Origin of the sequence: Sporosarcina obsidiansis, from assembly GCF_009651005.1 — a bacterium.
In the GTDB taxonomy this organism is placed as follows: Bacteria; Bacillota; Bacilli; order Bacillales_A; family Planococcaceae; genus Sporosarcina; species Sporosarcina obsidiansis.
The window spans coordinates 173,015-215,484 of record NZ_WHVW01000004.1 but is presented as its reverse complement, the minus strand read 5'-3'; the positions used below and the strand labels follow the sequence as shown (position 1 = coordinate 215,484).

Genomic DNA, 42,470 nt, shown 5'->3' with positions numbered 1-42,470 from the left:
GAAGTAAAACGTGAAATTAAAAGTTATATGACGTACTACAATCATTATCGCGGGCAATGGAATTTAAAAAAGTTGCCGCCTGCAAAATACAGGCAGCAACTTCAACAAATAGCATAGGCTTTTTTTAATTGTCCTTTACAAAGGGTACAGTTTATTTACTAAGAAGATATTTATTCATTTCAATCGGTGTAGTTATTACAGCTGTAGCATTAGATTTATTTCTCATACCGAATTCCGTCATTGACGGAGGGATTATCGGTATAGCACTTATATTGAATTTTATAACAGGTGCTCCATTCGGTATCCTAATCTTACTATGTAATCTTCCATTTTTATTTTTCGGGTACAAACATATAGGGAAAAACTTCTTTATTTCCTCTTCTTATGCCATTGCTTTATTGGCAATCGTTGAATTTCCACTTAAAAAAATTGGTCCATTCGTTACAGATCCCCTACTAGCCACAGTATTCGGTGGATTATTATTAGGCGCTGGCGTAGGAACAATTATACGGAATGGTGGGGCACTTGATGGGACAGAAATTCTAGGAATTTTGTTAACAAGGAAAATTCCCTACAGTGTCGGAGAATTTGTTATGTTCTTTAATCTCTTCATTTTTGGCTGGGCAGGTTTTGTACTAGGCCCTGAGAAAGCGATGTATTCAATCATTACCTATTATATTGCCTCCAAAGCAATTGATATCGTAATCCAAGGGTTAGATGAAACAAAAGCGGTTATTATCATATCAGATGAATACGAAGAACTTGGCGAGGCGATTCGATTGCGATTGGGCAGAAGCATTACCAAATTGCACGGTCGGGGTGGCTATTCGGACAATGAAAAAGATGTGATTTACGTCGTGGTCACGAGACTAGAAATATCGAAGCTCAAGCAAATTGCACATGACATCGATCCTTCTGCATTCTTGACCATCATGAACACACAGGAAACACATGGAGCTACCTTTAAATCAGCGATTCACTAACAAACAGATCTCTTCATTAAATACTATAAAAAACAACCTCACTTCCAAACATAGGAGTGAGGTTGTTTCTATTAATGGAAGACAATCGTTTTATTGTTTTCCACAATGACGCGATCTTCTAGATGCCATTTAACGGCACGCGCAAGGACACGTCTTTCAATTTGACGTCCAATCTTTTTCAATTGAACCGTATCATCTCGGTGATCGACGCGTTCAATATCTTGTTCGATGATCGGACCTTCATCCAAATCATTCGTTACATAATGTGAAGTCGCCCCAATCAATTTTACACCTCTTCCGAATGCTCTCTCGTAAGGCCGAGCTCCGATAAATGCAGGCAAAAATGAGTGATGGATATTAATGATTCGATTTGGGAAATGATTAACAAAATCCGGTGTCAAAATTTGCATATAACGTGCTAGGATTAGTACATCCACATCATATTCCTTCATTAATTGGATCTGTTGCTGCTCCACTTGTTGCCGAATGTCTTTATTTGCCGGGATGTAATGGAAAGGTATCCCTAGTGCTTCTACCATTTCACGTGAATCTTCATGATTACTGATGACCACGACGATGTCTGTATTCAAGTCCCCGTTTTGCCATTCCCACAGCAATTCCATCAAACAATACGGTTCTTTTGATACGTAAATAGCCGACCGCTTTAGTTCTGCTGCGTAGGAAAAACGATACTCCATCTCATATTCATCCGCAATTTGTTGAAAGTCTCGTTCTAATTCGTCCTTCTTCTTCAATAAGTTGTCTGAATAGAATTCAATGCGAAGATAGAAATGACCGCCTTCTGGATCGGTTGAGAATTGGCTAGATTCTACTATATTTGCTTGTTGATGTAGCAAAAATGTAGAAACTGCAGAAACAATACCGGGTTGATCCGAGCATTTGATGAGCAATCTTCCGATGTTTTGTAGTGTAGCTGACTGTTCTGCTAGGTGTGTTGACATTTTACTTCTAGTTGACATGTATTCTCCATCTCCTACTTGATAAGTTGAATTAATAATTAGATTGTTGCACTGGCCTGTCCATTTGTAAATATCTTCAATTCAACTTCTTATATTCAATAAATTTCTCCAACCACCTGTGAATAGGTAGTTGGAGAAAGTCTTCACTTCATTTAGTTTTGATAAACCTGTTCAATGAAGCATATCTCTTCTTTAATAGTATGAAGGAATTGCAATTATTTCGCAAAGGTTTGCTATTCATTTTGTTCATTCAATCCTTTTCCCATTCCTTTTAAGAAGTTCATGCCAAATGACACGGCTCGATTAATATCAGGGTCATTTAATGCTTTCATTAATTGAAGGGGACCGATTTTTTGATCATGACCATTACTGAGCTCTGCTTCATGCAAACCGCGTTGTACACTATCCGAAAGCTTTTGAATCGTTGTCGGATTGAGTGCCGTTAGCGTGCCAGCAGCTGCCATTAAATTATTCAGCAAGTTGGTGACAGGCTCTCTAGAAACCTGTCCTACCGCAATTCCAGTAATTTTTTCTTTGGCTTGAAGCATTGCTTGCAAAGCATCCAATGCTCCGATATCATGCAGCTCACCGGTTATCTCCATGATTTTTTGTATCGAATTTTCCTGTTCTGCAAGCAGCTTTTGTAGCTCCGAGAGCTTCTCCTGCTGAATTTCCATCTCCGTGCGTTCTGTTCTTTTAATAGAAGTTATCGGTGTCGCCATGTATCTTCACCTCACTATTTATTGATCTGTTAATTGGACATACCCTGGTCTATTCCACTTACGCTGTACTTCCACACCATTTTGGGGGTGCCTTTTCTTATCTCGATGATTACTCTTAGGTAGTGGATTATCACCTTTTTGACGCAATACTTCCATTCGCACCTTTGTCTGTTTGTATGCGGGTGTATTTGTCCTTTGATCTGTCGCCGGACCTGTCAGGAAGTTAATAGCGGATTGTTTATCAACCGAGTTCATCGGTAGAAACAATTCATTTTTTTGTACTCTGCTCGTAACGAGCGCAGGGAGTTTTAACGCTCCATATGGTGATACAAGACGTACAAGTGAACCACTCACTACACCACGTTCCTTTGCCAATTCAGGAGAGACTTCCACGTAAATATTAGGGACTTTTTCTTGTATCCCTTCAGATTTATTCGTCAAGTTCCCTTCATGGAAATGCTCCAGCATCCGGCCGTTGTTAATATGAAGATCATACTCATCAGGAAACTTCACCGGTTCTACCCAATCAGACAGTGCAAAACGAGCTTTTTTATCTGGGAAATTAAAGCCGTCCGTGTATAAAAGAGGTGTACTCTCTCCAGTTAAGCTTCCCCAAAGGAAACTTCCCCAACCTTCCAACATGTCATAGGAAGCTTGACTAAACATTGGACTCAAACTTGTCATTTCTTCGAATATATCCCTTGGATGTGTGTATGACCAGTTTGCTCCTAGACGATTGGCTACTTCTTGAATGATCCACCAATCTTGACGTGAGTCACCTTTATTTGGCAGTGCTTTATAAAGACGCTGAACACGTCTTTCCGTATTTGTAAATGTACCGTCTTTTTCCAACGAAGGAACAGCAGGTAAAATAACATTTGCATATTGAGCGGTGCGCGAGAAGAAGATATCTTGTACTACTAAGAAATCAAGCTTTGATAACACATCATGCACATAGTTCGCATTAGAGTCTACTAGCGCCATATCTTCCCCGACGATATACATGCCTTTCATAATGCCTTCATCGATGGAATGAAGCATCTGGATATTATCAAGCCCTGGCTTCCCTTCAATTTCTACACCATATGCCCGTTCAAATTTTTCTCTAGCTTCATCATTTGTAATATGCTGATATCCTGGCAACCAACCAGGTAAACTTCCCATGTCACATGCGCCTTGAACATTGTTATGTCCGCGTAATGGATAAGCGCCAGCTCCTGGACGACGATAATTTCCCGTTGCCAATAACAAATTAGAAATTGCTGCCGAAGTATCAGAACCACCAGTATTTTGCGTAACACCCATTCCCCAAAGGACACAGGTTCCGTCAGCATCGCGAATCAATTCCGCTGTATGGATTAACACTTCTTTCGAAATACCTGTCACTTTCTCCGCATAATCCAATGTGTATTTATCTAATACCTCTGTAAAATCTTCAAAATGTAGAACATTTTCTTCGATGAATCGCTGATCATGCCAGCCTTGATCGATCAAATATTTAGTGACCGCCATCAACCATACTTGGTCTGTTCCTTGTTGTGGAGTCATAAAAATGTCCGCCCGTTCAGCCATCTCGTGTTTTCGAAGATCCGCGACAATTAATTTTTGCTCGTGTAGTTTATGTGCACGTTTCACACGAGTGGCAAGAACCGGATGCCCTTCAGCAGGATTGGCTCCCACAATAATGACTAGTCCTGCTTCCGCTATATCCCTAATCGTCCCTGCATCTCCACCCATTCCGACAGTACGGAACAGTCCATCCGTTGCAGGTGACTGGCAATAGCGTGAGCAATTGTCCACGTTATTTGTCTCGAACACTTGGCGTGCAAATTTCTGAATGACGTAGTTCTCTTCATTCGTGATTTTGGAAGAAGAAATGACGCCAATACCGTCTCTCCCATGCTCATCACGGATTTTCCCTAGATTTTCAGCAACTACATCCAATGCTTCTTCCCATGAAGCCTCCACAAATTCGTCGCCCTTACGGATCAGTGGTGTCGTAATCCGTTGTTCGCTATTCACGAAATCCCATCCAAATTTACCTTTGATACATGTGGAGATTTGGTTGACAGGCGCATCGGAAACCGGTTGTATTTTCAATATTTTACGATCTTTCGTCCACACTTCATATGAGCAGCCGACCCCACAAAATGTGCAGACAGTTTTTGTCTTTTTGATCTTTGACTCTCTCATAGCTGATTCCACGTCTGATATCGCCATAATACTGCTATAACCCGGCTCTACCTCTTTGATCAAATCAATCATAGGATCCATCAGTTCGTCATCCATTTTGGTCATGAACCCTGCTTCTCCCAACATGGACTTTTCCATCAATGCATTACATGGACAAACCGTAATACAATGACCACAACCAACACAGGAAGAATCGTTAATTTTGGCTCCGCCATCCCAAAGAACAATCGGACGATCCCGTTCCCAATCAATTGATAATGTTTCATTCACCTGTAAGTTTTGACAGACTTCCACACATTGGCCGCAAGCGATACATTGGTTTGGATCATATCTATAAAACGGATGTGTGAAATCCACCGCATCCTTTGTACACTTCGGTTCATACGGATACTTTTGATGCTCGACCTCCATCAGTGCCACCGTGTTGTGTACCTTACAGTTGCCATTATTGTTGTCACACACCGTGCAATACAATAAATGATTTTCTAATATCCGGTCCATTGCTTCTGTCTGTGCTTCTTTTGCACGTGGTGAAGCCAATTGAACATCCATTCCATCGATTGCCTTCGTGGAACAAGCACGCGTCAATTCTCCGTTCACTTCTACAATGCAAGTATCACAAGTCTGAATCGGATCTACTTCAGGCAAATGACAAATTTGCGGATGCTCTATTTTATTTGCGTTTATAATTTGAATGATCGTCGACCCCGGTTGGAAGTCAAAGGGCTTGCCGTTGATTGTAATAGACATGTTAGTGTCCCCCTTCTCAAAATCAATTACGCCTCGGTATAATTGTGTTCAGATTTTGAATCGAACTTGCTCGGTTGGCTCCATTCAAAATCTGTGACATCCGCCGGAGGCCATATCTTTGTACAGCATGTGTTTGGACACATGCTGTGTAAAAATAAAAATCCACCATGAAAAGCACCGGCTTGATCGGCGAATTTTCATGGTGGAATAGTTTCTTAACAGGACTTGCTAAAGAACCAATCCAAATTTAATATTACATGTAGGTAGTAGATGACAACCTAGCAATCACATACTAGGCTATCATCAATTCTTAATTTAGTATAAAGTAATATGGCATGTAATACAATGCCTAAAATAAAAGTAGATAGATAATTCTGTAAATATAAGTGAGGTACACACTATGAAAAAAGTTCATGCTTTCAATGACATTATTAGGAAGTTGAGAAAAGATTTATTCGGCAAAGGGCCAGAAAGAATTCATACCATTTTTATCGACAATATGGCTGTCTCCACTCTGTATGGTAATCTTACACCGACAGAAAAATTTATTGCGGGTACACCAGAAGGCAAAGAAATGGTTCATAGAGCACGTACAGGAATGATTCAAGCCATGTATGAAAAAGAACCGCCAGAAGGATTAGAAGAATTGGTAGAAGCTAAATTTTTACACTTATTCAGCGACTTTAAGGTGGATGACGATATTGCAGTATCCGTTTTTTTATTTGATCGTTCAATCGAGTGAAAGGAGGAAAAGACATGAAGCAGCAACATTTACGGCCAATTATTCGCTTTCAGAATGGACAATTTACAACAAAAGAGGACCAAGTGGCTGTTGAATATGCGATCACCATTAAGCTGAATGATAAGGAGTTCGCCACAATCGTTTGCACACCAGAGTATATCGAGGATATGGTGATCGGTTTTTTGGCATCTGAAGGCATTGTTCCGAAATGGGAGCAGATTAAAGACATTCACTTGGACATCGAAAAGGGATTTATTCATGTTCAAACAGAGACCGTCTATCCATTCTTTGAACAACTACAAAACAAACGCTATATCACTTCTTGTTGCGGCATGAGCAGACAAGGCTTTGTCTTTGCAAGCGATGTATTGACTGCTAAAAAAATGAGCGGCATATCTGTGCAATTGTCAACAAACCAAATTTTTTCGTTGATGAATGAGATGGAGGACCAAGCAGACATGTTCCGCCACACAGGTGGCGTCCATAATGCTGCACTTTGCGATCCCGATCGGTTGCTATTATCGAGGATGGACATAGGCCGGCACAATGCCCTTGATAAAATTTACGGCCACTGTTTGAGAAACCAAATTTCTGTGCGAAATAAAATTATTGTGTTCAGCGGACGAATCTCCTCTGAAATTCTTTTGAAAGTGGCAAAAATCGGTTGTGAAATCATTTTATCAAAATCGGCTCCCACCGAATTAGCACTGACGCTTGCGGAAGATCTTGGAATTACTACTGTCGGTTTCATACGTGGCACGACATTCAATCTCTACACACATCCAGAAAGAATCATGCAAGATAATTCGGATGACTTTCCAGGTACAGCCAAAAATTAATATTGACAATTATGTGAAATGATACTAACATACAGCTTAATCCTACATCTCCGTTCAATTTTTTCAGCTTGTAATAATCGGATCTTTGAAAACCTGCTACGAAAGCGTCACTTGTACAGACTGTTTACAGAAGCTCTGAACGTGAGGAAACTATGCATTGATCTCACTGTACACTTGACACAAGAAGTACTGCATCACTTGGTATTTAATAAAAAAGGGGGGGTACGTTTGAAAAAGACAAAGAACAGATGGTTAATCGCGTTGTCTGCAGTTGGTATTCATATTTCAATCGGATCTGTATATGCTTGGAGTAACTTCACTAACCCATTGATCGAGAAATTCAATTGGTCAACAAGTCAAGTGCAACTGACCTTTAGTATCGCTATTTTATTTCTAGGACTATCCGCTGCGTTTTTAGGTCATTTTGTAGAAAAACACGGTCCTAGAAAAGCGGGATTGTTGGCGGCAATCTTCTTCGGAGTCGGCGTTACGGGATCTGGGCTAGCTGTCAGTTTATCTTCTTTGCCACTTCTTTATATTTTCTACGGCGTGCTGGGCGGAATCGGTCTAGGGGTAGGCTATATAGCTCCCGTTTCCACACTTGTAAAATGGTTCCCAGACCGAAGAGGATTGGCAACAGGCTTAGCTATTATGGGCTTCGGTTTTGCTGCAGCGATAAGTAGTCCGATCATGGAATATTTGATCGTTAACGTTGGGTTGCAGAACACATTTTACATTTTGGGAGGCTCTTATTTCGTCATCATGCTATTGTCTTCTCTATACTTAGAGAAACCAGAGGAAGGTTGGACACCTCCTGGATTTATCGAAAAAGTGCGTTCTGGCAAAGCTGAATTCAAGGTAGACCTTGCCCAACTGACTGCCAATGAAGCCATCAAAACGAAACGATTTTATTACTTATGGTTCATGTTATTTATAAACGTCACATGCGGAATTGCTATTTTATCCGCTGCTAAGCCTCTAGCCATTGATAGTATTGGAATGACTACTGTACAAGCAGCAGCTCTAGTTGGAGTACTTGGAGTATTTAATGGCGCGGGACGACTCGGGTGGGCAACTATTTCCGACTATATCGGGAGGCCAAATACGTATACTACGTTTTTTGCTCTTCAGCTCGTATTATTTGCTGTACTTCCATTCACAACAAATGCAATTTTATTTCAAATCATTTTAGCCATTATCTACACTTGCTATGGTGGTGGATTCGCGTCCATCCCCGCATTCATTGGGGATATTTTCGGAACGAAGCAACTCGGAGCGATTCATGGCTACATCCTAACAGCCTGGTCTGCTGCTGGTGTAGCCGGACCAATGTTTGCTGCTTGGATGAAAGATACGACAGGTAGCTATGAAAGCAGTTTGCTGTTTTTCGCTGGATTATTTGTCGTAGCTCTTGTAATCTCTCTCTTGATCAGAGTCGATATGAAACGTCTTCGTAATGAACAAGCTGGAATCTCCTCATCAGCAACACCTCAAGTCGCTGCAACCAAATAATAAAAGCGCATCTCATTCATTATTCTATGAATGAGATGCGCTTTTTCATTGAGCGGATTCAGTAAACGTGTCGCCACCTTTCATGCTGCCTCACTTAAACCCACGTTCAAACCAATAGGTCCGTTGCTTTGCAGTTCCATGTGTGAAACTTTCAGGAACTACATACCCTCTCGCACGTTTCTGGATCGTATCATCCCCAACTGCGCTGGCTGCTGTTATAGCTTCTTGCAGATCTCCTTGTTCCAAGTATCCACGACCTTCTGCATAGTGAGCCCATACTCCTGCAAAATAATCTGCTTGCAATTCAAACCGCACTAAATATTTATTGAATTCACTTTCACTCATTTTCTGACGCAACGGCATGACTTGATCAGAAATACCTAGCAAGGTTTGAACATGATGTCCAACTTCGTGTGCAATTACATACGCCATCGCAAAATCGCCTGGCGCTTTGAATGATGTCTTCAATTCATCATAAAATTCAAGATCGATATACAACTTTCGATCTCCGGGACAATAAAAAGGTCCTGCAGCGGCACTTCCAAATCCACACGCAGTCTGAACTTGTCCTGTATACAGCACGAGCGTAGGATTTTCATACTGAAGACCTTCTTGCCTGAATAAATCTGTCCAAATATCTTCCGTGTCTGCTAATACGACTGACACAAAGTCCGCTAATTCCTTATCCTGCTCCGTTTCAATATATGGCTGTTCAGACCCTGTACTCGCCCCGTTATCCAGAAGGTCTGTTGGATTTCCGCCTAATAATAAAAATAAGATGATTCCGACGATCCCTAGACCACCACCACCTAACGCAATAGCGCCACCACTACTTCTACCTCGGCGATCTTCCACATTTGAACTTTTTCTACGTCCTTCTGTTTTCATGACATCTCCTCCACTCCTTCTCCCATTTGCGTGGAAGGTCTGATGAGTATGTAGGTAATACTTGTTTTCAACATACCCAACTTTACAGTGAAACAAACAATATAGCCAAACAGCTTGGAATATGTAGTTATTCAGTAGATATCTATTTCACATGTAGGTTTTTTCATATATACTTTAGTGGTGCAAACTTATGAAGGAGTGATTTTGTTGAGTAGTCAGAAATCTGTCTATAATTTTAATGCAGGTCCATCAGCTCTTCCGCGTGAAGTGCTAGAAAAAGCCCAATCAGAGCTTGTCGATTTTAAAGATTCTGGAATGTCTATTATGGAGATGAGCCATCGTAGCGCTGCCTATGAAGAAGTACATAATCAAGCGATTCTTCGTTTGAGATCACTTTTCTCCATCCCTGAAAACTATGAAGTTTTATTGTTGCAAGGTGGGGCAAGTCTTCAATTCGCTATGATTCCCATGAATTTTCTTACATCTGCAAAAAAAGCAAGCTATATTATGTCAGGTGCTTGGTCAGACAAGGCGCTAAAAGAAGCAAAAACAATTGGTGAGGTGTACGAGGCCGCATCTACAAAAGAAGTAAACTACAATAGAGTTCCTACGTTAGATGAAATCAAGTGGGATGAAAATGATGCGTATGTTCACATTACTTCCAATAACACGATTTTCGGTACGCAATTCCAAGAGTTCCCAACCACTGGGGCTGTACCTTTAATTGCTGACATGTCCAGTGATATCTTGTCGAGACCAGTGGATGTAAGCAAATTTGGTATGATTTATGCGGGTGCGCAAAAAAATCTTGGACCTTCTGGTGTAACAGTTGCTATTATTCGAAAAGATTTATTGGAAAATGCGAATGCTTCGATTCCAACTATTCTAAAATATAGCACGCACGCTTCAAACAATTCTTTATACAATACCCCCCCTTCTTTTGGGATTTATATGTTAGGTGAAGTATTGGCTTGGATGGAGGAACAGGGTGGTCTTGAAAAAGTCGCACAGAATAATGAAGCAAAAGCTAAACTGATCTATGATGCCATCGACAATAGTAATGGTTTTTACACTGGTCATGCAGAAAAAGAAAGCCGTTCTCTGATGAACATTACTTTCCGCCTTGCAGACGAGCAACTTGAAAAGCAATTTTTACAAGAAGCGAAGGAGGCAGGTTTTGTTGGATTGAACGGTCACCGCTCCGTTGGTGGATGCCGTGCGTCTGCTTACAATGCTGTTCCATTTACAGCTTGCCAAGCTTTGCAGCAGTTCATGGAAGAATTCCAAGCAAAACATCAATAATTATATTGAAAAACCAGGCACTCTATTTAAGAGTGACCTGGTTTTTCAATGGGTAATTACGCTAAATTCTTTCGAAAATGCTTGTTGAAGCGAACTAAACGTTTGAATGTTTGTAAAATCAAGACCTAATTCTGTAGACGCATGCGCAATTTCTGGACGAATACCTGTAATCGTAGACTTGGTCCCTAACAAATCCAATACCTTTGTAATTTGGAAAATCTTCTGTGCAACCAATGTATCAATAACATTTACTCCAGATAAATCGATATATAAATGGGTAATATCGACTTCCAAACATTTTGCCGGAATGCTCTCCAACATAATTTGCGCTCTCAGTTCATCCATATCCCCAATCAAAGGAACGACCCCTACATGTTGAGTTAGTTTGATGACAGGTGAACTTAATTCATTGATCAAACTTTGTTGTACATCAAATCTACTGTTAATAAATTTATTATAAGCTGCCGCAAAGTCAACATAAATGTAATCAAATGCCCTATTAATCGTTTCACTCCACCGTACATAATCATCTATCTTAACGCTTTCTTCATTTGAAAGATAAAATTCTTTTATAAATCTCCAATACGTCAAGCGAACGTTGCTTAACGCTTCCAATACATCTTCTATAGGGGTTTTGCTGTTTACCCTGCTTAGAGCAACGACAGTAGCCCATTTCTTTTTATTCTTTTCGAATATTTCCGTGTCATCTAAAAGACTGCTAGTAATTGTTAAAATGGTTAATTTATTCTGCTCACGAAGCGTTTCCTCTGTTTCTTGGCTAGCACGTAACGAATATACAGATCCGTCCTCCACTTTTCTCATTGCTAGCCAAGTATCTGTAATATATGGCAATTGAGCTAGCAAAAACTCATATAGCTTAATATCGATCTGTTCCATCACATGTCCTCCTGAATATCACCATTATTCTACGTATCATACTACATTTGTATTTTAAAGAGCATTCATTGAATAAACACAAGCAGTTGATTGTTTTCAAAATCAAAGATATTGAGAATAACGCCAAGTGCTGTAATGTATTTATACAACGACTCATAATAGATAGACCCGTATTCTTTTTCATACTCCGCGATCATGTATGGATACTCATCATCATCGGGGATAGGTAGATACTTCCATGGGCGTGGAGTATCCTTTGACTTTTCAGCATGTGCTTCACTTAATATATTGTAAAAAAGCTCAACCTTTTCTTTGGGAAAATTATAATATTGAACCTGATCCTTCTCTTGGAACAATTCTAAATTTCGTCTAAGCCATTCTACAATTTGGTGTTCAATAGGTGCTTGATGAACCTTCTTACATGTCTGTTCATGGAGACGTCCTTCGCTCACTTCACTATTATCATGATAAACAATGTATAAAAACTCCAAGAAAGTCCCCTCCCTCAATAGTAGATCTCTAATTATTCTCAGTTAATGTAATAATTAACCACAATACTTTTCAATTTTATTATACCTTAGAAAGCTTACGTTTATCATGATATTTAATATTTTGTTCCTTGATCACCATATTCTTTAAGTAATTCCTCAAAACTTTTATTTTTCTCTCGTTCTTTACGTTCTTTTATCCTCTTTTCTTTTTCTAGCTCTTTTTTCTTTTGTTCGGCTGTTGTAAGTTCTGACTTTGCATTTTTTAGTTTTGCAAGTATGTCATCACTTACCAAGTCGGATAGAAGTGTTACCGTTTCTTCTGTGTTGTTTTTCTGCTGCGCACTATGAACTTTCCCCGCTTTTTTTGACATGTATTTCACTACTTTCGTTTTTTTATGACTCCATATTACTGATGAAATTATTAAGGTCTCTGCATTGCCCTAATTCTTCTTTATTACGTACAATAGAATAAGGGAGGGATGTTTATGTTTAGTTTACCAAAAAACGTGACACTAATCGAGGTTGGACCGCGGGATGGTTTACAAAATGAAAAAAACAGTATCCCGACAGAAGCAAAGTTATCGTATATACACGCTTTGCAGCAAGCTGGTGTGCAAGAGATGGAACTTACCTCTTTTGTGTCTCCTAACTGGGTACCACAGATGGCTGATGCGCGAGAAATTATGTACCACGCAAAGAAGAAAGGACGACAGATCGTTCTAGTACCTAATGAAAAAGGGATGCAGGCAGCACTCAATGTAGGATCTGATAGTTTGGCTGTCTTTATAGGGGTCAGCGATACGTTTAACGTAAAGAATATCAATCGTTCTACTGCCGACAGCTTAACTTCATTGCGACCTCTGATCCAGCAATTAAAAGAAGATGGTTGCTATGTTAGGGCTTGTATTTCTACAGCATTTCACTGTCCATATGAAGGAGCTATCAAACCTGAACGAACTCTAGCTCTATGTCATCAGTTTATTGATATGGGCGTCGATGAATTAAGCATAGCCGACACAGATGGAATGGCTAATCCGGTAGATTGTTACTCATTATTCAGCAGTCTCAAAGCGATGTTTCCAGGTGTATTACTCACCGCTCACTTTCACGACACACGCAAAATGGGAATCGCTAATGTTTTCTCTTCTTTACAAGCGGGCATTGATCGTTTTGACACATCTGCCGGCGGATTAGGTGGTTGTCCATTTGCACCCGGTGCGACAGGTAATGTAGCAACTGAGGATGTACTATATTTGCTTCATTCTCTCCACATTGAGACAGGAATCGATATAGATGGAGTCTGCCATGCAGTGGATAAGCTAGCTCCTTATCTTTGTAGACCCATTGAAACCGCTATGTACAAATTCTATAAAGAGGAGCAGTAAGTAAGAGAGGAGCAATTTTGTTGAAACGTAGAGTCATGTATATGGTAGGTGTTATTTCCAGTGTATGTACGGCCGTGCTAACGATTTTTGGAATACTCGTCACCAATCGGATGATGTACCTTAAGATAAAAGACTCAGAATTCATTTTGCAACGCGAAACGATTGCGAAACGTTTTGACCATCAGTGGTTTGAAACGGTTCGAAAAGATGATATATGGATTCCTTCACCGAACGGATACAACTTACGTGCCATTTTTTTGCGTCCGCTAGATACAACGAGAACGGTTGTGATCTGTCATGGTGTAACAGAGAACAAAGTGAATTCCATAAAGTATGCTCGATTATTCGAACGTCTTGGGTTTAATTCGGTCATTTTTGATCATCGTCGTCATGGAGATTCAGGTGGAAAGACGACAAGCTTTGGATATTACGAAAAAATAGATTTAAAAGCAGTTGTGTCTGCTGTACGGAATCGAGTGGGAAAGCGTGCTTTGGTTGGGATCCATGGGGAGTCAATGGGAGCGGCAACTACCCTTTTATATGCAGGTACTTATGAAGATGAGGCCGATTTCTATATTTCAGATTGTCCATTCTCCGATTTTTCCGAACAATTAATGCATATTATTCGAACAGAGATGCCAATTCGAACATCGATGAGTTTACGTGTCGCCAACTTGTTTTTAAAAATTCGTGATGGGTATACGTCTGCGGCTGTCTCGCCTCGCGAAGTCATAAAGTATATTGACAAACCCGTCTTATTCATTCACAGCTTAGAAGATACGTTCATCTTACCTCATATGACGGAAGAATTATATGCCCTTAAAGAAGGCGATAAAATGATAAAACTATTTGAAAAAGGAGCACACGCAAAATCTTACAACGACAATCCTCAAGAATACTTACAGACGGTTAAAACATTTTTGAATCGTTTTCGGTTATCTTAATTGCGATAATAAGGAACTACATGTCAGTCATTTGCACATAGAAGTGGTTGCTTCCCCAAATTTGTACTCCCACTGTGCACTTGCAATCAGCAGATGGCAACACGTATAGAAGTGAAGGTATTCTATTTCATACAGAAAAAACAAAACTCCGTATGAGCCATAGAGCTAGCAACGGAGTTTCTACTTATTTCTTTTTATCGGGCTTATCTTGTACTTTGTTCATTTGAGCCATCATTTGATTAATTTTCTTTTGTGAAGGTTTTTGTCCCATTTGCATCATCATCATACGTAACATTTGTTCATTAATCGGTGGATTATCCTTCAAATAATTCATCATATATTTACGCGCGATGAAAAAGCCGAGTGCCACCCCGCCGATCAAAGCGACGACGATCAATACAATTGCTATCCATAAAGTCATTGCTGCCAAACCTCCTTCACTACAAAATAGTTCGATTACGTACTACCAAGAAGGATTATACAACATAGCAGCAGTGAATAGCAATGACTCTTCATAAAATATGCAGAAGTTTTTATATTACTACATCTTCTAAGATCATTCGCTCAGAATATTTGAGTGGTTTTAACCAACCGCATTCCTCTTGTTCATTCATTACAGCAAAAAAACGATCTGTAGAGCTAGATAGCGCGACAAATAAATCTAAGTCTAACATTCTCGATCCTTGACAATAAACTTGGATGCAATGCGAACCCGTCTTGATAAAAACCTCTCCCTTAATCAAATGGGTCAGTCGATACTCATTATGGTATGAATCAACTTCGTGAAAACTTTTTCCCAGTTTACCTTTGATGAGCTGATCTAGTTCTAATTCATTTAATTGATCGCATAAATATTCAATTTCCTGATAATTAGTAGAAGGACCCATTGCTAACAAATCAAATAATAACCGTTCACGTCCCATTATGAAGGTTTGATATTCTGCTTTAATCTTGAAAATTTCATATTTCCTCATAAAGAACACCTCCTAAAACCTATCATAGAGCTTGTCCGGTCAAAATTATGTCAGATTGCGGAAAACTTCCTCACTATTATTGTCGGAAAGTCACGAGTTGATCTTTTCCACTCATAACGTTGACATTACCTTTGTACAAAAAGAACAATCAATAAAAAAACACATCCCTAGTCATAAAACTGAGAGATGTGCTGATATATCGATATTATTTTCCAACAAGTTTTGTCATTTGCGTGACTACATTATCTACTGTAAAGCCGAATTTCTCAATAACAAGATCTCCAGGAGCACTTGCGCCAAATGTGTCGATCGCCATGACAATGCCTTCATCGCCTACATATTTATGCCAACCAAGAGAAGCACCCATTTCGATTGCTACTCTCTTTTTGACTTGTTTCGGTAAAACGGAATCTTTATACGCTTGGTCTTGTTTCTCAAACAAATCCCAAGACGGCATAGAGACTACACTTACGTCGATATTCTGCTCTTTTAGAGATTTTTGTGCCGCTACCGCCAAACTAACTTCCGAACCGCTTGCAATTAACAATCCGTCCGCTTGTTCTTTAGAAGAAGGTGATACGACATAAGCACCTTTTTGTACTGAGTCCATCGCTAACTCTTTTGTCTTTGGCAACACTTCAAGATTTTGTCTAGACAAAACGAGAACTGTCGGTGTGTCTTTTGAAGTGATAGCCGTGTGCCAAGCAGCGGATGTTTCATTTCCATCTGCCGGACGAATAATAGATAAGCCCGGCATTGCTCGTAATGAAGCTAACTGCTCTACTGGTTCATGCGTAGGACCGTCTTCTCCCACTGCTACACTGTCATGAGTAAACACGTATGTTACAGGCAAGCCCATTAAAGCAGAGAGTCTAATAGCCGGTCTAACATAGTCACTGAACACGAAGAATGTGCCTCCGAAGACTGAAACACCGCCATGTAAAGCCATTCCGTTCAACGCAGTTCCCATTGCAAATTCACGTACGCCAAACCAAATATTACGACCTTTATAATCCTCAGGAGTGAAATCCCCGGCATTTTTAATAGATGTTTTATTAGAACCTGCAAGGTCTGCACTTCCACCAAATAAAGATGGCAATACAGTGGCCAACGCATTAATGGAGTCTCCAGAAGCTGAGCGAGTTGCTACAGAAGCGCCAGATTCATAAACAGGCATTTGTTCTTTTAAGTCGCTAGGAAGTTCATTGGCAATAGAACGTTTTAACTGAGCAGCCAATTCTGTATGTTCGTTTTCGTATTGTTCGAACAACTCATTCCATTGTTGCTCTTTTTGAACACCTAGTTCATCAGTTGCCTCTTTAAAACAATTATATACGTCTTCAGGAACATGGAAATCTTCTTCAAATGTCCATTTATAGTACTCTTTCGTAAGAGCTAATTCTTCTTCACCAAGAGGTGCACCATGTACGTCGGATTTACCAGACTTATTAGGGGAACCATATCCGATGACAGTTTTCACTTCAATGATTGTTGGACCACCAGTGAGGCCTTTTGCTTCTTTAATCGCTTCAGTTAGTGATTCGATGTCATTTCCATCATCCACACGTAAATAATTCCATCCATATGATTCAAAACGCTTTTTGATATTTTCAGAGAACGACATGCCTAAATCTCCGTCCAAAGAAATATCATTACTGTCATACAGTACAATTAACTTATCTAGCTGTAAGTGGCCAGCTAGTGAAATCGCTTCAGCTGCTACGCCCTCCATCAAATCGCCATCTCCGCATAGAGCGTAAGTATGATGATCGACAATGTCGAAACCAGGTTTATTATAAGTGGCAGCTAAGTGTTTTTCAGCCATTGCCATTCCAACAGCCATTCCAATACCTTGACCTAGTGGACCAGTCGTTGCTTCCACACCTGCTGTATGACCATACTCTGGATGTCCAGGTGTTTTAGAATCCCACTGTCTAAAGTTCTTGATATCATCAATGGTTAATCCATAACCACTTAAATGAAGCAAACTATAAAGTAGCATAGAACCATGACCAGCCGAGAGCACAAAGCGATCTCGATTAAACCATTGCGGATTCGTTGGATTATGATGCAGAAACTTTGTCCATAAAGTATAAGCCATTGGAGCCGCACCCATCGGTAAACCTGGGTGACCTGAATTCGCTTTTTCAATTGCATCGATTGATAGCGTTCGGATTGTCGTTATTGCCAGTTGATCGATCTTTTCGGTCATTCTGTACATCCTTTCCTTACTGTCTCTTCTAATTGTTTTTATAAGTATTCCTTCTATAGTGTAGTCAATTCCTTTGTGAATTACAATATTAATCAGCTGGTAGGACCTAATTTAACGGCTTCTGATTCTCTCTCGCTTCTTTGACCTTTTCTGGTGTCACATCATTTCCTTCAGCATCAATTACTTTCACTGATTCAATGGTCTCGCGCATACTGGATCGGAATGTCTCTAAATATTCTTTTCTAAGCAGTGTTTGTTCTTTTGCTTCTTCAATAGAAAGTCCTGTTGTCTTCGATTTATTTGCCAGTTCATTAATACGTTTCATCTTCTTTTCTGATAGCATCGTTACTACCTCCAAAACTTCATTATTTATAAAATGTAAACAACCTGGAGGAAAAGTGCAAACGATTAGTGTTCCCGCTCTTGAAACTCTTTATATCTTCGGTGCACAGTCGCTTTACTAACTGAATGACCTAGCCCCTTCAATACTTTAGAAATTTCATCGAATGTCAAACCTTTATTCCGCAGCGAAACAATTTCTTCGATAGGAAGTTCCAGTCGTTCTCTTCCTGGGCCTCGATTAATATTGTGCAAGTTTTGGGAAGGATCATAACCTCTCTCAACTGCCCTTTTCATTCCTCTGCGTATTTTGGCATTATGCAGTTTTCGTTGGTATTCTTCTACAATTGCTAAAATCTCAAGCAACATCGTATCCATTTCATTTAATTCTATAATGCCGTTTGAATGATTCGAAATAACAGCTGTTTCTGTTTTAGCTATTACATGCAGTATTGCCACTCTAGCATTTCCTCTTCCCAATCGAGTTTCATCCTGTACCAATACTGCATCGATTTTTTCATTCTGGACTTTATCTAACAACGCCAACAATCCTTCACGATCCATATCGTAGCCACTCTGACGATCGGTAAATATCCCCACACACTCATATGACATTTCCGTCGCCAGCTGTTCCAATTCTTCCTGTTGTCTGATGATGGATTGTTCTTGGGTTTCTTTTTCAGTACTGACTCGACAATAAATCACACATTTCTTCTCCATTATCTTGCTTCCTCTCCCACTTCAGCCATACGATGGTCTGCATGATTGTTTATTTTAACAGGGAGACGTAGTAATTCGCCTGAAATGATTTGATCAGTCTGCAAATCGTTTAACGTTTTCACTTGCTCAATCCAGTGGTATGGTGGTGTTCCCTCAGAATAGTTAGCGGCTAATCCCCACAATGTATCACCCTCATCAATAATAATTTCCATATAAGCATCTTCCTCAGAAAGCTTGTCCAGTTGGTAAGCAGCAAAAGAAATACAAATTAGTAATAGTACTACAAAATACAAATTTTCTTTAAGAATTTTCATAATGAAACCCCCTATAGTTCCTTTTCAAGAATACACGTTCGGAATATTTGTTCTCATTATAAGAGAACATACGATTGCCTGTCAAGCAAAATTCGAACCTTTGTTTGATTACTAATCGAACGCATGTTATACTATATTCAAAATACTTGTTATGTAAGACTTGATAGTAAATTTGAAGAGGTGAATAATTTGAAAAAAATATCTAAAAGACAAGAAGAAATTTTAGCTTTCATCAAAGATGAAGTCCGGTTAAAAGGATACCCACCCTCCGTCCGAGAAATTGGTGAAGCAGTTGGCCTTGCATCTAGCTCCACCGTACATGGCCACTTATCCCGATTAGAAAATAAAGGATTTATTCGCCGAGATCCAACAAAACCACGCGCTATTGAAGTGCTTGACCCTGAAGGGCTTGATGAGTTAAAAAGTGGTGTCATGCATGTTCCTTTGATTGGAAAAGTTACAGCCGGCAATCCCATCACAGCAGTTGAAAATATAGAAGAGTATTTTCCTTTACCTGATACTTTTGGTTCTTCAGAAGATGAGATTTTCATGTTAGAGATTGTAGGAGATAGTATGATTGAAGCTGGTATTTTAAACGGAGACCGAGTGATTGTAAGACAAACACATACCGCGTCTAACGGGGAAATCGTAGTAGCGATGACAGAAGAAGATGAAGCTACTGTAAAACGGTTTTTCAAAGAGAAAGACTTTTTCCGCTTACAGCCAGAAAATTCTTCTATGGATCCTATTATTGTGAATCACGTTACGATACTCGGAAAAGTTGTCGGGGTTTATCGTACAATCCATTAAAAAAAGTGTATCAAGAACCTCAATAGGTTTTTGATACACTTTTTTTCATATTAAATTTTGCTCCAATAGTTGTTCCATGGAAGTTAGAACCGCTGTCTTTACATGTTCATACGTTAGGCCACCCTGAATATAGGCGGTATAGGGTGGTCTGATTGGGCCGTCAGCCGTCAGCTCGATACTAGCCCCTTGTATGAACGTCCCTGCGGCCATTATCACGTCATCTGAATAGCCTGGCATATAGGAAGGTACTGGCGCATAGTGTGCATTAATTGGAGAATTTTGCTGGATCATCTGACAAAACATAATCATTTGTTCTGCGGATGAAAAGTTTACGGATTGAATGAGATCGGTACGCTGTTCACGGTAATGTGGTGTCGTATCCATCCCAAATTGTTCAAAAAACGCTGCGGTGAACAATGCACCTTTGACTGCTTGACTCACTACATGTGGTGCTAAAAAGAAGCCTTGATACATTTCCCGTAACGTATCCAAAGAGGCACCTGCTTCTGCGCCTAATCCGGGCGATGTCATGCGGTATGCACATTTTTCAACCAAGTCTTTTTTCCCTGCTATGTACCCGCCTGTTCTTACCAGACCCCCGCCAGGATTTTTAATGAGCGATCCGGCCATTAAATCGGCCCCTACCTCCGTCGGCTCTTGTTGCTCCACGAATTCACCGTAACAGTTGTCTACAAAAATGATGACATCCTCACTCATTTTACGGATTTCCTGAATCATGGCCGCGATTTCATGAATACGAAATGATGGGTTGCTCGAATATCCTTTTGAGCGTTGGATGGCAACAACTTTTGTTTTAGCTGAAATTGCTTCTTTTACTTTAGCATAGTTGACTGTCCCGTCCGACAGTAAGTCAATGTGCTGATAGGAAATCTGATAATCCTCTAAAGATCCGGTATCTCTCCCATTCCCCGAAATAATCGATTCCAATGTGTCATATGGTTTTCCGGTAATATACAGAAGTTCATCTCCTGGACGTAGGACTCCGAATAAACTGATTGTAATCGCGTGAGTACCGGAGATGATTTGATTTCTGACCAAGCAATCTTCAGCGCCGAAAACATCTGAATAGACTTGTTCCAATACATCTCGTCCACTGTCATCATAGCCATAACCAGTGGAACCCGTTAAATGAAAATCACTTACACGATTTTGCTTAAAGGCTTGTAGTACTTTTCGTTGATTAAAAAAAGCGATTTCTTCAACTTTTTTTACATACGGTTCAATCAGCCGTTCTGCTTTTTGAGATTTGATAAGTAATTGATCATTGATTGGATTGATTTTCATATGTAGTACCTCATTTCTATTTGTTCAACTTCTATTTTAGCAGAATAAACGCCACTGCCCTATTAAAGGACACAAAAAAACAGGCGTTTGCCTGTTTATTGTTCATCCTTTAAAATTACGGGTTTTGCAGGAGCAAATGTGGATATCGCATGTTTGTATATGAGTTGCTGCTTTCCATCTGATTCGAGCAAAACCGTATAGTTGTCATATGACTTGATGAGACCTTTAAGTTGAAAACCATTCAATAGGAAAATCGTAACAAATGTGTTGCTCTTACGTAATGAATTTAAAAATGTGTCTTGCATATTTCCTTGTGCCATTCAATTGCCTCCCTGTCTATGTTCAAGTTACTATTCCATATTCAACTCTGAATATCCTTTATTATCTGAAATGTTTTTCGAAAAATTTCATCACTTGATTGATTGGCATTTACCCATTGGACGGGTAATTTATTGCGGAAGTAAGTCAATTGTCTTTTAGCATAGTTTCGCGTATTTTTTTTGACCGCTTCTATTGCCTTCTCTTTTGTCAGTTGTCCGTTAAAATAAGAGATCAATTCCTTATAACCAATTGCCTGTACAGCTTGCGAATCTCTTATACCTTTGTTCCATAATGATTGTACTTCAGTAAACAAACCAGCCTCAACCATCATATCAACTCGCTGATCAATACGCTCATACAGTATTTCTCTTGGTAGGTCTAACCCTACTAAAAGATAATGGTACATCGGCTCGTTTCCCTGTTGTTGCTCATGCTGTTGCTTCGTCTTACCTGTAACCTCTACGATTTCCAATGCACGAATTACACGTCGGTGATTATTAGGATGAATGCTTTCTGCACTCTTAGGATCCAGCCGTAGCAGTCTTGCATACAACTCATCCGATCCTACCGTTTCCAATTCGGCTTCCAACCTCATACGCACGGCGGGATCAGCTGCTTGCTCCGTGAAACGATAATCATTTAACACCGCTTGGATATACATCCCACTTCCACCAACGATAATCGGCAGTTTCCCACGTGATTGGATCTCTCCAATCCATCCCCTTACTGCTTCTTGATATTCCGCCACTGAAAAACTCTCTGTCGGTTCTTTCACATCAAAGAAATGATGGGGAACCCCCTGCATTTCGGTAGGATGAATTTTTGCAGTACCGATATTCAAGTCTTTATATACTTGCATAGCATCGCCATTGATAATTTCTCCATCAAGTGCAGTAGCAAGCGCAATACTTAACGCTGTTTTCCCTGATGCAGTCGGACCTACTACTGCAATTACTTCTATTGATTTATTCATGTTGATTCATCCACCCGACTATATTGTTGAATACTTCGAAACGATTAATTTCTTGCAACATTTCATGGCGGCCTTCTTCATATAGTTGAACCGTGACATGCTGTTGCTCCGCCTTGACTAGTTGCTTCGCTACTTTCCATACGCCTTTTGCTCTTCCTCCAACGGGATCATCGGTACCTGACAGTAAAAGTATTGGTAATTCATTGGGTATGTTCCGTAACCATTCTGGTGTTTCTATTTTATCCATACCTTCTAATAAAACACGAAACATCTGAGCGGTCGGTACAAATCCACAAGCTTCATCTTCTACATATGCTTTTACACTTTCCTGCTCTCTTGATAGCCAGGCGAACGATGAGTTATCATCGGAGAATTGCTTGGAGAATTTACCGAATACCATTTGATTCAGCAGTTCATCAGGTTGTTGTGCAGGTAATCGCTTTTCTCTAAACTGTGCAAGCACTCCCCCTATATAACCCATTAATTTAGGGTTGCTTCCTGTTCCCGATAAAACGACTTGATTCACTGAATTTCCATACAACTGAATAAAACGTCTGCCAACAAAAGAACCCATACTATGCCCAATAAGCGTTGTGGAAAGTTCAGGGTGTGCATGTTGATAAAATTGAATCACTTCGAATACATCGTCCACTAAATGATCAAAGGACACATGATCTCCTAAATAACCATATCTTTGTTTATTTTCTATAGCCGTTCTCCCGTGACCTCTTTGATCATGTACTGTTATGAGATAGCCGTAAGCTTGTAAATAGTCAATGAATTGCGAATAGCGTCCACTATGCTCTGCCAATCCGTGTATTAGATGTACATGCGCTTTTGGGGTATCTGCAGGTTCATGAATTGTACTGTACAACAATGTCCCGTCTCTCATTTCAATCCAATTTACCTTCAATTGACGGCACTTCCTTTCGCCTCTGCAATCGCATTTTTCAACTCATTTGCATGTACGGATTTCTCACTTTCTGTATATTGCAATAGTTTCGCCATATAATCGGTAACTGGTGTAGCAAATGATTCCACAACATGAAGTTGAAAATACAAATCTCCTTTTCGCCGGATAAAGAAATCACTAGGTGATGTGACCATTTCATAATGGATGCCGTACAAGATCTCCGCTCGCAGACTAATCGGCAAGCTATTCTGTTCTGCTGAAATACCGAGTGCAAACTGAAATACTTTGTCGCTATTTCTACCATACAAAGAAGCAATACGAGCTCCTTGCTGTGCGGTCAATCCGTATTGCGGCGCCTTGGCCGCTTGTTCACCGATAAATTGTTGCAATGCAAGATCATCTAAAAAATCACTCCCTGAAACAGGAATATCTTTCGTTTGACACGATGTAACGTGTGCCAACTGCAATTTTTTAGATATCCTATCGACAACAACTTCGCCCATTTGTCGGTATCCTGTCAATTTCCCGCCAGCTATCGTTAGTAGTCCCGGCACAGTTTCCCACACTTCATCTCGTCTAGATATCTCAGAAGGATCCTTGCCTTCTTGCGCTATCAAAGGACGAATCCCAGCCCATGTCGATTCGACAGCACGTCGGTTCAAACGAACATCTGGAAACACTTCATTGACTGCTTCCACGATATAGCTAATGTCTTCTTCCGTCGCGATAGGGTGCTGTTTATCTTTCGAATAAAACGTGTCTGTTGTACCTATATAGGTTTTGCTATCTCTCGGAATAGCGAAAAGCATGCGTCCATCTGCATTATCAAAATAGATCGCTTGCTGCAACGGAAATATCGACTGATCCACCACGATATGAACACCTTTAGAAATATGGAGCTGTTTTTTCTGCTTGCTGTTAACCTTTTGCTGCAGTTCATCCACCCATGGGCCAGACGCGTTGATGACTAAAGATGCTGCTATGGAAAAGTTTTCACCTGTTAATTGATCTCTCACCACAGCGCCAACTACTTGATTTTTTTCAAAATTAAATTGTTCACACTTTACATAGTTAACACAAAGCGCTCCTAATTCAGCCGCTTTCTTCAGCACTTCAATTGTCAAACGCGCATCATCGGTTTGGTATTCCACATAACGTCCGCCACCTAGCAAACGGTCCCGCTTCAACAGCGGTTCCAACGAAAGTGTCTCTTCTTTCGTCAACATTTCACGACGTTCTCCCTGCTTCACGCCTGCCAATAAATCATACGCTAACAGTCCTGCTGAAGTAGAGTATTTACCATAAGTTCCGTCCTTATAGATCGGCAGTAACATGGGCCTTGGCTTCGTAATATTACGTGAATTCCGATAGACAATTTCTCTTTCTCTCCCCGTTTCCGCTACTATTTTGACATCTAATTGTTTCAGATAACGTAATCCGCCATGAATTAATTTTGTAGAACGGCTAGAAGTACCGGCCGCAAAATCTTGCATGTCTACAAGCGCAACAGAAAACCCTCTCGCTGCTGCATCCAATGCGATTCCAGCACCTGTAATTCCTCCTCCTACTACTAACACGTCGAATGAATAGTTCTTCAAAGAATGAATACTGCTTGGTCTTTCAACAGTTGAGAACATCAGATCACTCCTCTCTTCTACACTACATTACCCGTTTAAACATCTTTTCCAATTCATACGTAGTAAAATGAATGAGTACCGGCCGACCATGCGGACATGTATATGGATTTTGACATTTGCCAAGGTCCTCTAACAATCGCTCCATATCCGATTGTGTTAGATAATGATTAGCTTTAATGGAACGTTTACAACTCATGAGAATGGCACTCTCTTCTCTAAGTTTTTCTACGTCCACTTTACGGCTATGCAATACTTGCTCAATCATCTCTTCAATAATTGTACTTGCTTGTCCTTGAGGGAACCATGCAGGATATTCTTTGACCGTATAGGTGGCAGGTCCAAATGCTTCTAAGAAAACACCTACACGTTCTAGCGCTTCTTTGCATTCCTCTATTTTCAATTGCTCATCAGCAGAATAATGAAACACAAGCGGTAATAATAACTGCTGTCGTTCTTCTGCGTTCGCTTGACCTAACTTTTTCGTGAAATACTCATATTTGATACGCTCTTGTGCTGCATGCTGATCAATCAAATAAAAGCCATCTTCATTTTGAGCGACAATATAGGTACCATGCACTTGTCCAACAGGAACGATGTCAGGAAACGTACTAGCATTCTCAATAACTTCAGCGTTAGAAGGCAATTCTATTGGCAACTCTTCCACTTGTTCAAATACAGTGTCAGGAAGTACGCTGTCATTTGTCTTCGGAATATGTTCGTGTCTAGTAAAGTCATGTTCTTGAGACTTGTGAAGTTCTTGCTGAACAGGTTGAACCACCACTTCTTGGCGTCGGATAGATGGGGTCCAAATCGTTTGTTGTTCAGATTCCGTTTTCACTGGTTTCTCTTTTTTCACCGCGTCCGGAATGATAGAAGTTTGTTGTATAGCTTCTCGTATGGCTTCTTTTATTAGCGTTACTAATTCGCCTTCTTTGCTAATCCGAATATGACGCTTTGCGGGATGGACGTTTACATCTGTTAATATTGGATCTGCTGTTATATTGATGACCGCTATTGGAAAACGCCCAATCGGCAAATACGTATGCATTCCATCAAGAGCCGCCTGTGTGCCGGGATAACTTTTAATCCATCTACCATTCACTAGGAGGGAAATATAATTCTTTGATGCTCTAGTCATTTCAGGTAGCGTAATAAATCCATTGACACGAAAATCAGCATCTTCTTTTTGAAATGGAATCATCTTACGAGCTACCGATATCCCATAAATATCTGACAATACTCTAAGTAAATCTCCTGACCCAGTCGTTTTAAGAATTTGATGTTGATCATGAGTTAACGTGAATGCGATATCGGGATGGCTTAAGGCAAGCCGATTTAGCAAATCAATCGTATGTCCTAGTTCAGTCTGAATCGTCTTCATATATTTCAAACGTGCTGGTGTATTGAAAAACAGTTGCTGGACCAAGAAATCTGTTCCTTTTCGCAATGCTCCCGCCTCGTGTTTTTGCAATTTACCGCCTTCTATTTCAACCACTGTACCTTGTTCTTCACCATCAGAGGTCCATAAAGTGACTTTTGACACTGCCGCGATACTGGCCAGTGCCTCGCCACGGAACCCTAACGTGCGAATGCGAAATAAATCATGTTCATTGGAAATCTTACTCGTCGCGTGACGTTCAAAACATCGAATCGCGTCTGTATCAGACATCCCATTGCCATTATCTGTTACACGAATAGAAGTTAGACCTGCCTCTTCCAGAGACACTTCAATCCGGGTACTTTGTGCATCTATCGAATTTTCCACTAATTCCTTGACGATGGAAGCTGGACGTTCTACTACTTCTCCCGCAGCAATTTTATTGGCTAACGTATCTTCCATGATTTGAATATGATTCATTCGATTCAACCTTTCATTTGAGTAGCTACTCGCTCTTTCCAATCAACGAGTTTTTGCATCGCTTGCATCGGTGTCATGTTCAACACGTCTGTAGCTTGGATTTCATCTAGAAGTTTCTGCTGTTCCGTTGAAATCTTTGGCTCGTTGAAAGTATCAAATAATGCTAGTTGCTCCGACACATGTGTGGATTCACTAGCTACACTATCTTGTTCAAATCGATGCAACAACTTCTTAGCTCGCTCAACCAATCCCGATGGAAGACCCGCGAGTTCCGCTACGTGGATTCCATAACTTCGATCGGCAGCCCCAGGCAGTACTTTGTGTAAGAACACCACTTTTCCATGTTGTTCTTTTGCTGCTACATGAACATTTACTAAACGAGCGAGAACATCTTCTAACTTCGTTAATTCATGATAATGAGTAGAAAATAGAGTATTCGCTTCAATCTGATCATGAATATGCTCCATCATCGCTTGCGCTAGCGCCATTCCATCATAGGTAGATGTCCCTCTTCCAATTTCATCAAACAATAATAGACTACGTGAAGTTGCATGCATAAGCGCATACTGTGATTCCATCATTTCCATCATAAACGTACTTTGACCTGACGCGACATCATCAGCTGCCCCAATTCGGGTAAATATTTGATCCGTAATAGGTAAGACAGCTTTTTCACAAGGAACAAAACAACCAATTTGTGCCATCACTACGGTTAACGCAACCTGTCTCATATAGGTACTTTTTCCCGACATATTCGGACCGGTGATCAGCAGCATATTACTATCGGCAGCAAGTGTACAAGAATTTGGGATATAAAGAGAATGATTCATCATTTTTTCTACGACGGGATGTCGACCATTTTTTATATCCAACGCACGACCATCATGAAACTCAGGTCTAACATAATGATTTTTTTCAGATACTTCCGCAAATGCGCGTAACACATCCAACTCACTAATAACCGAAGCCAGCTGCTGTATTCGCTGTACATCCTTTTTCACTTGTTCCCGAATTTCCAAGAATAATTCCGACTCTAATGATTGGCCATCTGCTTCCGCATTCAAGATTAATTCTTCTTTCTCTTTCAACTCTGTCGTTATGTATCGCTCTGCATTTGCAAGAGTCTGTTTTCGCTCGTATCGTGTCAAATCCGCCAAATGAATATTAGATTTCGTAATCTCGATGAAATATCCGAATATTCGGTTATACCCGATTTTCAGCGTTTTAATCCCTGTCGCTTGCCGTTCTTTTTGTTCGAGTTGAGCTAACCAGTTCTTTCCATTCCGTGAAGCATCACGCAATTGATCGAGCTTTTCATTGTACCCATCTTTAATGAGGCCACCTTCTTTACTGGATAAAGGAGGATTTTCCGCAATAGCTTCAGTCAGTAAACGATACGTCTCTTCACATGGATCCATCTGATCGGCAAACCGTTGAAGCATGGGTCGTTTGGATTCATTCAATACTTTTTTCAATTTAGGAATATGGGTCAATGAGTTCCGGAGCTGTGCTAAATCACGTGCACTTGCACTGCCCATTGAAATTCTTCCGGCAAGACGTTCCAAATCATATACATCGTTCAATTCTTCTGCCAGTTCTTCACGTAAGAAAAACTCATCCACTAAATTGCTCACTGTTTCCAATCTATCTTCAATCGCCTGACGTTGTGCTAACGGCTGATGTATCCACATTTTAAGTTTTCTCGCACCCATCGCAGTGATCGTTTCATCTAACACCCAAAATAACGTACCCTCTTTCTTGCCTGATCGGATCGTCTGCACGAGTTCTAAATTTCGCATTGAGTTGGCATCAATAGATAATTTGGCACCTTTTTCAATATAAACGAACGGACGTATATGACCGAACACCATTTTTTGCATACGCATTAAATAGGAATGGAGTTTGCGGCAAGCTTCTTGTAATTCATTTGGAAGATGTTCGTATGTTTCTCGGCCAATGGTCTCCGGACAGTCCGTATCTTCAATAGAAAGCATAATAGATCGGCTTTCGAACATCTCATGCAATGCTACATGCATTTGATGATCCACAACTATTTCTTTCATACGTAGAGATTCGATTTCTGCCAGTACTGAACGTTCGGTTCCTTCGATCAATTCCACTTTGCCTTCCCCTGTACCTACGTCCAGATAAGCCAAAGCAAAACGATGATTTCCTAAGCTATCAATCGCTCCAATGAAGTGATTTGCTTCGACATCTATTGTTTTCCCTTCCGTCAACGTACCTGGTGTAATTACCTTCACTACTTCACGTTTCACAATACCTTTGACGGATTTAGGGTCTTCCATTTGTTCGCAAATTGCCACTTTATGGCCTTTTTGAATCAGCGTTTCAATATAACCTGTAGCAGAATGATAAGGAATTCCGCACATTGGAATTCGGTCTTTTGATCCGGCGTCTCTACTAGTTAATGTGATCTCTAAAATGGAAGAAGCATTCAATGCATCTTCGAAAAACATTTCATAAAAATCGCCTAGTCGAAAAAACAAAAAAGCATCTGTGTATTGTTCTTTAATTTGTAAATATTGTTTCATCATCGGTGTATGTTTAGACATGTAGAACCCTCTTTTATTCAATCATTTTCTTTTCATTATATCAAACCTCCCACAAGTTAACGAATCAAAAGGGACCCCCTCCCTGAAGAATCCCCTACTTTCCCGATCAAAGGCAAAATTAAAAAGCCGGTAAAAATACCGGCTTCAGTTTGTAGACAAACTAATCCTATTTAAAAATGTAGGCTTTCTGTTTTTTTCAGATAGATAAGCTACTTACTAGAATCAATGAAATACGCTAGTTGATCGTAGTGGAAGGCGGCGACTCCTGCGGGAATAGCATGAGCTGAAGACCCCGCAGGAGCGTAGCGACGAGGTGGCTGAAGCCATGCCCGCGGAACGCGTCCGCCTGGAATGTAGATCAACGGTCTTCTTCCCACTTACTTTTCTTTTGTCTACAGTCTGAAGCCGGTAAAAATACCGGCTTTTAAAATGGTGAATCTCTTCGTTGCGATGGATGAGGAGAGTGCTCGTTCTTATGTGGCTCTTTTGCTTTTTTCTCTTCCATCACAATCGAGGAAGATTCCACTGCAGACATTGGCCATTCTTCATCATATGGATGTGGATGGATCGTGACAGATACTTTTGTCTCTCCTACCATTTCTACTAATAATTCTCTTTCAATCGAGATACTGAAATGCTGACCACATTCCGAAATGCTCGCTTCTGTACAATTTGGGTGTTGCAATACTGTAACAATAGTCTCTTCTTGTTTGGATGTTGGCTCATCACGGTAATGAAGAGCGATCTTATCTTTGTATGGAACAGACTCAGTAAAGACAGATGTTTTAGAATGATCATGATGGGAGTACCAAACATTCACATCAAAACTCCCTGTCACTTCCACATAGGCTCCCACTTTCTTCGCTTGGTGCGTGTGGTTAATCACCCAGCAACCCAAAATGCTGGAAGGGCGGTTTGGCGGCTTTAACGTTACAGTGGAATCTGATCGGTGCTTCCCTTTGGCAATAACAGCTTTCGTCACAATTTGTCGTAGATTTTTCAGTTTTCTTCCTCCTTCTTAGGCTTCTATCCATCCTATGCAACAGCAGCCCAGAAAGTGAAAAAAATCGGCAAGGAATTTTTCCTTTGCCGATTATTTTTTATGAAAGAGACTTACGTGCAGTGTTTTCAACGTACGATCCTGTTTCACCACGAAGAACATCGCCGCCAGTTGATTCGATGATTTCGTCCGTTACACTGTTCGCAATGGTATTAGAAACGAGTTGAAGTAAATTATTTACTTCATCTTGAGACTGTTTAAATTCTTGTACCAAAGGAATTTCATCAATCTCTCCTTGCACTTGTTCGATTTTCTTCTCGATTGCTTTTAGCGCTCGCTCTTTTTCATAGTGTTGAAAATTCACTGCTTGTGTTTGAAGGGATTTCAAACTTGCAATTTTCTCACGTACTTTTTGATTTTCGTTAATTTGTGCTTCCGCGCGCTTATAAAATTCTACTTCTTCCGTGTTAGCCAGCATATGTGCTAAATCACGAGCTTTTGCTATGATCTCATCTTTTGTGTATAATTTCTCCATTATGCCATCACCTTTTCCTCTTTAACTACTCCAATGAATTCTCCATCGAGTGACCAAGTTTTCGCTTCTTTGATCCGAACTTCCACAATTTCACCGATCACTGATTTTGGCGCTCTGAAATTCACTAGTTTACTTTTTTCTGTGTAGCCAGAAAGAACTTCTGGGTTCTTTTTACTTTCTCCTTCGACCAGTACTTTCACAACTTTCCCTTTGTAAGGTTTCATTGCTTCAGCAGACATATCATTCACTAGTTTATTTAACCGCTGCAATCTTTCTTTCTTCACTTCCATCGGTACATTATCGCTCATTTTCGCAGCCGGGGTTCCTTCACGTGGCGAATAAATATATGTGAACGCAAGCTCAAAACCTACTTCACGGTAAAGGGACATCGTTTCCTCAAATTGTTCATCTGTTTCATTCGGAAAACCTACGATGATGTCCGTTGTGAGCGAGACATTTGGAATGGCTTTTCTAATTTTATCTACTAGCTCCAAATAACTTTCGCGTGTATATTTTCTAGCCATGATCTTCAGCATGTCACTAGAACCCGATTGAACAGGTAAATGAATGTGATCGACCAAATTCCCACCTTTTGCAAGAACTTCAATTAAGTGATCATCGAAATCACGCGGATGGCTCGTCGTAAATCGAATTCTTGGAATATCGATCATACGAAGATCATCCATCAAATCGCCCAAACGATACGTGATGTCCTCGAAGTCTTTTCCGTACGCATTGACATTTTGACCAAGCAACGTGATCTCTTTATATCCTTCTGCTGCCAGCTGTCGGACTTCTTGAATAATGTCCTCCGGTCTACGGCTACGTTCTTTACCACGTGTATAAGGCACAATGCAGTACGTACAAAACTTATCACAGCCATACATGATGTTAACCCATGCCTTGATTTTGCCATGACGGACTTTCGGTAAGTTCTCAATTACATCGCCTTCTTTTGACCACACTTCAATAACCATCTCTTTTGACATATAGGCTTCCTGCAAAATATGTGGTAAGCGATGGATGTTGTGGGTACCAAAGATCATGTCTACTTGATCATAGGTTTGTAAAATCTTATTGACAACCGACTCTTCTTGAGACATACAGCCGCAAACACCAATCAATAAATCGGGACGTTCTAGTTTTAGCGGCTTCAAATGGCCAAGTTCTCCGAATACCTTGTTTTCGGCGTTTTCACGGATTGCACAGGTGTTGAGTAAAATCACGTCTGCATCTTTTACGGTATCCGTTGGTTCATATCCTAGCGCCATGAAAATACCTGCCATGACTTCTGTATCGTGTTCATTCATTTGACAGCCATACGTGCGAATATAAAATTTCCTACCTTGTCCCATACCTTGAAAACGTTGCTCTATCTGAAAATTATCATGATATTCGACTTCTTCTTTCCCGCGTTTTTTTGCGTCTTTCAGTGAAGGTGCACTATAGACAGACTCAAAATATTTACTATAATCTTTTTCAGTTGTATTGGCTGATGGTGCATTTTCTGTTACGAGTCCAGCTTGCAAGCGCTGTTCTTCATTCATTGCAGTAGCCCCTTTCTATTACTTATCGGGAAATAAGCATACATGATGTTATTATACTGAACTTTTGTTAGATATGACAGCAAAGGGCAAAATTGTTGCTTGTTTGTCATGAAAAAAAGACCACGGCATGTAGCTCCGTGATCTTTCAATGCTTGCTTCATGTACTAGGATTTACGCTCCAGGCAGATACTTTACACGAAAGTCTACCACCCGTTCAATCCCTAGAACAAAACTGATCTAATTTTTAGATGTAAAAGCTATCTTTCACACAAAATCACTGTTAACGACTCTTTTTTTCAACGAGGAGCTTGAGAGCAGTCCGCCCTTCCCCATTAATTTCAATATCAGTAAAAGCTGGAGCACAAACTAGATCCCCGCCACTTGGTGCTACAAATCCTCTAGCAATTGCAACTGCTTTGACTGCTTGATTTAATGCGCCTGCTCCGACTGCCTGGATTTCTGCATAACCCTGTTCACGAATCACCGCAACTAATGCACCTGCTACGGAGTTTGGATTCGATCTGGAAGATACTTTCAAGGGACTCACGATATTTCCTCCTTATTTTGCAATGTCTATGGAAAGAGTGTATTCCATAAGTCATCCTATGATAGGTAAAGAGGTTTTAGACACTATTCAGATCAGTTTGTAAAAGGATGATCTTCGTTAATTCTAATCCGTTCAATTGATAAGGCTTTTCCCGTCGTATCATCCAGTTCTACGAACATACCATTGAGCTGAGATCTTCCTTTTTTCGGCACTTCAAACCGAGTAGGTAGATTTGTGTAGAATCGATAAAGCACATCTTCTTTTTTCATTCCGAGTATTTCATCGTATGGCCCCGTCATCCCGGCATCTGTCAAATAAGCCGTACCACCTGGAAGGATTCGATCATCTGCTGTTTGCACATGCGTATGTGTGCCAACTACTACTGATGCTCTGCCATCGAAATGCCAACCCATAGCGATTTTCTCACTAGTAGCTTCCGCATGAAAGTCAACAAAAACAAGAGGTGAAATATTTTTAGCTTCTTCTATCAACTCATCCCCTTTTGCAAATGGATCATCATGTGGAGGTAAGAATGTCCGGCCGTGCAGATTAATAACCGAGAGAGTTACACCATTTTTAGTAATCGTTGTCATGCCTTTTCCAGGCGCTTGATCGGAGAAGTTAGCAGGGCGTATTAAATAATCAACGTCATCAATAAAGTCAAAAATTTCTTTTTGATCCCATGTGTGATTACCCATGGTAATGACATCCACACCTGCGTGTAATAAATCCTGATAAATCGCTTTTGTAATTCCTCTCCCCGAAGCAGCATTTTCCCCATTCGCAATAATTACGTCAGCTTGGTATTTCCTTTTCAGACGCGGTAAATAATCTATCACCATTTCTCGCCCCATCGACCCTACGATATCTCCAATAAATAGTACTCTCATCAAAAAACTCCTTTTCTTAAATCAATTACGTTCAGACCTCCAAGCAAACCGGAAGATTTCCTTTGAAAACCTTTGGCATCCACAGGAGACTTTGTCTGGATTCATTAGGCACCCGAGCTCCAACTGAACCCAGATAAAAACAGCTTCCAAAACGAACCGGAAGCTGTTTTATTACTTGTCTTTATTTAGCATACTCCACTGCACGGGTCTCCCGAATGACCGTCACTTTAATATGCCCTGGATAGTTCAATTCTTCTTCTATCTGTTTTCGAATATCTCGTGCTAAACGATGTGCCGTAATATCATCAATCTGCTCCGGTCGTACTATAATTCGTACTTCGCGTCCCGCTTGGATAGCAAATGACTTTTCAACGCCTTCGTATGATTCAGAGATTTCCTCAAGTTTTTGCAAACGTTTAATATAATTCTCCAATGTCTCACTTCGCGCACCTGGTCTTGCAGCGGAAAGTGCATCTGCTGCTGCGACTAGTACTGCAATGACAGACGTCGCTTCTTCGTCACCATGGTGAGAAGCAATACTGTTGATGACCACCGGATGTTCTTTATATTTCGTTGCCAATTCAACACCAATCTGAACATGACTTCCTTCTACTTCATGATCGATTGCTTTACCGATATCATGCAGCAAGCCTGCTCGTCTAGCTAGTGTCACGTCTTCACCCAACTCCGCTGCCAGTAAGCCTGATAAATAAGCCACTTCGATAGAGTGTTTCAACACGTTTTGTCCATAACTTGTACGGAAATGCAAACGACCTAGAATTTTGATCAGATCCGGATGTAAATTGTGAACACCTACATCAAAAGTAGTTTGTTCACCTTTTTCTCGGATCAGCTCGTCCACTTCTCTTCTAGACTTGTCCACCATTTCTTCAATACGTGCAGGATGTATTCTTCCATCCTGTACAAGTTTCTCAAGCGCTAATCTAGCAGTTTCTCTTCGTATTGGATCAAAACCTGATAAGATAACCGCTTCCGGTGTGTCATCAATGATTAAATCGATACCCGTCAACGTCTCAAGTGTACGAATATTACGCCCTTCTCGACCAATAATACGACCTTTCATTTCGTCATTTGGTAAATTGACGACAGAAACTGTAGTTTCTGCAACATGATCAGCTGCAAACCGTTGTAATGCAAGTGACAAAATCTCGCGTGCTTTCCGCTCAGACTCTTCTTTTGCACGTTGTTCCGATTCTTTGGTCATGACCGCAATATCAGTGGATAGCTCGTCTTCTACGTCTTCCAATATGATGCGTTTCGCTTCATCTCTTGTCAGAGAAGAAATTCTTTCTAGCTCTGTCTTCTGAGCGGTAACGAGTTCTTCCGCTTTGCGTTCCATCCGTTCAATATGCTGTTGTCTTTCTAAAAGCGCATCTTCTTTGCGCTCTAGACTTGCTTCTCTTTTATTGAGCGCATCGTCCTTGCGATCAAGATTTTCTTCCCGTTGCAAAAGACGGTTTTCTTGTTTCTGCAATTCCGTCCTTCTCTCACGGACTTCTGTCTCCGCTTCAATTCGTAGTTCGTGAGTTTCATCTTTCGCTTCTAATAGTGCCTCTTTCTTTACTGACTCCGCTTCACGCTTCGCCTCTTCGACGATTTGATTCGCCGTTTGCTTGGCACCAGTCACTTTTGAATCATTCACATTTTTCAATATAAAAAAGCTAACAACTGCACCGACGATGAGACTTAGCAAAACGGAGATGAGTATTTCAACACCCATTGAGGTCACCTCCTCCTGCTTATTCTTTTCTTTTCAGTCGGCTCGTATAATTAATTTTGCCAAGGCGGATGTACTCCACATTTTCATTTTTAACGGGCAAGCCCGGTAATGTCCCTAGTATTTGTGAATACGCCTGAGGCTCTAACTTAATCCAACGGAAGGGCATGTAGATCCTCCCTGCTGTTTCGGGACTGTTTGGCATTCATTTTTCTACTTAAAAGATGAGTAAAGTGTTTGCTGAATTAAGTTAAAATCAACATACTGCCAAAAAAACAATTCATTGGTTTGATCAATGTAAGGCATATATAGTACGCCACTTTAATTGTATAGTTGTATTTTTATTGTGTCAAGGAATGACGAATGAAAATCGCATATAAAAAGTCCGCCAGAAAAGATGGCGGACTGAGCTTACGAATTTATTTTTCATCAGGAATTAATAGCAATTCTTCTAGCTCGTCTTCTTCCTCATGAGCTGCAATTACATAATTGGTATTATCCAAGCCGTATGTTTCACGGATTTTACCAGCTATTTCTGAACGCATTTCTTTATTTTCCTTTAAGAATTGTTTCGCGTTTTCTCGCCCTTGTCCTAAACGCTCTCCTTCATAAGAGTACCATGCACCGCTTTTTTGGACTACTTCCAATTCTGCACCCAGGTCAAGAATTTCTCCTTCTTTCGAAATTCCTTCTCCATACATAATATCTACTTCTGCTGTCCGGAAAGGAGGAGCGACTTTATTTTTTACTACACGGATTCTTGTCTTATTCCCCATAATATCGTTTCCTTGCTTAATCGCTTCTCCTCTACGAACTTCAAGTCGTACAGAAGAATAGAATTTAAGCGCTCTACCACCAGGTGTAACTTCGGGATTACCGAACATGACACCCACTTTTTCACGAATTTGGTTGATGAATACTGCGATCGTGTTGGACTTATTGATCGCACCAGAAAGTTTACGTAAAGCTTGGGACATCAAACGAGCCTGCAATCCGACATGCGCGTCTCCCATTTCTCCTTCAATTTCAGCTTTTGGTACTAATGCAGCTACAGAGTCTACTACGATAATATCAACTGCGCCGCTACGCACTAGTGCTTCCGCTATTTCCAATGCCTGCTCTCCTGTGTCAGGTTGAGACAAAAGCAATTCATCAATGTTGACACCAAGCTTTTGGGCGTACACAGGATCTAATGCATGCTCCGCGTCAATAAAGGCTGCTTGCCCTCCGTTTGCTTGAACTTCCGCGATAGCGTGCAGCGCTACTGTCGTTTTACCCGAACTTTCTGGTCCATATACTTCAATTACTCGACCACGCGGATATCCGCCAATCCCGAGGGCTGCATCCAATGCTAACGAACCTGAAGAAGATGTAGCAATTTGAAGATCTGTTTTTTCTCCAAGTTTCATTACAGAACCTTTACCAAATTGCTTTTCTATTTGTTTTAATGCCATATCTAAAGCCGCTTTACGATCGCTCAATTAAAATTCCTCCTCAACTCTTTTTCTATTTCTATTATACCTTTTCCCATTGAATTACACAACAAATAAACGAACGGGTATTCGATAATTTAAACGTTAAAAATGAAAATTAGTCGGTTAATAAGGAGTAAAATTAATTTATACTATCGAAATCAGCATCAAAAATCAATATTTCAATTCTTTTTTCTCTTTCATTTTCCGAATTAAATAATGCAATGCAAACTGCACCGAGCGTTTGCGATTTGAATTGCGTGTACCTGATAATTGCAACTTATAAGAAGCAGTCTTCATGCCTTCTGCTGCTATACCAATCCATACGGTACCAGGCGGCTCACCATCGTGTGACTCAGGACCAGCTGCACCTGTTAACCCAACACCAAATGTAGTAGCAAAACGTTCCTTAACACTTTCCGCTAGAGCTTCTGCACATTCCGCACTCACGATTCCATGATACTCTAATAAAGATGGTAAAATTCCAAGCTGTTCTATTTTCATTTCTTTATTATAAACAACGACTCCACCCTTTAGTGCATTACCAATTCCAGGCTCTGACCCAAGCTCTGCCATGAACATCCCTGAAGTTAAGCTTTCTGCAGCGGAAATAGACCAATCATTTTGCAGTAGCAGTTCAGTAGTTTTTGAAGCCAATGTATCATTATCGACTCCATAAATATACTCACCCACAACGGAACGAATCTCTTGTTCAACAGGCAGTATTAACTGTTGCGCTTCTTCTTCGGACTTAGCTTTTGCGGTCATACGCAATATTACTGCACCTGGAGAAGCTAACGGAGCAATTGTAGGGTTTGTTTGTTTTTCAAGTATGGTTTGGATTCGATATTCTAGTTCCGATTCACCTATACCCTGAAATTTTAAAACTTTAGATGAGATAATGTCTTGCTTACCAAACACACCCAATAAATAAGGAATAGCTTCATTTTCAAACATTGGCTCCAGTTCATGAGGTGGCCCTGGCAATAGAAGGTATTGCACACCATCTTTTTCAATTGCCATCCCCGGCGCCATCCCATGCCGATTCGGCAATACTTTCGCACCTTCTAAGACGAGAGCTTGCTTTTTATTATTTTCCGTCATGTCTTTTCCGACTCGTATAAAATACTGCTGAATCGTCTCTAAGGCTTCGCTATCTGAAACAAGGCCACAACCTAATTGTCGTGCGATCGTTTCTTTTGTCAAATCATCTTTTGTAGGTCCTAACCCACCACTAAATATTAGAATATCAGCTCTTTGCTGAGCCAATTGAATAGCTTGTGCAAGACGATCTGGATTATCTCCTACCACTGTATGATAATAAACATCGATGCCTGCCTCCGCCAATCTAGCAGAGATAAATTTTGCATTCGTATTGGTGATTTGACCTAATAAAAGCTCCGACCCCACTGCAATGATTTCCGCTTTCATGAATAGATTCCACTCCTCACATTGACTCGACTAAAACTTTCCGATTCTTGATGAAATAGTCTACCCCTGACCAGATAGTAAATAATAGTGCGATATAAAGCATGATCGTGCCGAAAGGAATACCGATCGATTCAAAGAAAATATTGTGTAATAGAAGGAAAGAAATGGCCAACAACTGTGTTACAGTTTTTATTTTACCTAGCTGATTGGCTGCCACCACTTCTCCTCCACCTGCTAAAATCAAGCGGAGACCTGTCACTGCAAATTCACGGCTTATAATAATAATCACGACCCATGCAGGTGCTACCCCCATCTCAACAAGCAAAATAAATGCAGCCGAAACGAGTAATTTATCTGCCAGTGGATCTAAAAATTTCCCCATATTGGTCACTAAATTGTTTTTTCTTGCTAAGTAGCCGTCCAGCCAATCTGTTGTAGATGCCACAATGAAAATTATGGCACCGACAAGATGTTCAATCGGCATTTCAACGCCACCAATTTTAATAATACCCCATCCAAAATCTACTACCATGAACACGATGAAAATCGGAATCATCAATACCCTTGATAATGTGATTTTATTAGGCAAATTCATAATACTTCCACCTTTCTTGCTACCGCTTTATTATTTCTTATGAATGACAAAATAGTCATCCCTTGAGATGACTATTTTACTACGGTTTTTGAATAATGATATTTTGTGTTAGAAGTTCATTTGGATAGTCTAACGGCTGATCATTGACAAGAATTTCTGTAGAATTTGTCCGCCCTACTCGTATACGCACACTAGTGACGTCAGTAGCATCGATCTCCACAGTCTCGCCTGCTGTCATAATTCTACCTCCAGGTTGAGGCATTCTTTCGACACCTTGCTGATCAGTAACGGAAATCCAAGAATCCCCAGATGTCTTAATGACAAGTTTCAATTGTTCAGCATCGGATAGCGTAAACGTCGATGTTTCTCCCGCACTGGATTGTAATTCCAGTTGTTGAACAATTTCTTCGTCAATTGGTTCTTCAGTATCTGGTTCTGGTTGTTCTTCTGCTGAACCATCTTCACCGTCAGCGGGCTTTTCAATATCTGGCTGTTCTTTTGGTTGTTCGATGACAGGTACATTTTGTGTCGGTTGTTCTTTTCCTCCAGGAGTATCCGAAGCTTTTTCCCTAAATAAGATATACACAATGACAATAATCATCACAATAAATAAAGCCACAATAATTTTGGGCATTATTTCTTTTAATTTACTGTTAGTTTTCAGACCTGAACTGCGTTGAAGTGTTGTCGGTGCAACCACCTCACGCTCTTCATCAGGAGCTTCCCGGGACTCTTCTTTATAGAGAGCCAGCATCTCATCTGCATCCAAATCAACTGCTTCAGCATATTGTTTGATGAAGGCGCGTATATAGAACGCACCGGGCATCGTACTGTAATCTTCATTTTCAATACCCGAAAGGTAACGCTTCTGGATTTTTGTAATGCCTTGTAAATCATCCAACGTATAACCTTTCGCGACTCTCGCTTCTTTTAAGCGAGCACCTAATCCAGTCAATTTTAACACCTACCTAATTAATCAAAATCATTTCTGTCACTTATATAAGTGAAGGACTTCTACTAAATTCAACTCCATTACACTTCGATGTAACTACGTCTAGGTTTTTTTGAGTTCACTCGAAAAGCACTTCTTAAAATCTGAGATATCTACCGGAGCTTTCACTGAATTTAGTTAAACATATCAAAACCGCCCATTGAACCACGATCAGACATCTGGTCGTTCTTCTCCAGAATTTCGTATGTAATTTCCTGATCTACATTTGATCGCAATTCAATAATAATGTCAAAATCATCAATGGTGTATTCAGATTGCTTCACGAACATATCAGGGTGTTCAACCACTTTAATCGTAGGTAAACTCATCACTTCACGAACTAGTTGCATATGCCGCTCGTCTGAAGATTTTCGAGTCACAATACCATCCAGAATAAAAATATTGTCGTTAGAAAATTCGTCTCCCATCATACTAGTACGCACCGTTTGCTTAATCATTGTGGATGATAGAAAAACCCATTTTTTATTAGCACAAACACTAGCAGCAACAACCGATTCCGTTTTACCAACTCTCGGCATCCCTCGCACGCCTATTAGCTTGTGTCCTTCTTGTTTGAAGATCTCCGCTAAAAAGTCTACTAGGATTCCGAGTTCGCTTCGAATGAACTGAAATGTTTTACGATCATCCGTGCCACGTTGAATATAATGACCGTGGCGCACTGCCAATACATCCCTCAGTTTAGGCTCTCTAATCTTATGAATTACAATCGTATCCATAGTAGAAGCAATTAATTCAAAACGTTTGATTTGCTGATCATGATCTGTTTGCACAAGCATACCGCGATATCTTCCATCTACACCATTGATTGTGACAATATCTACTCGTAACATGCCGAGCAGGGATGCAATATCTCCAAGCAAGCCGGGCCGATTGACTTGAATCTCATATTCGACATACCATTCTCCCATTCGACACACTCCTTCATTTGACTTCTTTATATAGGACGCATAAGTCTACACTTAGTTCTATAATAACGGATAGCCAGAGTGAAGAAAAGAAAAAAAGAAAAGGACTTCAATAACCGTCCTTTTCTCATAGAATCACATATACCAACCACCATTGATCTTAACTATTTCCCCAGTCATGTAATCTGCCTTGCCACTAAGCATAAATTCGACCATATTTGCTATTTCTTGCGGTGTACCAACAGATAATAGGGGAATTTGTTCTAGGACCATCTGACGTTCTTCCAAAGAAAATTCTTGATTCATTCGTGTGTCTATCCATCCCGGTGCAATCGCATTGACCCGCACGCCTGAATAGGCTGCCTCCTTGGCATATGCTTTCACAAACGCATGTTGTGCGCCTTTTACTGCTGAATACATGACTTCTCCAGCTGCCCCTGTACTCCCCCATATGGAACCAATAAATAAAACATAAGAGACAGGATATTTACGCAGCTTTGAAGACAATATTGCAATGAGACGAGCTGGATTCTGCATATGAACCCGCCACAGCTCTGCCATTTCCAACTCTGTTGTATCAGACAATAACGAAACGACAGCTTGCCCATTAGCAACCACAATGGCTTGTACGCTTTGAATTTTCGAAGCTAACTCTGTTGCGGCCTGCTCCACTCTAAAGTCAGCTTGAACACTGTAAAACTCAAGATGTGGATATTCTTCTTGCAAACGTTTCAGTAATAACTCCACCTGTTGCCTATTGGAATTGTAATGTAAATAAAGAGACCATCCTGCTGCTGCTAACTGTTGACAAATCGCTTCTCCAATTCCACCTGAAGCTCCCAAAACAAGTGCAAAGCGAGACGGCATCATTGTGCATCTACAGGCGGCAGCACTTTAAATATTGAATAACTACTATCATCAGAAAATGTTGAAAATGCTTGCTTTAATTTTTCCATTGATAACTTTTCCAATGTAGGCACCACATTAAATAAATTCATTTCATTAAATTCATAGCGGGTATATTGGTTTGCAATAAACTCTATAGAATTCAGTGAACGCATAAACTGACCGATTTTCTTTCTTCTCATTCTTTCCAAGTCTTCCTCTTTTACAGGCCAGTTTTCTTTCGCTTCTTTAATCGTTTGTTGGATTAACTTCTCTAACTTCTCAGGCTCTTCTGTATCTGATCCAATCATAGCAAATCCATACCCATCTTCTAGT

Annotated in this window: 43 protein-coding genes (1 of these 43 cut by a window edge); 9 read left to right on the top strand and 34 right to left on the bottom strand. The window is 40.4% G+C overall.

Features of this window, described 5'->3' with window-relative positions; all coding sequences use genetic code 11:
• The coding region (locus tag GD002_RS05705) for an IS3 family transposase (protein ID WP_153731381.1) at nucleotides 1-117 on the top strand (117 nt) is incomplete at its 5' end.
• Between the two features lie 11 nt (nucleotides 118-128).
• Nucleotides 129-983, top strand: a complete 855-nt coding sequence (locus GD002_RS05700) for a YitT family protein (RefSeq protein ID WP_153731380.1) — start codon at nucleotides 129-131, stop codon at nucleotides 981-983.
• Nucleotides 984-1,054: 71 nt separating this feature from the next.
• Here GD002_RS05700 and purU read toward each other — a convergent pair whose 3' ends face one another.
• From purU to fdhF, 3 genes are all read right to left on the bottom strand, one after another.
• Complete coding sequence (purU, locus tag GD002_RS05695) at nucleotides 1,055-1,945, bottom strand: formyltetrahydrofolate deformylase (protein ID WP_153731390.1); 891 nt, start codon at nucleotides 1,943-1,945, stop codon at nucleotides 1,055-1,057.
• Nucleotides 1,946-2,196: 251 nt separating this feature from the next.
• Entirely contained in the window at nucleotides 2,197-2,685 is a 489-nt protein-coding gene (locus tag GD002_RS05690) for a DUF1641 domain-containing protein (RefSeq protein WP_153731379.1), read from the bottom strand.
• 18 nt (nucleotides 2,686-2,703) lie between these two features.
• The gene (gene fdhF, locus GD002_RS05685) at nucleotides 2,704-5,628 is read right to left on the bottom strand and encodes a formate dehydrogenase subunit alpha (protein WP_153731378.1); all 2,925 of its coding nucleotides are present in this window, start codon (nucleotides 5,626-5,628) and stop codon (nucleotides 2,704-2,706) included.
• Nucleotides 5,629-6,028: 400 nt separating this feature from the next.
• Between fdhF and GD002_RS05680 the strand changes: the two genes are divergently transcribed.
• From GD002_RS05680 to GD002_RS05670, 3 genes are all read left to right on the top strand, one after another.
• The gene (locus tag GD002_RS05680; protein WP_153731377.1) at nucleotides 6,029-6,370 is read left to right on the top strand and encodes a DUF2294 domain-containing protein; all 342 of its coding nucleotides are present in this window, start codon (nucleotides 6,029-6,031) and stop codon (nucleotides 6,368-6,370) included.
• A 14-nt stretch (nucleotides 6,371-6,384) separates the two neighbouring features.
• The gene (gene fdhD / locus GD002_RS05675; protein ID WP_153731376.1) at nucleotides 6,385-7,209 is read left to right on the top strand and encodes a formate dehydrogenase accessory sulfurtransferase FdhD; all 825 of its coding nucleotides are present in this window, start codon (nucleotides 6,385-6,387) and stop codon (nucleotides 7,207-7,209) included.
• 228 nt (nucleotides 7,210-7,437) lie between these two features.
• The gene (locus GD002_RS05670; RefSeq protein ID WP_153731375.1) at nucleotides 7,438-8,721 is read left to right on the top strand and encodes an L-lactate MFS transporter; all 1,284 of its coding nucleotides are present in this window, start codon (nucleotides 7,438-7,440) and stop codon (nucleotides 8,719-8,721) included.
• 90 nt (nucleotides 8,722-8,811) lie between these two features.
• Here GD002_RS05670 and ypfJ read toward each other — a convergent pair whose 3' ends face one another.
• Nucleotides 8,812-9,609 carry a KPN_02809 family neutral zinc metallopeptidase gene (ypfJ, locus tag GD002_RS05665; RefSeq protein ID WP_153731374.1) on the bottom strand — a complete coding sequence of 266 codons (798 nt, stop codon included), beginning with the start codon at nucleotides 9,607-9,609 and terminating at the stop codon, nucleotides 8,812-8,814.
• Between the two features lie 204 nt (nucleotides 9,610-9,813).
• On the opposite strand from ypfJ, the gene serC reads away from it, so the two are divergent.
• Nucleotides 9,814-10,911 carry a 3-phosphoserine/phosphohydroxythreonine transaminase gene (serC, locus tag GD002_RS05660; protein WP_153731373.1) on the top strand — a complete coding sequence of 366 codons (1,098 nt, stop codon included), beginning with the start codon at nucleotides 9,814-9,816 and terminating at the stop codon, nucleotides 10,909-10,911.
• Nucleotides 10,912-10,956: 45 nt separating this feature from the next.
• Here the strand turns inward: serC and GD002_RS05655 are convergent, their stop codons facing one another.
• The 3 genes from GD002_RS05655 to GD002_RS05645 form a co-directional block, all read right to left on the bottom strand.
• Nucleotides 10,957-11,808 carry an STAS domain-containing protein gene (locus GD002_RS05655; protein ID WP_153731372.1) on the bottom strand — a complete coding sequence of 284 codons (852 nt, stop codon included), beginning with the start codon at nucleotides 11,806-11,808 and terminating at the stop codon, nucleotides 10,957-10,959.
• A gap of 65 nt (nucleotides 11,809-11,873) precedes the next feature.
• Nucleotides 11,874-12,299, bottom strand: coding sequence for a hypothetical protein (locus GD002_RS05650; protein WP_153731371.1), 426 nt, complete (start codon nucleotides 12,297-12,299; stop codon nucleotides 11,874-11,876).
• Between the two features lie 113 nt (nucleotides 12,300-12,412).
• The gene (locus GD002_RS05645; RefSeq protein WP_153731370.1) at nucleotides 12,413-12,670 is read right to left on the bottom strand and encodes a YqkE family protein; all 258 of its coding nucleotides are present in this window, start codon (nucleotides 12,668-12,670) and stop codon (nucleotides 12,413-12,415) included.
• 114 nt (nucleotides 12,671-12,784) lie between these two features.
• On the opposite strand from GD002_RS05645, the gene GD002_RS05640 reads away from it, so the two are divergent.
• Complete coding sequence (locus GD002_RS05640) at nucleotides 12,785-13,684, top strand: hydroxymethylglutaryl-CoA lyase (RefSeq protein ID WP_153731369.1); 900 nt, start codon at nucleotides 12,785-12,787, stop codon at nucleotides 13,682-13,684.
• Between the two features lie 20 nt (nucleotides 13,685-13,704).
• Nucleotides 13,705-14,628 carry an alpha/beta hydrolase gene (locus tag GD002_RS05635; RefSeq protein ID WP_153731368.1) on the top strand — a complete coding sequence of 308 codons (924 nt, stop codon included), beginning with the start codon at nucleotides 13,705-13,707 and terminating at the stop codon, nucleotides 14,626-14,628.
• Nucleotides 14,629-14,812: 184 nt separating this feature from the next.
• Here the strand turns inward: GD002_RS05635 and GD002_RS05630 are convergent, their stop codons facing one another.
• From GD002_RS05630 to yneA, 6 genes are all read right to left on the bottom strand, one after another.
• Nucleotides 14,813-15,049 (bottom strand): YneF family protein, encoded by a 237-nt coding sequence (locus GD002_RS05630; protein ID WP_153731367.1) that lies wholly within the window; start codon nucleotides 15,047-15,049, stop codon nucleotides 14,813-14,815.
• 112 nt (nucleotides 15,050-15,161) lie between these two features.
• Nucleotides 15,162-15,602 (bottom strand): sporulation inhibitor of replication protein SirA, encoded by a 441-nt coding sequence (gene sirA, locus GD002_RS05625; RefSeq protein ID WP_153731366.1) that lies wholly within the window; start codon nucleotides 15,600-15,602, stop codon nucleotides 15,162-15,164.
• A gap of 205 nt (nucleotides 15,603-15,807) precedes the next feature.
• A complete protein-coding gene (gene tkt, locus GD002_RS05620; protein ID WP_153731365.1) occupies nucleotides 15,808-17,814 on the bottom strand; it encodes a transketolase in 2,007 nt (668 codons plus the stop codon).
• A gap of 106 nt (nucleotides 17,815-17,920) precedes the next feature.
• Entirely contained in the window at nucleotides 17,921-18,157 is a 237-nt protein-coding gene (locus tag GD002_RS05615; protein ID WP_153731364.1) for a DUF896 domain-containing protein, read from the bottom strand.
• A gap of 65 nt (nucleotides 18,158-18,222) precedes the next feature.
• A complete protein-coding gene (locus tag GD002_RS05610; RefSeq protein WP_153731363.1) occupies nucleotides 18,223-18,873 on the bottom strand; it encodes a YneB family resolvase-like protein in 651 nt (216 codons plus the stop codon).
• The gene (gene yneA / locus GD002_RS05605) at nucleotides 18,873-19,187 is read right to left on the bottom strand and encodes a cell division suppressor protein YneA (RefSeq protein WP_153731362.1); all 315 of its coding nucleotides are present in this window, start codon (nucleotides 19,185-19,187) and stop codon (nucleotides 18,873-18,875) included. Before yneA ends, GD002_RS05610 begins: the two co-directional genes overlap by 1 nt.
• A gap of 189 nt (nucleotides 19,188-19,376) precedes the next feature.
• Between yneA and lexA the strand changes: the two genes are divergently transcribed.
• Nucleotides 19,377-19,997, top strand: coding sequence for a transcriptional repressor LexA (gene lexA / locus GD002_RS05600; RefSeq protein ID WP_153731361.1), 621 nt, complete (start codon nucleotides 19,377-19,379; stop codon nucleotides 19,995-19,997).
• Nucleotides 19,998-20,042: 45 nt separating this feature from the next.
• On the opposite strand, the gene GD002_RS05595 is transcribed toward lexA, so the two are convergent.
• The 21 genes from GD002_RS05595 to yfmH form a co-directional block, all read right to left on the bottom strand.
• Entirely contained in the window at nucleotides 20,043-21,302 is a 1,260-nt protein-coding gene (locus GD002_RS05595) for a methionine gamma-lyase family protein (protein ID WP_153731360.1), read from the bottom strand.
• A 95-nt stretch (nucleotides 21,303-21,397) separates the two neighbouring features.
• On the bottom strand, nucleotides 21,398-21,622 hold the full coding sequence (gene hfq, locus GD002_RS05590) for an RNA chaperone Hfq (RefSeq protein WP_153731359.1): 225 nt from the start codon (nucleotides 21,620-21,622) through the stop codon (nucleotides 21,398-21,400).
• Between the two features lie 41 nt (nucleotides 21,623-21,663).
• Complete coding sequence (gene miaA / locus GD002_RS05585; RefSeq protein ID WP_153731358.1) at nucleotides 21,664-22,596, bottom strand: tRNA (adenosine(37)-N6)-dimethylallyltransferase MiaA; 933 nt, start codon at nucleotides 22,594-22,596, stop codon at nucleotides 21,664-21,666.
• Nucleotides 22,589-23,509: an alpha/beta fold hydrolase gene (locus GD002_RS05580; protein WP_153731357.1), complete on the bottom strand. Its 921-nt coding sequence runs from the start codon at nucleotides 23,507-23,509 to the stop codon at nucleotides 22,589-22,591. The genes miaA and GD002_RS05580 overlap by 8 nt, the downstream gene beginning before the upstream one ends.
• Nucleotides 23,506-25,146 (bottom strand): glycerol-3-phosphate dehydrogenase/oxidase, encoded by a 1,641-nt coding sequence (locus GD002_RS05575; protein WP_153731356.1) that lies wholly within the window; start codon nucleotides 25,144-25,146, stop codon nucleotides 23,506-23,508. Before GD002_RS05575 ends, GD002_RS05580 begins: the two co-directional genes overlap by 4 nt.
• A gap of 22 nt (nucleotides 25,147-25,168) precedes the next feature.
• On the bottom strand, nucleotides 25,169-27,004 hold the full coding sequence (mutL, locus tag GD002_RS05570) for a DNA mismatch repair endonuclease MutL (protein ID WP_153731355.1): 1,836 nt from the start codon (nucleotides 27,002-27,004) through the stop codon (nucleotides 25,169-25,171).
• Nucleotides 27,005-27,009: 5 nt separating this feature from the next.
• Nucleotides 27,010-29,577, bottom strand: coding sequence for a DNA mismatch repair protein MutS (mutS, locus tag GD002_RS05565; RefSeq protein WP_153731354.1), 2,568 nt, complete (start codon nucleotides 29,575-29,577; stop codon nucleotides 27,010-27,012).
• A gap of 424 nt (nucleotides 29,578-30,001) precedes the next feature.
• Nucleotides 30,002-30,559, bottom strand: coding sequence for an outer spore coat protein CotE (cotE, locus tag GD002_RS05560; RefSeq protein WP_153731353.1), 558 nt, complete (start codon nucleotides 30,557-30,559; stop codon nucleotides 30,002-30,004).
• Nucleotides 30,560-30,677: 118 nt separating this feature from the next.
• A complete protein-coding gene (locus GD002_RS05555) occupies nucleotides 30,678-31,112 on the bottom strand; it encodes a RicAFT regulatory complex protein RicA family protein (protein ID WP_194841478.1) in 435 nt (144 codons plus the stop codon).
• Nucleotides 31,112-32,659, bottom strand: coding sequence for a tRNA (N6-isopentenyl adenosine(37)-C2)-methylthiotransferase MiaB (miaB, locus tag GD002_RS05550; RefSeq protein ID WP_153731351.1), 1,548 nt, complete (start codon nucleotides 32,657-32,659; stop codon nucleotides 31,112-31,114). Before miaB ends, GD002_RS05555 begins: the two co-directional genes overlap by 1 nt.
• Before the next feature lie 280 nt (nucleotides 32,660-32,939).
• Nucleotides 32,940-33,206 (bottom strand): stage V sporulation protein S, encoded by a 267-nt coding sequence (locus GD002_RS05545; RefSeq protein WP_153731350.1) that lies wholly within the window; start codon nucleotides 33,204-33,206, stop codon nucleotides 32,940-32,942.
• Between the two features lie 92 nt (nucleotides 33,207-33,298).
• Complete coding sequence (locus GD002_RS05540; RefSeq protein WP_153731349.1) at nucleotides 33,299-34,096, bottom strand: TIGR00282 family metallophosphoesterase; 798 nt, start codon at nucleotides 34,094-34,096, stop codon at nucleotides 33,299-33,301.
• A gap of 181 nt (nucleotides 34,097-34,277) precedes the next feature.
• Nucleotides 34,278-35,837, bottom strand: coding sequence for a ribonuclease Y (rny, locus tag GD002_RS05535; protein ID WP_153731348.1), 1,560 nt, complete (start codon nucleotides 35,835-35,837; stop codon nucleotides 34,278-34,280).
• 19 nt (nucleotides 35,838-35,856) lie between these two features.
• Nucleotides 35,857-36,003, bottom strand: a complete 147-nt coding sequence (locus GD002_RS05530; protein WP_153731347.1) for a hypothetical protein — start codon at nucleotides 36,001-36,003, stop codon at nucleotides 35,857-35,859.
• Between the two features lie 250 nt (nucleotides 36,004-36,253).
• Entirely contained in the window at nucleotides 36,254-37,315 is a 1,062-nt protein-coding gene (recA, locus tag GD002_RS05525; RefSeq protein WP_153731346.1) for a recombinase RecA, read from the bottom strand.
• Nucleotides 37,316-37,480: 165 nt separating this feature from the next.
• Nucleotides 37,481-38,737, bottom strand: coding sequence for a competence/damage-inducible protein A (locus GD002_RS05520; RefSeq protein WP_153731345.1), 1,257 nt, complete (start codon nucleotides 38,735-38,737; stop codon nucleotides 37,481-37,483).
• A gap of 16 nt (nucleotides 38,738-38,753) precedes the next feature.
• The gene (gene pgsA, locus GD002_RS05515) at nucleotides 38,754-39,332 is read right to left on the bottom strand and encodes a CDP-diacylglycerol--glycerol-3-phosphate 3-phosphatidyltransferase (protein WP_153731344.1); all 579 of its coding nucleotides are present in this window, start codon (nucleotides 39,330-39,332) and stop codon (nucleotides 38,754-38,756) included.
• Nucleotides 39,333-39,411: 79 nt separating this feature from the next.
• Complete coding sequence (locus GD002_RS05510; protein WP_194841477.1) at nucleotides 39,412-40,287, bottom strand: helix-turn-helix domain-containing protein; 876 nt, start codon at nucleotides 40,285-40,287, stop codon at nucleotides 39,412-39,414.
• Between the two features lie 170 nt (nucleotides 40,288-40,457).
• Nucleotides 40,458-41,252, bottom strand: a complete 795-nt coding sequence (locus GD002_RS05505) for a DUF3388 domain-containing protein (protein ID WP_153731342.1) — start codon at nucleotides 41,250-41,252, stop codon at nucleotides 40,458-40,460.
• A gap of 132 nt (nucleotides 41,253-41,384) precedes the next feature.
• Nucleotides 41,385-42,119 carry an elongation factor P 5-aminopentanone reductase gene (gene ymfI, locus GD002_RS05500; RefSeq protein ID WP_153731341.1) on the bottom strand — a complete coding sequence of 245 codons (735 nt, stop codon included), beginning with the start codon at nucleotides 42,117-42,119 and terminating at the stop codon, nucleotides 41,385-41,387.
• Nucleotides 42,116-42,470, bottom strand: partial view of an EF-P 5-aminopentanol modification-associated protein YfmH gene (yfmH, locus tag GD002_RS05495; protein ID WP_153731340.1) — the 3' portion only. The gene runs 944 nt beyond the window's last position; 355 of the gene's 1,299 nt are visible here — the last part of the coding sequence; the start codon falls outside the window, past its right edge; the stop codon is at nucleotides 42,116-42,118. Before yfmH ends, ymfI begins: the two co-directional genes overlap by 4 nt.

What these genes read in the sequence shown, in the direction of transcription:
- purU (WP_153731390.1), bottom strand. Translation starts at nt 1,945, where the DNA reads ATGTCAACACACCTAGCAGAACAGTCAGCTACACTACAAAACATCGGA.
- GD002_RS05690 (WP_153731379.1), bottom strand. Translation starts at nt 2,685, where the DNA reads ATGGCGACACCGATAACTTCTATTAAAAGAACAGAACGCACGGAGATG.
- fdhF (WP_153731378.1), bottom strand. Translation starts at nt 5,628, where the DNA reads ATGTCTATTACAATCAACGGCAAGCCCTTTGACTTCCAACCGGGGTCG.
- GD002_RS05680 (WP_153731377.1), top strand. Translation starts at nt 6,029, where the DNA reads ATGAAAAAAGTTCATGCTTTCAATGACATTATTAGGAAGTTGAGAAAA.
- fdhD (WP_153731376.1), top strand. Translation starts at nt 6,385, where the DNA reads ATGAAGCAGCAACATTTACGGCCAATTATTCGCTTTCAGAATGGACAA.
- ypfJ (WP_153731374.1), bottom strand. Translation starts at nt 9,609, where the DNA reads ATGAAAACAGAAGGACGTAGAAAAAGTTCAAATGTGGAAGATCGCCGA.
- GD002_RS05655 (WP_153731372.1), bottom strand. Translation starts at nt 11,808, where the DNA reads ATGGAACAGATCGATATTAAGCTATATGAGTTTTTGCTAGCTCAATTG.
- GD002_RS05645 (WP_153731370.1), bottom strand. Translation starts at nt 12,670, where the DNA reads ATGTCAAAAAAAGCGGGGAAAGTTCATAGTGCGCAGCAGAAAAACAAC.
- GD002_RS05640 (WP_153731369.1), top strand. Translation starts at nt 12,785, where the DNA reads ATGTTTAGTTTACCAAAAAACGTGACACTAATCGAGGTTGGACCGCGG.
- GD002_RS05630 (WP_153731367.1), bottom strand. Translation starts at nt 15,049, where the DNA reads ATGACTTTATGGATAGCAATTGTATTGATCGTCGTCGCTTTGATCGGC.
- sirA (WP_153731366.1), bottom strand. Translation starts at nt 15,602, where the DNA reads ATGAGGAAATATGAAATTTTCAAGATTAAAGCAGAATATCAAACCTTC.
- tkt (WP_153731365.1), bottom strand. Translation starts at nt 17,814, where the DNA reads ATGACCGAAAAGATCGATCAACTGGCAATAACGACAATCCGAACGCTA.
- GD002_RS05615 (WP_153731364.1), bottom strand. Translation starts at nt 18,157, where the DNA reads ATGCTATCAGAAAAGAAGATGAAACGTATTAATGAACTGGCAAATAAA.
- GD002_RS05610 (WP_153731363.1), bottom strand. Translation starts at nt 18,873, where the DNA reads ATGGAGAAGAAATGTGTGATTTATTGTCGAGTCAGTACTGAAAAAGAA.
- yneA (WP_153731362.1), bottom strand. Translation starts at nt 19,187, where the DNA reads ATGAAAATTCTTAAAGAAAATTTGTATTTTGTAGTACTATTACTAATT.
- GD002_RS05595 (WP_153731360.1), bottom strand. Translation starts at nt 21,302, where the DNA reads ATGAAAATCAATCCAATCAATGATCAATTACTTATCAAATCTCAAAAA.
- hfq (WP_153731359.1), bottom strand. Translation starts at nt 21,622, where the DNA reads ATGGCACAAGGAAATATGCAAGACACATTTTTAAATTCATTACGTAAG.
- miaA (WP_153731358.1), bottom strand. Translation starts at nt 22,596, where the DNA reads ATGAATAAATCAATAGAAGTAATTGCAGTAGTAGGTCCGACTGCATCA.
- GD002_RS05575 (WP_153731356.1), bottom strand. Translation starts at nt 25,146, where the DNA reads ATGTTCTCAACTGTTGAAAGACCAAGCAGTATTCATTCTTTGAAGAAC.
- mutL (WP_153731355.1), bottom strand. Translation starts at nt 27,004, where the DNA reads ATGAATCATATTCAAATCATGGAAGATACGTTAGCCAATAAAATTGCT.
- mutS (WP_153731354.1), bottom strand. Translation starts at nt 29,577, where the DNA reads ATGTCTAAACATACACCGATGATGAAACAATATTTACAAATTAAAGAA.
- GD002_RS05555 (WP_194841478.1), bottom strand. Translation starts at nt 31,112, where the DNA reads ATGGAGAAATTATACACAAAAGATGAGATCATAGCAAAAGCTCGTGAT.
- miaB (WP_153731351.1), bottom strand. Translation starts at nt 32,659, where the DNA reads ATGAATGAAGAACAGCGCTTGCAAGCTGGACTCGTAACAGAAAATGCA.
- GD002_RS05540 (WP_153731349.1), bottom strand. Translation starts at nt 34,096, where the DNA reads ATGAGAGTACTATTTATTGGAGATATCGTAGGGTCGATGGGGCGAGAA.
- rny (WP_153731348.1), bottom strand. Translation starts at nt 35,837, where the DNA reads ATGGGTGTTGAAATACTCATCTCCGTTTTGCTAAGTCTCATCGTCGGT.
- GD002_RS05530 (WP_153731347.1), bottom strand. Translation starts at nt 36,003, where the DNA reads ATGCCCTTCCGTTGGATTAAGTTAGAGCCTCAGGCGTATTCACAAATA.
- GD002_RS05520 (WP_153731345.1), bottom strand. Translation starts at nt 38,737, where the DNA reads ATGAAAGCGGAAATCATTGCAGTGGGGTCGGAGCTTTTATTAGGTCAA.
- pgsA (WP_153731344.1), bottom strand. Translation starts at nt 39,332, where the DNA reads ATGAATTTGCCTAATAAAATCACATTATCAAGGGTATTGATGATTCCG.
- GD002_RS05505 (WP_153731342.1), bottom strand. Translation starts at nt 41,252, where the DNA reads ATGGGAGAATGGTATGTCGAATATGAGATTCAAGTCAATCGGCCCGGC.
- ymfI (WP_153731341.1), bottom strand. Translation starts at nt 42,119, where the DNA reads ATGATGCCGTCTCGCTTTGCACTTGTTTTGGGAGCTTCAGGTGGAATT.